Here is a 54,987-nt window from a genome sequence, read left to right on the forward strand (position 1 = left end):
CCAGCCGGTACGGCAGCGTCCCGGCCGGCACCTCCTCTCTGATCAGATGGGCAAAGTTTTGGTTCTCGTGTAGCAGGGTGTCGCCCTGATACAGCTTGATGTGTTCCTGTGCCGTGGGATACCTCATCGCTCCGCTGTAGTCGAGCACGGCGCCCGACGGGCTCCAGGAATGTGGGTTGAGAGTCATCTGGTCCTGGTATCGACTATTTCGGAGATAGGACGACTGGTTGAAGGCTGGTCGGATGGCGGGTGCGAACCAGTCCACCTCGGTGGTCGTGCCCTCGGCGTAGGTATGCGCGTCCGCCGCGGTGTAAAAGTCACGCTGGATGTGGCCGTCAACCCAGGGGATGTCGGGGGTGACCCATTCGGTGCGGGTGCTGGGATGCCACTCCGGCTCGAGGGCCCCGAGGGGAAGGCCGATGGCCGTGTCGGCGCGGTAGCCAGCGCCTTCGGTGTCTTGGACGGCGTGGTAGCGGGCGTCGATTCGGGCTAGGTCGCTGTGGCTGGGGTGGTAGGTGAGGGGCTGGTCGGGCACCTGTTCGTGCCAGACCTGGACCAGGTCGTAGATGGTGTCGGGGTACTGCTCCTGGTTGACCTTCAGCGGGGGTATGCCGTGTTCGGCGAGCTTGATCAGGATGTTTCCGATGTCGCGGTGGACGCTGGCGACGGGGATGGGTGCTTCGCCGGCATCTTCGTGGAGGATTCCGGGGTTGTCGTTGACGACCAGTAGGAGTGCGGCTCCGGCTGCGGCTGCGGCGGCGGCCCGGCCAGCTGCGCTGATGTCGTCGCTGCGGGTGACGACGGCGATTTTGCCGTCGGCGTCGAGGTTGGCGTAGTCCTCGGGGGTGCCGGTGCCGGCGTAAACGGGGTGTAGCCATTGTTTGCCGGTGGTGATGGTGCTGCCGGGTTGGACGACGGCGTCGATGGGGAGTAGGCCGAGGGCGCGCAGGCTCAGGACCGGGGCACCCTTACGCCACTTAGCTGCCATCGCGAAAGCGTTCTCGGTGCTCTTCTCGGTCGGCAGGACATACAGGTCGTCGTATCCGGGCGAGATGGAGTGGACGTAGTAGAGCGGCCCGGCACCGGTGCCGTAGTCGATGGTGTACTGGAGCAGCCGCTGTCGGTCTTCACTGCGTTGCGGGGTGGTGGTGTCGAGCAGTCGTGCCTTGCTGGCGTCCAGAATCACCTCGGTTGGTTTGTCGAGCACGACTTCCGGGGCGGCCAGCAGGACGAGGCCGAGGGAGTCAGCTCGTTCACCCGGGACCTCCGCTTTCGTCTCCAGCGTGTAGGTCCCCGGTGGCAGGCGCAGCGTCCGTTCACCATCGACCGGGATGTACCGGGGGAACCATTCGCCTGCTGCCCGTAGCACGACGAATTCTTGGGTGGGGTCGCCGCTACGGTCGCGGAGTTTGATGGTCAGGCCGTAGCGTTCGTCCTCTTTGAGGAGGCCGAGGGCGGTGCGGGTGATGGTGTCGCCGGTGGTGGGGTCGGTGCCGACGAGGTGGCCGGAGTGTGAACCGATGGCGATTCCACTCGGGTCAGCGGTTACCGGGACGTCCACCTGGCCGCCCGCGGGCACGGTCACCGTGGAGTCGTTGAGGGTGAACGCGTCGCTGCCGGTGGTGGCCAGGTCGAGGGTGACTGGGGTGGTGCCGGTGTTGGTGAAGGTGACCGGTTCGGTGGCGGGGGTGTCGGTGGGCTGGTGCGGCCATTCGAAGTAGCCGATGAATGCCGTGCCGGCGGCTTGTACGGTGCTGTCCACGGCTGCTGCCACGTCGAGTCGGCCGGTGCCGACCTGGAACGCGGTGTAGCTGTCGCTCAGCGTCTCGGCGCTGCTCATTAGGGCGTCTTTGAGCTGCTGGCCGGTCCAGTCGGGGTGTTGCTGGGCGAGGATGGCTGCTGCTCCGGCCACGTGTGGGGCCGCCATTGAGGTACCGGTCTTGATTGTGTACATGCCGTCGCCGGTGCTGTGTTGGGAGCGGGCGGCGTTGATGGCGACGCCGGGGGCGGTCAGGTCGGGCTTGAGCCCTCCGCTCCCGGCCAGTGGTCCGACGCTGGAGAAACCGGCGAGTTGGTCCTGTTTGTCCACGGCGCCGACAGTGAGTGCGCTTTCGGCGTTGCCGGGGGTGCCGATGGTCGTTCCGTTGTTGCCGGCGGCGATGACGAAGAGGGTGTCGTGTCGTGCGGAGAGGTTCTCCACCGCCAGGGTCATCGGGTCGAGGACATCGGTGCGGGCCGCGTTGCCGAGGCTCATGTTGACCACGTCGGCGCCGGATTCGGCGGCCCACTGCATGCCGGCGATGATCCAGGAGTCCTGGCCGACGCCTCCGTTGTTGAGGACTTTTCCGTTGAGTAGGTCGGCTGCGGGTGCGACGCCGGTGTTGTCGCTGTCGGAGGCGGCGCCGGTGCCGGCGATGATCGAGGCGACGTGGGTGCCGTGTCCCTGTGGGTCGGTGGTGTCCTGGTCGGGGACGAAGCTGACGCTGTCCTTGATTTGGTCGGTGAGGTCGGGGTGGGTGGGGTCGATGCCGGTGTCGAGGACGGCGACGGTGACGCCGTCGCCGTCGTAGCCGGCCTCCCACGCCTCGGGGGCGCCGACCTGGGGGACGCTGTCAGCGAGGGTGGCGTGCACCTGGCCGTCGAGCCAAAGCTTGGTTACACCGCTGGCCCGGGTCTGACTGGAGCCCTCGGTGATGGTGGTCCAGAGGGTGCGGGTGTCTTGCTTGTCGGTGGTGAGGGCGTGGCCGTTGATGGCCGGTAGGTCGTGGGTCAGCGTTGCACCCTCGGGGGCGGTGCTGGTGGTGGTGCGGGCTGCTGCTTCCGGGTAGGTGGCGATTAGCGGTATGTCGGTGGTGTGGGCGTCGTCGTAGCCCATGTCGATGAGGTCGGTGACGTTGAACAGTCGCTGGTCGAGTCGGTCGTCGGCGAGCAGGGGGATGGCTTCATCGGGGATGACGTAGAGGTCGTCGCCGTGTTGTTGGACGCTGAAGCCGCCGGTGGCGTCGTCGGGCTGGTCGACCTCGGTGAGGGGTTTGCCGTCGGCGAGGGTGCGGACGGTGACGATGTCGCCGGTGACCAGGGTGACGGTGTGCGCCTCCGGCGCGGTGCCGGCAGTGGCGAGGGGGGCGGTTGTCGGGGACAGGCCGGCGTTCGCGGCGGCCGGATCGATCGCGGCGACGGAAGCCGCGATCATCCCGGCGGCCACAACGGCGGCGATCAGCCGCCGCCGTGAGCCGCCAGCAGCGAACGGGCTTGAATGGGAAGACATAGACATGGTTCTACCCACCGCGCCCGGAAAGGTAAACACTCCGTGAGTTCTTGACTACCTAGCGGCGGGTTTGTCAGAGTGGACGAGCCCGTGCCGAGCGGTCGGCGCCGCGATCAGAGGTCGAGCAGGATGGTGCGCGGGCCGACGTTCACGCTCTCCACCAGCATCTGGGCCCGGAAGCGCCCAGTCTCCACCTTGGCCCCACGGGCGCGCAGCTCCTCAACGACCGCAGTGACCAGGGGCTCGGCCACCTCCGCCGGGGCGGCGGCGGTCCAACTCGGGCGGCGGCCCTTGCGGGCGTCCCCGTAGAGGGTGAACTGGCTGACCACCAGGATCGGGGCACCGAGGTCGGCGGCCGACCGTTCCCCGTCGAGGATCCGCAGCTCGTGCACCTTGCGGGCGAGGGTTTGGGCGGTCTGCGTCGTGTCGGAGTGGGTCACCCCGAGCAGCACCAGCAGGCCGTCGTCGATCGCCCCCACCACCACATCGTCAACCGTGACCTGGGCCCGGCCGACCGTCTGCACCACCGCCCGCATCACTTCACCACCGGCTCGACGAAACCGCGCTCGACCAGGTGGGCCACGATCGGGCCGGCCGCCTCCGCCAGCTCGCCCGGGGCCACGTCGTGCGCGGAGGCGAGCAGGGCGAGCTGATCGCGCAGCGGCAACCGCCCATCCGCCCCGCCGACCAGGGCCAGGACGATTGGATCGATCTCCTCGGTCCAGCGTAGGCCGTGCGGCATGGCGAGGATCTGTCGGTTTACCGACCACCCCTCGTCGCTCATGGTGGCCTCCTGCCGCAGTTGGAGGTCGTCGGCGGCCCGGTAACGCGCCGCGAGTAGGCCGTCGGTGTCGCGGACCCGGAGCCACTCCTGGCGGTCGAACCATTCGGTGACGCGGTCGCCGAGCGGCGTCTCGACCAGTTGACGCAGCTCCTCCACCCGGACGACCGGGTCGTCGTGGCCGGAGCGGCGCAGCGAGACGATGCCGAAGCCGATCGCCTCGACCTTGTGCGCGTCGAACCAGTCCAACCACTCGGCCATCCGTTCCGGGCTGGCCGTTTCGCCGACATCGGAGAGCCACAGGTTGACGTACGCCATCGGGTCGGCGACCTCGCGCTGGATCACCCAGGCGTCCAGCCCACTGCCGGCGAACCAGCCGGCGACCCGCTCGGCCCAGTCCTCACCGGCGACGTGCACCCAGTTCGCGAGGTACTGCATGGTGCCGCCCTCGGTGAGCAGGCTCGGGGCGGCGGCGGCCAACTCGGCGCCGATCGCGTCGCCCACCCGCCCGGAGTCGCGATAGACGTGCGTGGTGGTGCCCGGCCCGACAACGAACGGTGGGTTGCTGACCACCAGATCGAAGCGGCGCCCGGCGACCGGGGCGGTCAGGTCGCCGCGAAGCAGCTCCCAGTCCTGCCCGTTGAGGGCGGCGGTGGTCGCGGCGAAGCGCAGCGCCCGCTCGGAGAGGTCGGTGGCCGTGACCCGCCGGGCATGGGTGGAGAGGTGCAGGGCCTGGACGCCGGAGCCGGTCCCCAGGTCGAGTGCGGTCTCGACCGGCTGCCGGACCGTCGCCCCGATCAGGGTCTGGGTGGCGCCGCCGATGCCCAGTACATGCTCGGCCTGCAACGCCCGGCCGGGGTGGGTGCTGGCGGGCGCGTCGGCGAGTACCCACCAGTCATCCCCGTACGGCTCCAGGTCGAGGCCCATCCGCAGGCCGTCGCCGTGCCGCTCGACCAGGCCACCGGCGAGCGCTTCCTTGATCGGTAGCGGCGCGAGCGCGGTGGCGACCGCCTCGTACGGCTCGGTCTGTTCGCAGACGAAGAGCCGGATCAGGGTGGCGAGGGGATCGCGGTCCTCGGTGGCGCGCAGCGCGGCTCGGAAGTCGTTGCGGGCCATGCCGCCGGTCGCCTGCGACCCCAGCCGGCCGGCGATCCCGTTCGAGGTGAAGTTCGCCCGGGTCAGCGCGTTGCGCAGCGCCGCCACGCCGGCGGGGGAGAAGAGCATGTCATCTGGGTCCACGTCGCTATCCTGCCCGCCATCGACATCGTCGTGGGCGGCACCCGCCGGACTTCGGCCGCAGGTGTCAGCCAAGCGGGGCCTGCGTCGCCACGGCGTCGCCGGGGCTGCCGCGCCTACACGCTGATCAGAGTGGAGGTGACGGTGGTGGGGAAGACGCGGGCGGTGCCCTCGACGGTGACTCCGACCTCGGCACCTACCGGCACCGTCGGACTGCCGTCGAGGATCCGGGCGGTGACCCGGGTGCCATCGGCCAGCCGGAGGCCGACCAGCGCGTCGTGCCCGTGGAAATCGTGCCGCAGCACGGTGGCGGTGACCGTCCCCGGGCCGGTGCCCAGGCGGACCTGCTCCGGTCGGACCAGGATGGTCACCGGGCCGGCCGGGGCGCCGTCGGCGACCGGCACGTCCCCCAGACAGGTGCGTGCGGTGCCGCCGTCCAGGACGACCGCCGGCAGCAACACCGCGTCGCCGACGAAACCGGCCACCCACTCGTCGGCTGGCTCCCGGTAGACGGCGGTCGGCGTCCCGGCCTGTACCACCCGGCCGGCGCGTAGCACCACCACCCGGTCGGCCACGGACAGCGCCTCGCCCTGGTCGTGGGTGACCAACACGCCGGTCGCTCCGTCGGCGCGTAGGGCCTCCCGGACATCGTGACGCAGCCCGGCCCGGAGCCCGGCGTCGAGGGCGCTGAAGGGTTCATCCAACAGCACCACCGATGGGCGGGGCGCGAGCGCCCGGGCCACCGCGACCCGCTGCTGCTGGCCGCCGGAGAGCTGGTGTGGCATCCGGTGGCCGAGCCCGGCAAGGCCCACTAGGGTCAGCACCTCCTCGATCCGGTCGCCGCGGCGGGCGGCGCGACCCAAGCCGTACCCGACGTTATCGGCGACGCTGAGGTGCGGAAAGAGCGCGCCCTCCTGGGGCACCACGGCAATGCGGCGGCGGTGGGCGGGCAGGTGCCGGCCGGGCCCGGCGATCGGGACACCATCGATGTGGATCTCGCCGTCGTCGAGGCGTTCGAACCCGGCGAGGCAGCGCAGCAGTGTCGTCTTGCCGCAGCCGGAGGGCCCCAGCACGGCGGTGAGTAGCCCGGACGGCACCGTGAGGTCGACACCGGCGAGCGCGGTCACCGCGCCGTACCGCCGGACCACCCCGGTCAGCGCTACCTCACTCATCCCCGGTCCTCCTTGTCGAGCAGGCCGCTGCGGGAGACCAGCAGCCAGGTGGGCAGCGCCGAGATCGCCACCAGTAGCGCCGCGTACGGGGCGGCGGCAGCGTACGCGCCGACCGACGTGGCGGTCCACAGCTCGGTGGCGAGGGTGTCTGTCCCCGTCGGCCGCAGCAGCAGGGTGGCGGGAAGCTCCTTCATGCCGGTCAGGAAGACCAGCGCCGCGCCCGCACCGATGCCGGGCAGGACCAGCGGCAGGGTCACCGTACGCAGCACGGTGAGTGGGCCCCGGCCCAGGGAGCGGGCCACCTCCTCCAGCCCCGGTGGGGACTGGGTGGCGGCGCCGGCAACCGCGCCGACCGCGAGGGGGAGGAAGAGGGTCGCGTACGCCAGCGCCAGCAGCCAGCGGGTCTGGTAAAGCGGGTACGCCACGGTGATACCGAAGAAGATCAGCGACAGCCCGATCACGACCCCGGGCAGCGCGTGGGCGAGGTACACGAGCCGGTCCAGCACCGTGGTCAGCGCGTTGGGCGCGCGGGCGACGAGCAGCCCCAACGGCAGCGCCAGCAGCATGGTCAGCGCCGCGCCACTCAACGAGACGGTCAACGAGTTGCCGGCGGCGACGGCCACCTCGGCCAGGGCACCTGGGCGGGACACACCGTCGGCGAGCCGTCGGGCCAGGCTCAGCGCGGGTACCCCGAGGGCGAGTGCCGCCACGCCGAGCAGCGCGGCGATCGCCGGCCAGCGGGCGGCGCCGAGCTGCAGCCGGGCCGGCGGGCGGCGGATGCCGCCGAGCCGTGCGTAGCGGGCGCCCCGCCGGCGGGTGGTGGTCTCTGCGGTGAGCAGCAGCATGGTCAGCACCACCAGCACGCTGGCGAGTACCAACGCACCGGTGCGGTCGAACCCCAGGTCGAACGCGACGAAGATGGCTCGGGTGAAGGTGTCGGTGCGCAGGATCGAGACGGCCCCGAAATCGGAGAGCACGTAGAGGGCGACCAGCAGCCCGCCCGCCGCCGTAGCGGGACGGATCTGGCGTAGGGTCACCGCGGTGAACGTCTGCCATCCGCTGCGCCCCAGTGACCGGGACACCTCCTCCTGGGCCGGGTCCGCGCCGCGCAGTGCCGCCGCGACCGGCAGGAAGACGTACGGGTAGGAGCAGAGCGTCAGCACCAGCGCCGCCGGCCAGAAGCCCTCCAGCCCGCGTATCTCGGAGAGCCAGGCGAAGGCCGCGATGTACGTGGGGACGGCCAGCGGCAGCGCCGCCAGCACTGCGAAGAACCGCCGGCCGGGCAGCTCAGTGCGGGTGACCAGGAAGGCGGTGCCGACACCGAGTAGGACGCAGGCGGCGGTGACCACCGCGGCGAGGGCGAGGCTGCGGAGGGCGAGCAGCGCGACCCGCTCGGTCCACAGCTCGTCAACGACTCGGTCCCAGCCGGCCTCCGCGGTGCGGAGCGCGAGGTAGGTCAGGGGCAGCAGGGCTACGACCACCGCCGCGGTCGACGCCGCCAGCAGCACCGGTCGGGGCGTCAGCCGTCGTATCCGATTGGGTACGGCGAAGCGGGTCGGCCTGCTGGTGGCCGACCCCGCCGTGGTCGTCGGAGTGCTCAGGGCACCAGCCCCGAGTCAGTGATCATGGCGACGGTGGCCTCAAGGGTGTCCAGGTCGTTGAGGTCGATGGCGGGCACCTTCAGGTCGGCCAGTGGCGGCACGTACGTCGGACCGGGCACGCCAGTCACCACCGGGTACTCGAAGGTCTCCTCGGCGAAGTACCGCTGGGCCTCCGCGCCGAGCAGGAAGTCGACGAACGCCTGGGCGTCGGCGTCCTCGGCGGCCCGGTTGAGCACCCCGACACCGGCGATGTTCACCAGGGCGCCGGTGTCACCGTCGGGGAAGAAGTGCAGCTTGGCCTTCAACGCCTCCGGCGTGCTGCCCTGCTCCTCGGCGATCGCGCCGAGGTAGTAGTGATTGACCAGTCCCATAGGGACATCGCCGGCGTCAACGGCCTCAACGATCCGGATGTTGTTGTCGAGGATCTGCGCCTCGTTGGCCTTGAGGCCGGAGAGGAATTCCTGCGCCCGCTGGTCGCCGTGCTGCACCCGGATCGCGGTGACGAAGGCCTGGAAGGAGGCGTTGGTCGGAGCGAGCGCGACCTTGCCCTTCCACGCCGGGCCGGTCAGGTCGAAGACGGATGTCGGGAGCTGGTCGGCGGGGACCTGGTCGGCGTTGTAGACCAGCACCCGGGAACGGGCGCTGACTCCGACCCACTGGCCGCTGCGCGCCCGGTAGGTCTCGGTGACCTGGTCGGTGCTGGTCTCCGGCAGCGTGGCGAACATGTCCTGTTTGGCCACGGTGCCGAGGGCGCCGGCGTCCTGGGCGAAGAAGACGTCGGCCGGGGACCGGTCGCCCTCCTCAACGAGCTGCGCCGCCAACTGGGCGGTGGTGGCGTATCGGGGCCGGACCTCGATGCCGGTCTGCTCGGTGAACTTCTCCAGCAGCGGCTTGACGAGCGTCTCGTTCCGCCCGCTGTAGACGGTGATGATCTTGTCGTTGGGCTCGCCAGGGTCGGTGTCATCCGCACCGGACCCGCAGGCGGCCAGGCCAACGACGAGAAGCCCGGTCGCGACGAACGTCGCGGCGGACCGGCGGAAGAGTACAGACACGACGAACCCCATTCACACAACAGGTCGGCGGAGACCAACCCGGTGAAGTTAGCACAGGCTAACCTCACCGTGATGAGGTGTGCGGGATGAATCACGGCGGTGGACCGACCGCGGGTCGACCGGGCCGGCGGCGGGGGTGATCGGCGAGGCAGGTCAGTGCCGGCAGAGGGCAGGTCAGTGCCCGGCGGCGGTCGACAAGCGGTGGGTCAGCGCCGCCGGGTGGAGCCGATGAAGGCCCGCCACGCCGCCGGCCCGAAGGCCAGCGTCGGCCCGAGCGGGTCCTTGCTGTCGCGGACGCCGACGACACCGGGGAGATTGTCGGCCACCTCTACACAGTCGCCGCCGTTACCGCCGCTCTTCGTGCTCTTGCGCCACCGGGCACCGGTCAGGTCCATGCTGCTGCCGCTTCTCTCAGGAGATCCAGGGAACGCCCACGGGGGAGGGCCTCCCCACGGATGAGTTCCCACCGTCGCTCCAGCGTAACAATGTCCGATGTCTTCTCCAGCAGCTGCGCCCGCGCGGGGCTGTCCACGTGGGCCACCCGCGACCCGTCCGGCATGTCGGCGATGGTGAATGGCCCGTCCAGCCCCGGGTAGCTGGGGGCGTCGAGCGGGACGACGTGCAGCTGCACCTTCGGCGACTCGGCGCAGGCCAGCAGGTGGGCGAGCTGCTCGGCCATGAGGGCCCGGCTGTCGCCGACCCGCCGCCGCAGGACCCCGGCGTCCAGCACGGCGATCAGCAGCGGCCCCTGCTCGCGCTGGAGGATCGCCTGGCGGTTGAGCCGCTCCTCGACCAGATCGTCGGTGTCGGTGGTGAGGATGCCGCCGGCGAGCGTCGCCTCCGCGTACGCCTCGGTCTGGAGCAGCCCCGGCACCCAGGCGAGCTGGAAGGCCCGTAACGCGATCGCCTCGCGTTCGACGTTGACCCAGGGGCGGAACCAGACCGGCTCCCGGCGGCGGCTCACGTCCGGCCAAAGGGTGTCGATGTCTCGGCCCAGCAGCTCCGCGACGGTGGCCCGGTGTCGGGCCTGCGGGATGTGGCCGGGGTTGGCCCACCTCGCGGCGGTCTTCGGATGGACGCCGACCTGACCCGCGAGACTTTCGGCGGTGTGCCCCGCCTCGGTGAGCGCTGCGACAAATGCATGGTTCATGCCTGCTCCTACCTGGAACGAAGGGACTGTCCAAAAAACTAAAGGCAACGCTGTGTGATTGTCCAGCTTCGGATTGGAGGGTGATGGCAGGACGGTGCGGCCGGTGCGGACCCGAGCCCACCGGAGGCACTGTCGGGCCGCCCCGCCGGGGGTGGTGGGGCGGCCCTTCCACGCACTGAGGAGGCAGTCATGCGAGTACGTTGGTTCCGTTGTCGGCGTCGTCGGGAAGACACCCCGACGCAGCTACCGCGGCGGGTTCCGGCCGCACCCCAGCCGGCCTGGATGACGGCACCGACCGAGGCGTTTCCCCGGCCCGGTCGGGTCGGTTGGCTGACCCCCGCCCAGTCCTGGCGGGCGAACGGGGGGCGGCGGTGAGGCCGCACTCGTTGCCGCAGCCGAGACTCGGCCCCCACCCCGAGCACCCCCGCCACCGCGCCGGGAACCGGCCGCCGCACACGCCGCTGCGGCCGATGTGGGCATGCCGGGCGTGTGGCCAGCCGTGGCCCTGCGCGGAGGCCCGGCTGCTGTTGAAAGCCGAGTTTGCGACGCGCCCACCCAGTTTGTCGATCTACCTCGCCGGGCTGTTGTACGAGGCGATGCACGACCTGTATCACCTGAACCCGCACGACGGGCCGGGTCCGCGTGAGCTCTTCGACCGGTTCGTGGCCTGGGGCCCCTACCGCCGACCGGCCGGGCAGCCCGGGGAGTGATACCCCGGGCGCCGGACCCACCGATCCTCGCCGGGCCGGGAAGCGAGCCGGAAAGCGAGCCGGAAAGCGAGGTTGACGGCGACCTCCCGCGGCCGAAGGGCGAGGTGACAGGATGAGGGGGATCCCCGAGGAGGTCCGTGGTGAAGCGTCCGGCGTACCAGCCGATCCTGATCACCGACGCCCCGCGCAGCCAGGACGATCAGCTCACCAGCCGCCAGAAGCGGTACGTGCTGATGATGGGCGTCCGGGTGGCGTGTCTGATCGTCGGCGCGATCCTGGTCGGCGTGGAGGCCCCCATGCTCTGGCTCTGGCTGCCCCTGGCCGGCCTGGGCATGATCCTGATCCCGTGGCTGGCCGTGCTGCTGGCCAACGACCGGCCGCCGAAGGAGAAGCACCGCCTCGGTGGCCGGTTCCGGCCCCGGTCCCGCTCCTTGGCGGACCCGGCGCCGATGAGTCTCACGGCCGAGGAACAGCCGCACAAGGTCGTTGACGCCGAGCAGTGACCGGCGTCAGGTCGGTGGTCGGGCCCCCACCTGGCCGACCGCCGACGCGCCCAGGTCACCGGCCCGCTGCAGCACCGCCTCCGGGGTCGTCCCGGTCAGCCAGGTGGAGAGCAGGCCGGCGGCGAAGGCGTCGCCGGCCCCGGTGGGATCGACCACCGTCATCCGTCGGGTCGGGGTTACCGCGATCATGGCGTCCCGGTCCACCCAGACCGCGCCGGCCGCTCCCCGTTTGACCACCACCCGCCGGGCCGAGGCGGAGAGCACCCGCCCCTGCGCCGCCGGGTCGAGCCCGCCCGCCAGCACTCGGGCCTCCGCGGCGTTGACCAGGAGCAGGTCGATGCCGCGTACCCAGGTCAGGAAGGCCGCCGCGCCGACCCGCCGCAGCGGTGCCGCGCTGGCCGCGTCCACGCTGATCGAGAGCCCCCGTTCGCGGGCCGCGGCCAGTGCGTGGAGTCCGGCCGGTCGGGACTCGGCATCCAGCAGGGTGTAACCGGACAGGTGTAGATGGCCGGCGTCCGGCGCGGCGTCCAGAGCGGCGTCCACCGCCGCCGGCGAAAGCCACAGGTTCGCCCCCCGCTCGGTGACCATCGTGCGTTCGTCGCTGGTGGCCAGCACCAGGACCGTTCCGGTGGGGACCTCGGGTACCTGGGTGACCGCGCAGTCGACCCCGCCGCGCTCCAACTCGGCGACCCGGTCCCGGCCGGGACCGTCGTCGCCCACCGCCCCGACCAACGTCACGGGCATGCCCAGCGCGCCCAGCCAGGCCGCGGTGTTCGCCGCCTGGCCACCCCCGGTGAACCGGATCTCGGCCGGTGTGTCCGAACCGGTCGTGAGCGGTCCGGCCAGCACCGCCACCACGTCGGTGATCAGGTCGCCGACGACGACCACCCGGGGTGGCGTCATGCCTGCCGGGCAGCCGACGCGACTGCGATCCGGGCGGCGAGGTCGGCGTTGCGCAGGATGATCCGGATGTTTACCGCGAGGCTGGCCCCCTCGGTCGCGGAGTGGAAGTGCGCCAGCAGGAACGGGGTCACCGCCTTGCCGGTGATCCCCTCCCGCCGCAACAGTGCCAGCCCCTCGGCCAGGGTGCGATCGTGTAGCGCCGGGTCGAGCTGCTCGTCAGTGGGCAGCGGGTTGGCCACGACCAGGCCCCCGGAGTGCAACCCGTGCTGCTCCTGGGCGGCGAGCGCCCCCGCCACCTGCTCCGGCGAGTCGACCGACCAGTCCAGGTCGAAGCCGCCGTCGGTGAGGTAGAAGCCGGGGAAGCGGCGGGTGCGGTAGCCGACCACCCCGACCCCGAGTGTCTCCAGGCGTTCCAACGTGGCGCCCGAGTCGAGAATCGACTTCACCCCGGCGCAGACCACGGCGATCGGCGTACGGGCCAGGGTCGTCAGGTCGGCGGACTCGTCGAAGCTCTGGGCCGCCTCGCGGTGCACGCCGCCGAGACCGCCGGTGGCGAACACCCGGATCCCCGCCGCCGCGGCCACCGCGCTGGTAGCAGCCACGGTCGTGGCGCCGTCCGCGCCGGTCGCGGCGGCCACGGCGAGATCGCGTACGGAGAGCTTGGCCACGTCGTCAACGGTGGCGAGGCGGGTCAGCTCCGCGTCGTCGAGGCCGACCACGAGCTGGCCGGCGACCATACCGATGGTGGCCGGTACCGCGCCGGCGTCGCGGACGGTTTGCTCGATCTCGCGGGCCACCCGGAGGTTGTCCGGCTGGGGCAGGCCGTGCGAGACGATTGTGCTCTCGAGCGCTACCACGGGACGGCCGACGCGGAGCGCGTCGGCGACCTCGGCGCCGTGTCGGAGGTGAAAGGTGGTCACAGTGCCCAACCGTACGGCGTCGGTCAGTCGGGCTCGAAGTAGACCGGGCAAAGGGTGACCTGCCAGACTTGGCGGGTGGAGGTATGGAAGTGAGCACACAGGTTCTCGAGCGTCCCGAGGTGAAGGACGCCGACACCGGCCCCGAGATGTTCCATTACGTGCGCAAAGAGAAGATCGCCGAGAGTGCCGTGATGGGCACCTACGTCGTGGCGCTCTGCGGCGAGACCTTCCCGGTCACCAAGTCGGCCAAGCCGGGCTCACCGGTCTGCCCCAAGTGCAAGGAGATCTACGAGTCAATGCGCGAGTGAGTCGACCGCAGGCTGGTCCGCCGCCCGCGCGAGCTGTGGCGGTGCTCACCGCTCCGTCCCCCTTCCGTCAACCGTGGCGTCGAGTGGGGCGTACGGCGCTCGCTGGTTATGCTGGGCCGGCCCTCGCGGCACTGCGCGCGGGGGTGTTTTCATGGGCGGCGGCGGCGCCGATGCCGGTACGGCTCAGAGGCGTGCGTTCGTAACCCGCGATCCTCGGTCGGGGCCGTCCCGCCGGCGGTGAGAGGAGCTTCGCGTGGCAGCCCGGACGCCAACGCTCGAGACGTTCCCAGCCCTGCGCGCCTGGCAGCGCCGGGCGCTGGTGGAGTACCTACGTCGGCGGGAGCCGGATTTCACGGCGGTGGCCACCCCGGGGGCCGGTAAAACCACGTTCGCCCTTCGGGTCGCCGCCGAGCTGCTCGCCGATGGCAGCATCGAGGCGATCACCGTGGTCGCCCCGACCGAGCACCTCAAGACCCAGTGGGCGCAGGCTGCGGCCCGGGTCGGCATCCAGCTCGACGCGGCCTTCCGGAACGCGGATCTGCACTCGTCGGCGGACTTCCACGGGGCGGTGGTCACCTACGCCCAGGTGGGGATGGCGCCGCAGGTGCACCGGCGGCGCACCCTGACCCGGCGCACCCTGGTCATCCTCGACGAGATCCACCACGCTGGCGACTCCCGGACCTGGGGGGACGGGGTGCAGGCGGCCTTCGAGGGCGCGGAGCGCCGGCTCATGCTCACCGGTACCCCGTTTCGCTCCGACGACAACCCGATCCCGTTCGTCAGCTACGAGCGGGGCGGGGACGGCCTCCTGCGATCCCGCGCCGACTCCGTCTACGGCTACGCCGACGCGCTGCACGACGGCGTGGTACGCCCGGTGCTCTTCCTGGCCTACTCGGGGGAGACCCGGTGGCGGACGAACGCCGGTGAGGAGCTGGCCGCCCGGCTCGGGGAGCCGATGACCCAGGATCTGATCGCGCAGGCGTGGCGGACCGCGCTCGACCCGGCCGGCGACTGGATGCCGCAGGTGCTGCGGGCGGCGGATGCCCGGCTGACCGTGCTGCGTAACGCGGGGATGCCCGACGCCGCTGGGCTGGTGATCGCCAGTGACCAGCAGACCGCCCGGTCGTACGCGAAGCTCATCGAGCAGGTGACCGGGGAGAAGGCCGCCGTGGTGCTCTCCGACGACGCGGGTGCCTCGGACCGGATCGCGACGTTCGCGGCGGGTGAGCAGCGTTGGCTGGTGGCGGTCCGGATGGTCTCCGAAGGGGTGGACATCCCGCGGCTCGCCGTCGGCGTCTACGCCACCAGCGCCAGCACCCCGCTCTACTTCGCCCAGGCTATCGGGCGGTTCGTCCGGGCCCGCCGGCCGGGGGAGACGGCGTCGGTCTTCCTGCCCAGCGTCCCGCACCTGCTCGGCCTCGCCAGCGAGATGGAAGCCGAGCGGGATCATGTGCTGGGCAAGCCGAAGGAGCAGGAGGGCTTCGACGACGACCTGCTGGAGCGCGCCCAGCGGGACGACCAGGCCAGCGGTGAACTGGAGAAGCGGTTCGCCGCGCTCTCGGCGACCGCCGAGCTGGATCAGGTGATCTTCGACGGCGCGTCCTTTGGCACCGCCGCTCAGGCCGGTACGCCGGAGGAGGAGGAGTACCTCGGGCTGCCCGGGCTGCTCACCGCTGATCAGGTGGCCATGCTGCTGTCCAAGCGGCAGGCAGAGCAGCTCGCCGCGTCGCGACGCCGGGGCACCGCGCGGCCGGCTGAGCCGGCCGCGGCGACCGCTGCCGCCCCGCCGGCGCCGATGAGCGCGGCCCAGCGCCGGGTGGCGCTGCGCCGACAGTTGAACGCCCTGGTGGCTACCCGGCATCACCACACCGGCCAGCCGCACGGCAAGATCCATGCGGAGCTTCGCCGTCGCTGCGGTGGTCCGCCCAGCGCCCAGGCGACGATTGAGCAGCTGGAGGAGCGGATCGCCACCGTCCAGACCCTCTGACCCGACCCGCCGCCGATCGGTCCCCCGGAACAGGAGGGCAGCTACCGGGCACGAAGACGGTAGGCGCGGACACGAGGACGGTAGGCCGCCGGAGACCACAAAGCCGGCCGGGCCCACGGGGCCCGGCCGGCTTTCATGTTCAGTTGCGGATCCTCAGTTGGTCATCAGATCGGCGCCACGCCAGCTGAACTCCGGGTCCGCCGCGTACCGCACAGTGATCTTGACGAGATCCTCCGCGTACTTGTTCGCGTGATGTCCGCAAAATACCAGTTCCCCGCCGCCAGCAAGGGTAATGCGGAGCTTGCCGGCAGCATTGCAGCGGTCGCACCGTTCATCGGCGGCCGGGGGGCTCACCGTCTCGGGCGGCGGCGTGAGGGTCGGGGTCATCGCCTTCCTCCTCTGGTCGTCACCGATGAACACTCTCTTCGGTCGTTGCTCACCTATCGTGCAACACCCTGATCAGGGCGCGCGTTCCCTGTGTGCCCGCGGGGGACCGAGGTCACACCTGACTCCGACAGCGTCCCTGTACTAAGGGTGCCACGTCAACGATCACAACCCGGCAACCATCCGACCAACGGATGGGGTTGCGCGGAGAGTGCTCAAACTGACACGCTTAGTTGACATCTGCCGTGAGGTCCGGCGCGGATTTCGGTCCCAGCGCCCCCTAGTCCAGGTAATCCCGGAGAACCTGCGACCGGGACGGGTGACGCAGCTTGGACATCGTCTTGGACTCGATCTGCCGGATGCGCTCTCGGGTCACCCCGTAAACCTGGCCGATTTCGTCCAGCGTACGTGGCTGACCATCGGTCAGGCCGAACCGGAGGCGGACCACCCCGGCCTCCCGCTCGGACAGCGTCTGCAGCACCTGCTGGAGCTGGTCCTGGAGGAGCGAGAATGACACCGCGTCAACCGCGACCACGGCCTCGGAGTCCTCGATGAAGTCACCGAGCTGGCTGTCGCCCTCGTCGCCGATGGTCTGGTCGAGCGAGATCGGCTCCCGGGCGTACTGCTGGATCTCCAGCACCTTCTCCGGTGTGATATCCATCTCTTTTGCGAGCTCCTCCGGAGTGGGCTCGCGGCCCAGGTCCTGGAGCAGCTCGCGTTGGATCCGGCCGAGCTTGTTGATCACCTCGACCATGTGCACCGGGATGCGGATGGTACGGGCCTGGTCGGCCATGGCGCGGGTGATGGCCTGGCGGATCCACCAGGTGGCGTAGGTGGAGAACTTGTAGCCCTTGGTGTAGTCGAACTTCTCGACGGCGCGGATCAGGCCGAGGTTGCCTTCCTGGATCAGGTCGAGGAAGGCCATCCCACGGCCGGTGTAGCGCTTGGCGAGCGACACCACCAGGCGGAGGTTCGCCTCCAGGAGATGGTTCTTTGCCCGCTCCCCGTCCCGCGAGATCCACATCATGTCGCGCTGCATGTCGCGGCTGAACTTCTCGTCGCTCTCCTCCGCCGCGCGCAGCTGCTCGGTGGCGTAGAGACCGGCCTCGATCCGCTTGGCGAGCTCGACCTCCTGCTCGGCGTTGAGGAGCGGGACCTTGCCGATCTGCTTCAGGTACGCCCGGACGGAGTCGGCGGAGGCGGTCAGCTCCGCGTCCCGGCGGGCCTGCTTGAGGGCCTCGGACTCCTCGTCGTCCCACTCGAAGTCGTTGTCGCTGGCGGAGTTGGCCGCGTCGGTCTCGGCGGCCCGGGTCAGCTCCGCCGGCTCGTCAACCACCACGTCCTCGATCTCGGCGGCCAACTCCTCCGCGTCGACCTCGCCGGCAGCCCCGCTCTTGGTGGACTTCGTGGCCTTCGCGGTCTTCGTCGTGGTCTTCGCCGGGCCGGTCGCCGCGGCCACGGTTGCCTTGGTGGCCCGGGTGGCCTTCTTCGCCGGCACGGCCTTGGCGCCGTCGGCGGCAGCACCGGCGGCCTTGCGGGCGGTGGCCTTCCGCGGCGCTGGGGCCGGTGCCTCGGCCCCCGTCGGTGCAGCCTTGGAAGTGGGCGCGGCGGCCTTCTTGGTGGTCTTGGCGGTGGTGGCCCGGGAGGCTGGGGTGGTCGACCGGGCGGCGGCCACCCGGCGGCGTGGGGTGGTGCTGGCCGAACCGTCAACCACGACGGTCACCCCCGCCTCCGAGAGCGCCCGGAGGATCTTCTTGGCCTGGGCCGGAGTCACCTCGGCTGACTCGACAGTGCGCGCGAGCTGTGCCGACGTGAGCTGACCACCGGCGCTCTGCGCATGTGCGATCAAGGTGTCGGTGAGCGAACGAACGTCGGCGCCGGTCTGGCGGGGTTCTGTCACGAATGACCTTCCGGTGGCGAAGAGCGAGCACGGCAGGGTCGTCCGGCGTGGGGCGGAGCGCGGTGCCGGGCGAGTCGTTGGCCCCCCGTGTCGCGGGCCCGCCGGTTGGTGGCGGTCCGTGGCGCGTGGGCAGGGTGAATTGTAACGCTGTCCACGGCGATCATTCGGCGGCGCACGCCGGACCGCCGATTGGACCGCCGATTTGGCGCGGATGTGGACTTTGAAAGGATGATACCCGCATATGGTCGCGACCACCCCGGTCGTGCGGGAAGGGGACGAGAATGGTCCGCTCGGTACCGGAGCCGCGGGAACTGCTGGAGATCGCGATCGAGGTGGCGCGGGAGGCAGCCGCGACGGCGTACCGGATGCGCAGTCAGGGTGTCTCGGTGGCCGCGACCAAGAGCACCGTCACCGACGTGGTGACCGCGGCCGACCGGGCGGTGGAGCGGCAGGTGCGCGAGGCGCTGCGCCGGCTCCGGCCGGGAGACTCCGTGCTGGGTGAGGAGTACGGGGAGGCGGGCACCGCTGGCGCTGTCCGATGGATCGTTGATCCCATCGACGGCACCGTCAACTACCTGTACGGCATTCCGCACAGCGCGGTCTCGCTCGCCGCTGAGGTGGACGGGGTGGTGGTCGCCGGCGTGGTGCGCAACGTCGTCACCGGTGAGGAGTGGACCGCGACCGTCGGTGGCGGCGCCTGGCGGGACGGCCAACGACTGCGCTGCTCCACCGAGCCAGATCTGGGCCAGGCCCTGGTGGCCACCGGCTTCGGCTACGACCCGCGCCGCCGGCAGCATCAGGGCCGCGTACTGGTCGAGCTGATCCCGCACATCCGTGACATCCGTCGGTTCGGCGCGGCGGCCCTCGATCTCTGCCTCACCGCCGAGGGGCGGGTGGACGCCTACTACGAGAAGGGGCTAGCCGCCTGGGACCTCGCCGCGGGAGGGCTGGTGGCCACCGAAGCCGGACTCCGGGTCGGCGGCTTGGGTGGGGCGCCGGCCGGGCCGGATCTGGTGATCGCCGCACCCCCGGGGCTCTTTGCGCCGCTGCACGACCGGCTGGCCGACCTCGACGCCGCCGGCGGCCCCTGAGAACCGACCGCCGGCGGTCCCGGAAGACCGACCGGCGGGAGAGCCGCACCGGGAGCTTTGGTCACTCCTCCTGGAACGGGCAGGTGCCGGGCGGCGCCACCGGTGCCCCGAGGTCACCGAGGGATTGGTTGACCTCGGTCGTGGTGGCGAGTTGCTGGAAGGCGCTGCCCAGGATGATGTCCACGGTGGGCTCGGCGCGCTCCGGGTCGAACTCGATCGCGGCGTTGTCCAGGAAGTAGGCCCGCAGGAGGTGCGCCGAACCAACGCCCTTCGGCCCGTATCGCAGGACCGCGATGTTGTCGGTCTTCGCCGCGTCGCCAGTCTCCTCGATCTGGAACTTCCGATTTCGGAAGTCGTCGGAGACCTTGCCGGCGAGGCCCACCTGGTCGGTCCCATTGAGCACCTTGATCTTCACCTCGGCCGGCTCACGGAGGGTGACGTCCGCCTCCGGCCAGCCCGCCTCGCAGCCGGCGCCGCGCCCCGCGTTGCTCTGCGTGTCCCGGACGAGGGCGACAACGGTGAAGATCAGCGCCAGGATCGCTAACAGGGCGACGACGACGAGTGCTCGCACTCGCGCAAAGCTCATCAAGGTGCTCCCGGGACGGAGGAGGGCGACGGTCGTCAACGGTGGGCGAGGCGCCCGAACGGCCATCCGGTACGCCGCTGAGGTTAACGGTTGTCCGGCGGCGGCGTGGAAACAGCCGGACATGCCGGCGTGCCGGCCGGGAACGAGGTAGTACTACCCCTATCTTCATGTCGCCTGAGTCACATTGGGAACAACTTCCCGTGCGGAGGCGTACATCTCTTCCACGAGGGCGGTATACATGCCACGCCCGCAGTGGAGGTAAGGTACCGCGCTCGCTGGGTAGTTCTCTGGCGGCGTCGACCCGACTCCTGCCGGGTCGGGTGAACGACACAAGTGGTGGCCGCCCAGCGGAACCGAAACAACGTCGTCCGGCGTTACAACCGGAAGCGACAACATCGATATGGGAGAGTGAACCGATGGCCACCGACTACGACGCCCCGCGTCGCGACGAGGTCGACCTCGGCGAGGACAGCCTGGAAGAGCTGAAGGCCCGGCGCGTCGACTCACAGTCGGGCGCCGTGGATGTGGACGAGGCCGAGGTGGCGGAGAGCTTCGAGCTTCCCGGCGCCGACCTGGCCGACGAGGAGCTGACGGTCAAGGTGCTGCCGATGCAGCAGGACGAGTTCCGTTGCGGGCGTTGCTTCCTGGTGCACCACCGCAGCCAGTTAGCGGCCCAGCGCAACGGCGACCTCATCTGCCGCGAGTGCGTCTGACCGGGACAAGAACCTCACCACGGGCGGCGGCTCTGTGCCGGGGCCGCCGCGCACCCCGGTCGCCGTGCGGCGGTCCGGTGGGCAGCGGCGCCCCCGTCCCGGTCGGCCGCCCGCGCGGCCCAGTCCAGCGGGAGGCCCGGTGCCATGACCGAGCGGGATCGCGCCGAGCCGGACCACACCGAGCCGGACCACACCGTCGACCAACCGGTCGGTGACGCCGACGATCTCGGTGCCACCGTCGCGGAGCTGACCGCCGACGATGTCTCGTCGACCCGGCGCGGGCAGCTCCTCGGTCGCCTGGTCGGGCAGGCTCAGACCCGCGGGTTCGGCGACCTGTTCCGGCCAGGGTCGGCGCTCGGCTGGATGGTTGACACCATCGCCGAGATCGCCCCGCACGTGCCGGTCCGAGACCGGGCCACGCTCCGTCGGCACTTCCCTGACCTGGACGGTGAGGCGCTGGCCGAACGTCTCGTCCGGAACGCCGCCCGGGCGAGCGCCGGAGTGGGCGCTGCCGGTGGTGGCGTCGCCGCTGTCGAGTGGACGGTGCCCCCGAGCCTGCTCACGGCGCCGGTGCTGCTGGCCGCCGAGACGGTTGCGGTGGTCGCGATCGAACTGAAGCTGGTCGGCGAGCTGCACGAGGTGTACGGGGTGCCGCTGCCTGCCGGTGGGGCCCAGCGGGCGGTGGCGCTCGTCGTCTCCTGGTCCGGGCGGCGAGGGATCAACCCGATGAAGCCGGGCGTTGGAGTGAGCGCGGTGCTGGGTGCCGCAGCCCGTCGTGAGCTACGGGACCGGCTGGTCCGACGCCTCGGCCGCAACCTCACCACGCTGGGCCCGTTCCTCACCGGCGCGGCTGTCGCGGGCTACCTGAACCGTCGGGCCACGCGCGCGACGGCCGACCTGCTCCGTGCTGATCTCCGGCGCCGGGCTGGGGCGCCCCCCGATCCACCGTGAGCCCTCCGGCAGTCGGTGGCCCTGTCTTGCGAGCCGCCCGCAGCCGGTGGCGCCGCGGCCGATTCAGTCTCGACTGGTATCGGCCGCCTCCTGGCCGGTGTGGGTCGTCTCCTGGCCGGTGTGGGCCGCGTCCCGGGCGGCGAGGAGCGCCTCCGCCAACTGCACCGGCCGCCGGGTGCTCACCACCCAGAACGGGGTCGGGTCAGCCGGGTCGTCAAGCACCACCTGCACGGCGCCGGGGATCCACGGCCGCTGGATCACGAACGCCAGGGGGTCCGCGCCGACGCCGAGCACCTCCCGTCGCCCGGCGGCGTCCAACGGGATGACCTCGGCGACGAACCGGGCCGGCAGCCGCGCGTCGTCCACCCGCAGCTCGTCGTCGTCAACCGCCACCCGGATCCGGCCCAGCCAGAGCAGGCTCACCAGGCACGCCGGGAGCAGCAGCACGAACGGTAGCCACGCCCGGACGCCCGCCGCGCCCAGCCAAACCTCGGCGGCGAGCAGCCCGGCCACGGCGAATCCGCCCAGCCAGAGCCACCACGGCAGATCTAGCCGTTCGGTGTAGCGGGCAGCCGGGGACGAGGAGACGCGCACGAGATGAAGGGTACGGCGCGCGCCGCGGTGAGTACCGGGCAGGATGGGCAGGTCACCCAGGAACCGGATGGAAGAGGAAACCGTGACCGACGTCGTACCCGTGCCTGTGCGGCAGCTCGACCCTGGGCTGCCGCTCCCTGCGTACGCCCATCCCGGCGATGCGGGGGCGGACCTGGTGGCCGCTGCGGATGTGGAGCTGCCCCCCGGTGGCCGGGCCCTGGTGCCGACCGGGGTGGCCATCGCGCTGCCCGAGGGGTATGTGGGCCTGGTCCACCCCCGTTCGGGTCTGGCGGCTCGGCTCGGCGTGACCGTGCTCAACGCGCCCGGTACGGTCGACGCCGGCTACCGGGGTGAGATTCTGGTCAACCTGATCAACCATGATCGGGAGGCGGTGGCGCGGATCGCGCGCGGTGACCGCATTGCACAGCTGGTCGTGCAGCGGGTGGCCCGGGCGGGGTTCCAGCTGGCGACGGAGCTGCCCGCGTCCCAGCGGGGCGCCGGCGGGCACGGCTCCACCGGCGGTCACGCCGGCCTGGGGTCGGCCCCCGGGGCGACTGACGGCCGGCAGCCGGTGTCGGAGGCATCGTGATAGCCGGCGCGGGCGCATCACCGGTAGCGAAGGAAAGTGACAGGGTGGGCGTGAACAGCGTGAACAGCGGAGGGTGTACGCAGTGATCTTCTCCCGAAAGCGGGCCGGTGCCGAACGACGCCCGCGCGACGAGCGGCCCGAGGCCCAGGACGCGCACGAGGCGACGAACTCGGTGACACCGGCCCCTGGTCCCTACGATGTGAGCGAGGCGCCGGCCGGGGTGCAGCGGCTCGACCTGGGGAGCCTGCAGATTCCCGCGGTCGGCGGGGTCGAGGTGCGGGTGCAGGCCGACCCGCAGGGCGCTGTCCAGCAGGTGGTGCTCGTGCACGGGCAGAACGCGCTTCAGCTTGGGGTCTTCGCCGCCCCGCGCAGCTCGGGCATCTGGGACGAGGTACGCGAGGAGATCCACCAGTCCCTGTCCAACGACGGCGCCACCACCGAGGAGGTCGCGGGTACGTACGGCATTGAGCTACGGGCCCAGGTCCCCACCCAGGACGGCCGTACCGACCTGCGGTTCGTCGGCATTGACGGGCCGCGCTGGATGGTCCGCGCCGTCTACCAAGGCACGGCGGCGACCGAGCCGGATGCGGCCGGCCCGCTGACTGTCTGTCTGGAGGGCCTCGTCGTTGACCGGGGGCAGGAGGCCCGGCCGGTGCGGGAGCCGCTGCCCCTGCGCCTGCCCCGGGAGGCCGCCGAACAGGCGGCAGCGGAACAGGCCGCCGCGGGCGGCTCCGCCGCCGAGCCGAAGCCGGCCCCGCAGGCCTGACGGCGCTGCACCAATCGCTGGGATCCGCTCCGTCGGCGTACGCTGGCGGAGCGGTCCCGACGTGCGGTGGGCCGCTCCACCGCCGGTCCCGGAGGGTCGGCCCAGCCCGGAGAGGGTGACGCGGAGGTCATGTCGACCGACGAGCGACGGGGTTCGCTGCGGCGCGTGCTACGCCGGCTCACCGCGACCGAGGCGGAGATCGAGGCGCAGGAGCTGCTCCGGGAGAGTGCCGAACACGGCGGTATGCCGGCCCGCCAGTGCTGCCGGGGCCAGCTGGTCGCGGTCTCCGGCCGGCTCCGCACCGTGGTCTACACGCCGCGGACCAACCAGCCGACGTTGGAGGCGGACCTGTACGACGGCAGCGATGTGGTGACCCTGGTATGGCTGGGCCGGCGGCACATCGCCGGCATCGAACCGGGCCGACATCTGACCGCACGGGGGCGGGTCGCCATCCGAGGTGACCGTAAGGTCATCTACAACCCGTACTACGAGTTGGAGCCGCCGAAGTGACGACGGGACAGCGCCCGACGGCGCAGCCGGGCACGGGGGCGGAGGAGCCGCTCCCGACGCTCGCCGAGCAGATGGCCGACCAGCTGGGGGGCTGGCGCGGAATGCTGGAGTCCAGCATTCCGGTGGTCGTCTTCGTGGTCGCCAACATCATCGGTGAGCTGCGGCCGGCGGTGATCGCCGCGGTGGGGGTCGCGGTGTTGATCGCGGTGCTGCGGCTGGCCCAGCGGCGGCCGGTGCGGCACGCGGTGAACGGGCTGTTCGGGATCGCGATCGGCGCGGCGATCGCCTGGCGCAGCGGCGACGAGCGGGATTTCTACCTGCCCGGCATCCTCTACGGCATCGGCTACGGCGTGGCGCTGCTGGTGTCGGCGGCGATCCGGCAGCCCCTGGTCGGCTGGATCTGGTCGATCCTGGTGGCCAAGGGCGCCTCCGACTGGCGTCAGGACCCGATCCTGGTGCGGACCTTCACCCGGTTGACCGTGCTCTGGGGGGTGGTCTGGCTGGCGAAGGTCGGGGTGCAGGCCGGGCTCTACCTCGCCCACCAGGACACCGCGCTCGGCGTCGCCCGCCTCCTGCTCGGCTATCCGCCGTACGTGCTGCTCCTGCTGATCACGGTCTGGACGGTGCGTCGGGTGACCCGGCAGACCCCCGAAGCCCCCCTGACGCCTCAGGCCCCCCAGGCCCCGGTCGAGTAACCGCCGTCCGCTCCGCTCAGCAGGCCTTGCGGGTCCGCTCGACGCTGTCCGGGCCGAGCACCACCGTCCGGACGGAGTCCTCCACCTCCGCCGTGCAGACGAAGATCAGCTCATCGCCGGCCTCGATCGGGTCGTCCGGGCTGGGCACCAGCACCCGCTTGCCGCGCAGGATCGCCACCAGCGCCGCGTCGCGGGGCAGTGGCACTTCCCGTAGCGGTTGACCGACGTACGGGGCGCTCGTCGGCAGCGTGATCTCGACCAGGTTCGCCTCCCCCTGTCGGAAGGTCATCAGTCGGACCAGGTCACCGACGGTCACCGCCTCCTCCACCAGGGCGGCCATCACCCGCGGCTTGCTGACCGCCACATCCACCCCCCACTGTTCGGTGAAGAGCCACTCGTTCTCGGCCCGGTTGATCCGGGCGACCACCCGGGGCACCGCGAACTCGGTCTTGGCCAGCAGTGAGACCACCAGGTTGACCTTGTCGTCCCCGGTGGCGGCGACCACCACGTCGCGGTTGGCCAGCTCGGCCTCCTCCAGGTTGGTCAACTCACAGGCGTCGGCCAGCACCCACTCCGCGTCCGGCACCCGTTCGGGTCGGAGCATCGTGGGCTGCCGCTCGATCAGCGTCACCTGGTGGCCGTTCTCGATCAGCTCCTGGGCGATGGAGCGGCCCACGTTCCCGGCGCCGGCGATGGCGACCCGCATGTCACTGCCCCCCTTCCAGCGGCTGCGCCGCCGCTGACGTGACCGCGTTGACGATGTCGTCGGTGACCAGCATGAAGATCTGGTCCCCCTCCTGTACGACGGTGCTCGGCGTCGGCAACGTGCCGATGCCGAACCGGGTGAGGTACGCCACCCGGGCGCCGGTTGTCTTCTCCAGCGCCAGCACCGAGCGGCCGACCCAGTCCTTGTGCACCGGCACCTCCACGATCGAGACGGTGCTCGTCGGGTCCCGGAACAACGCCTCGTTGCCCTCTGGCACCAGGTGCCGCAGCATCCGGTCGGCGGTCCACCGGACGGTGGCCACCGTCGGGATGCCGAGACGCTCGTAGACCTGAGCCCGTCGCGGGTCGTAGATGCGCGCCGCGACGTGGGTGACACCGAAGGTCTCCCGCGCCAGCCGAGCGGAGATGATGTTGGAGTTGTCGCCGCTGGAGACGGCCGCGAACGCGTCCGCTCGCTGGATGCCGGCCTGCCGGAGCACCTCTCCGTCGAAGCCGGCGCCGGTCACCGTGATGCCGGCGAAGTCCGGGCCGAGTCGGCGGAAGGCGTCGGAATTCTGGTCGACGACCGCTACCGAGTGTCCGCGGGCCTCCAGACCGTGTGCGAGGGTCGCTCCGACCCGCCCACAGCCCATGATCACCACATGCACCGTGTGCCCCTCCTCAACATCCGCCCGCACCAGCCGTTGCGGCTGTTGGACGAGCCTGTCACGTCCCCGGGGCGGACGCGGACCGACGGTACTCCGTGCCTGCACCCCCCGGTCTCCGGCCACCCGGGCGTGGGCGTGGCCGAAGGTCGTACGCTTGGCGGTTGTGGCCCGACCCGCCTCGCTGGTGAAGCGACTGCTCGTCGGTCGACCGTTCCGGTCCGACCGACTCCAGCACACCCTGCTGCCGAAGCGCATCGCCCTGCCCGTTTTCGCTTCCGACGCGCTCTCCAGCGTGGCGTACGCCCCCGACGAGATCCTGCTGATGCTCTCGTTCGCCGGGGCCTCGGCGTTCGTCTTCTCGCCGTGGATCGCCCTGGCGGTGGTCGTGGTGATGCTCGCCGTGGTGGCGAGCTACCGGCAGAACGTGTACGCCTACCCGTCCGGTGGCGGCGACTACGAGGTGGCCACGGTCAACCTGGGGCGCCGCGCCGGTGTCGGCGTGGCCAGTGCCCTCCTGGTCGACTACGTGTTGACCGTCGCCGTGTCGGTCGCGTCCGGGGTGGCGAACCTGGGCGCGGTGATCCCCTTCGTGGCCACCCACAAGGTGGCGGTGGCCGTCGCCGCGGTGGTGCTGCTCGCCGCCGTCAACCTGCGGGGGATCAAGGAGTCCGGTACCACCTTCGCCATCCCCACCTACGGCTTCATGATCGTTATCGTTGGCATGATCCTCACCGGGCTGGTCCGGGTGGTGCTGCTCGGCCACGACCTGCGGGCTCCGAGCGCGGACCTGGTCATCGCCACCGAGTGGAGCGACACGACCGGGTGGGCGATGGCGTTCCTGCTGCTGCGGAGCTTCTCCTCCGGCTGCGCTGCGCTCACCGGCGTCGAGACGATCTCCAACGGGGTGCCTGCCTTCCGGTCGCCGAAGAGCCGCAACGCGGCGACCACCCTGCTCATGCTCGGCGCGGTGGCGGTGACCATGCTGGTCGGCATCGTCTGGCTGGCCCGGCTGACCGGCCTGCAGTTCGTGGAGGACCCGGCCCGGCAGATCGTCGGCGGCCCCGACGGGTACGTGCAGAAGACCGTCACCGCGCAGCTCGGCGAGACCATCTTCGGCTCCGGCTCGCTGCTGCTGTTCGTGGTCGTCGGCGTCACCGCCCTGATCCTCTTCCTGGCCGCGAACACCGCGTTCACCGGCTTCCCGGTGCTCGGGTCGATCCTCGCCCAGGATCGCTACCTGCCCCGGCAGCTACACACCCGGGGGGACCGGCTCGCGTTCTCCAACGGCATCCTCTTCCTGGCCGGCTTCGCGATCGTGCTGATCATCGGCTTCCAGGCCGAGGTGACCAAGCTGATCCAGCTCTACATCGTCGGTGTCTTCGTCTCGTTCACCCTGTCTCAGGCCGGCATGATCCGGCACTGGAACCGCTACCTCCGGGTGGAACGCGACCAGCAGGTCCGCCGGCAGATGATCCGCTCCCGGGCGATCAACAGCTTCGGCATGGCGATGACCGCCACCGTACTGGTGATCGTGGTCGTCACGAAGTTCCTGCTCGGCGCGTGGATCGCCATCGCCGCGATGATCATGATCTACCTGGTGATGCTGGGGATCCGGAGGCACTACGACCGAGTCGCCGTCGAGCTCATCCCCGACGAGGGGCGGCCGGTGAAGCCGGCCCGTAACCACGCGGTCGTGCTGGTCAGCAAGGTGCACCAGCCGACCCTGCGGGCGATCGCCTACGCGCAGGTCACCCGGCCCGACAGCCTGACCGCGGTGACGGTGAACGTGGACGACCAGGACACCCGCCGGCTGCAGGCCGAGTGGGAACGGCGGGACGTGCCGGTCGCCCTGACCGTGATCGACTCGCCGTATCGGGAGATCACCCGACCGATCCTCGACTACGTGGCCGGCGTCCGCCGGTCCTCGCCCCGCGACGTGGTCACCGTCTTCATCCCCGAATATGTGGTCGGCCACTGGTGGGAGAACCTCTTGCACAACCAGAGCGCACTGCGGCTCAAGGGTCGGCTGCTCTTCGAACCGGGAGTGATGGTCACCAGCGTGCCGTGGCAGCTCGCCTCGACCGAGGGCAAGGATCTGGACCGGCTGGACGAGACGCTCAGTCGCGGGCCGGCCCGCGGTCCCCGGGCGACGCCGGGCGGCCCGGAGCCGGCAGATGGCACGCCAACGGTCCCCGCTCCGCCGCCCCGGAGCGGTCCGGACCCGTCCGATGGAGGTGGCCGGTGACCGGTGACGAGGGGCTGGCAGAGGCCGAGCGGGTCGAGTTGACCGTCGGGGCGGTGGCCCCGGGCGGGCACTGCGTCGCCCGGGTCGCCGGCCAGGTGGTCTTCGTTCGGCACGCGCTGCCCGGCGAGCGGGTGGTGGTCGAGGTCACCGAGGTACACCGTGGGTTCGTCCGGGCCGACGCGGTGACGGTGCTGCAGGCCGCACCGGAGCGGGTGGAGCCCCCCTGCCCGTACGCGAAGCCCGGCCGCTGCGGCGGCTGTGACCTGCAGCACGTGTCCCCCGAGGCGCAGCTGACCTGGAAGGCGGGGGTGATCCGCGAGCAACTCACCCGACTGGGCGGGTTGACCGAGGGGGAGCTGGACGCGCTGGGCATCCAGGTCGAGGCGCTGCCCGGCGGGTCGCTGGGCTGGCGTTCCCGGGTGCGCTACACCGTCGACGGCGCCGGCCGGGCCGGCCTGCTCAAGCACCGCTCCTACGAGGTGGTGCCGATCGACCGGTGCCGGATCGCCCACCCGGCGATTCAACAACTGCCGGTGCTCGGCCCCGTACGGTGGCCGGACGCCGACGCCGTCGAGTCGGTCGCCTCGACCGGTGGGGACGTGACCGTGACCGCCGTCGCCGGCGGGACGGCGCGGCCGGTGAGCGGGCCGGAACGGGTCCACGAGGAGGCCGTCGGCCGCCGGTGGACGCTGCCCCCGTCGGCATTCTGGCAGGTCCACCCGGCGGCGGCGGACACCCTGGTCAACGCGGTGCTGGCGCAGCTCGACCCGCAGCCCGGGGAGACCGCCTGGGACCTGTACGGCGGGGCGGGTCTCTTCGCCGCCGCGCTGGCGGAGCGGGTCGGTGCCACCGGTCGGGTCACCCTCGTTGAGGCCGCCGGCGCCGGCATCGCCGCCGCCCGGCAGAACCTGCGGGATCTGCCACAGGTCGGCATCGTCCCGGGCCGGGTCGCCGCGGTGTTGGACCGGGGGCGGCACACCGCGCCGGTGGACCTGGTGGTGCTCGATCCACCCCGCTCCGGAGCCGGGGCCCGGGTGGTGCGGGCGGTGGCCGCCGCCGGAGCGCGCGCGGTGGCGTATGTGGCCTGCGACCCGGCCGCCTTCGCCCGGGATGTCCGCGGCTTCGCCGAGCTGGGCTGGCGGCTGGCCGCGCTGCGCGGCTTCGACCTCTTTCCCATGACCCAGCACGTGGAGCTGGTGGGGTTGTTGCTGCCGCCCGACTCGCCGCACCAGCAGCGGAGCGAAGCCTGACCACCGGCTCAGCGTTGCCGGCGTCCGGCGGACCGCTCCGGGTGCTCCCGACCGGACTGCGAGCTGTCGCTCGGCCGATAGACTCTCCGGTCATGAGTGTTGAACGGGACCCGGCAAACCAACCGGGGCTGCTGGCCGCCGTCAGCGGTCCGCAGGACATCAAGCGGATGTCCACCGAGCAGCTGGACATCCTCGCCGCCGAGATCCGTGACTTTCTGGTGGCCAAGGTCTCCCGCACCGGCGGGCACATCGGCCCCAACCTGGGGGTGGTGGAGCTGACCCTCGGGCTGCACCGGGTCTTCGACTCCCCCCGGGACCGGATCCTGTTCGACACCGGCCACCAGGCCTACGTACACAAGATTCTCACCGGCCGGCAGGGTGGCTTCGACAAGCTGCGCCAGCGCGGCGGGCTCGCCGGCTACCCGAGTCAGGCCGAGAGCGAGCACGACCTGATCGAGAACTCGCACGCCTCCACCGTCCTCTCCTACGCCGACGGGCTGGCCAAGGCGTACGCGCTGCGGGGCGAGTCCCGGGCGGTGGCGGCCGTGGTCGGCGACGGCGCGCTGACCGGCGGGATGTGCTGGGAGGCGCTGAACAACATCGCGACCGCCGGCAACCCGCTGGTGATCGTGGTCAACGACAACGGTCGCTCCTACTCGCCGACGATCGGCGGGCTCGCCGACCACCTCTCGACGCTGCGCCTGAACCCCGGCTACGAGCGGGTGCTGGACACGGTCCGGGAGGCGCTCGGCTCGACCCCGCTGGTCGGCCGGCCGATGTACGAGGTGCTGCACGCGGTCAAGCGGGGCATCAAGGACGCGGTCGCGCCGCAGGCGATGTTCGAGGACCTCGGCATCAAGTACGTCGGCCCGGTTGACGGGCACGACATCACGGCGGTCGAGGGGGCGCTGCGCGCGGCGAAGTCCTTCGGCGGCCCGGTGATCGTGCACGCGGTCACCCGCAAGGGCTACGGCTATCGCCCGGCCGAGGACGACGAGGCGGACTGTTTCCACAGCCCCGGTGCCTTCGACACGGAGACCGGCAAGGCCACCGCCGCGCCGTCGGTGAAGTGGACCCACGTCTTCGCCGAGGAGCTGGTCGCGATCGCCGACGAGCGACCAGATGTGGTGGGGATCACCGCCGCGATGGCCGAGCCGACCGGCATCGTCAAGCTGGCCCGGAAGTACCCGGAGCGTACCTACGACGTGGGCATCGCCGAGCAGCACGCCGCCACCTCGGCTGCCGGGTTGGCGCTGGGTGGTCTGCACCCGGTGGTCGCGGTCTACGCGACCTTCCTCAACCGGGCATTCGACCAGGTCCTGCTGGACGTGGCGATGCACAAGCTGCCGGTGACCTTCGTGCTGGACCGGGCCGGGATCACCGGCCCGGACGGGCCCAGCCACTACGGCATGTGGGACATGTCCATCTTCGGGGTGGTGCCGGGCCTGCGGCTCGCCGCCCCCCGGGACGCCGCCACCCTCCGCGAGGAGCTGCGCGAGGCGGTCGCCGTGGACGACGGTCCCACCATCGTCCGCTTCCCGACCGGATCCGTCGCCGCCGACCTGCCGGCGCTGCGCCGGGTCGGTCCGGTGGACGTGCTCGCCGAGTCGGCCCGCGCCGACGTGCTGCTGGTCGCGGTCGGCTCCTTCGCCGGCCTCGGCATGGAGGTCGCCGCCCGGGTCGGCGAGCAGGGCTACGGCGTGACCGTGGTTGACCCGCGCTGGGTCCGGCCGGTCCCGGCCGAGCTGGTGGAGCTGGCCGCCGGGCATCGGCTCGTGGTCGTTGTGGAGGACGGGGTTCGGGCCGGCGGCGTCGGCGACGCCATCGCCCAGGCGATGCGGGACGCCGACGTCGAGGTGCCGGTGAAGGACCTGGGCGTACCGGTCGACTGGCACCCGTACGGCACCCGGGCCCAGATTCTCACCGACCTCGGCCTGACCGCCCAGGACGTGGCCCGCGACGTCACCGGCTGGATCTCCCGGCTCGACCTTGACGCCACCGGCAACGAGAAGGAGCTCGTCTCCGATCAGGTGGAGCCGATCGTCACACCGCGGGGGACCCCCGCGGCGAAGTGAGGGCGCGGGTGGGCGACGGCGGACCGCTCGCCGTCGCCCACCCGCACCGCGGCATCGCCACGGGCGCCGTCGCCCTAGGCGCTACTGCGGAGCGGGCAGGGAACGGTAGTGGGTCTCCGCGCTGGTCGCCAGGCTCACCGTGACCGTCTCGTCGGCCAGGGGCAGGATCGCCAGGCCCGGGCGGTCAACGAGGTGGGACGTGCCGGCCGGGACGGACAGCGAGTCCTCCGGAGCCGGCTGCCAGCTCAACACGGCCAGCCGCTGCCCCGCCACCGGCAGGACGTACGCCTGAAGTGGTGCGGCCCGATCGGCCGCTGACATCATCGCTGCGCCACCGGTGCCCGGCCGGTACAGCATCGCTGTCATCACGTCGTCGGCCGTCTCCCAGGTGAGCTGCTGCACCGCACCCGGCGGGCCGGCACCGAGCGTGCCCTCGCCGACCGTCCGGAGGGTCAGCCCCGCCATCGGCCAGGAGGCCGGCACCGAGGCCGCCGACGTCCGGCTCCCGAACTGGCGTTGGATGCTGCCGAACGGCCCCTGGTCGCCGGCGAGCGCGCAGGTGTCCAACCCGGCCAGGGCCTGCTGCCCGGAGCCGGACTCGTCCCGTACCAGCGGGTCGCGCGGCGCGTCCAGGCCGGTACCGAGGTCGAGGAAGCGCTCGGCGGCGCGCCCCTGCGGCAGCGCCTCGGTGGCGCGTAGCGCGGCGGTGACCGGGACCGCGGAGCAGGTCGGCACCGCCACCGGTGTGCTCAGACCCCCCTCGATGGTCACCGCCTGGCCATCCGGACCGGTCAGGTCGGTGACCCGGGCTGAGACCAGGTAGCGGCGACCCGCTTCGGTGTGGACCGGGAGCACATCGGAGTAGACCAGGTAGCCGGGATCGGTGTGCTCGACGGCGTGGGTGACGGTGTGGCGCCCGTCCTCCCCGGCGACCTGGAGCAGCCAGGAGGCGCCCGTACCGGGAACATCCGCGGCGACCAGGGCGAGCGGCGCGCCGTCGACCTCGCCGACCCAGAGGATGCCGGAGGTGGGCAGGTAGGCTCGGTCGCCGAGCGGTGACCGCCAGCCGCGGACCGCCTCGGTCACCGCCGTGGTTGTCGCGGCCTCGTCGGCGAGGGAGCCGCGGGCCGGCCAGACGGTGAGCGAACCGTCCCGGCTCTCATGCCCGACCGACAGGTCACCCGGTGCCCGGTCGGCGACCGCTCCGCAGCCGGCCAGGGTCGCCACCAGGGCCAGCGCAGCGGCGGCCGTCCTGCCGGTCCGGTGGGCTGCAAGCACCGTTAGCTCCTCTGTCTCCTGCGAACCGCAATGGTACGAGACGGCACGGTGCCGCCCAGCGCCACCCACAAGGGATTGTGTGCTGGCTTTCGTGTGATTTCCGCTCAGGTAGACTCCGCCGATTGTGACGCCTGCTGACACCCGCGCCGACCGCGCCACCGTGGCCACGTCCGAGCCGGTCGATCTCAACAGCGCGAGTGCCTTCCCGCTGAACGGTGTCGCTGACGGGGACCGGAAGCCAAGGCCCAACCCTCCGGTGACGGACCCGGGTCGCCGTCGGTTCCGGCTGCCGTCGTGGACGCCCCGACGGCAGCACTCGGTGGTGGTCGGCGGGTTCCTGCTCGCCGCGCTCTGGGTGACCAGTCAGATCTGGGTCGACCCAACCGGCCGGGTGGCCGCGCTCTACAGCAGTGACCCGGCGCAGGTGCAGTTCTTCCTGGCGCACTCGGTGCGGGTGGTGCTCCACGGGGAGTTCCCGTTCTTCACCGAACAGTTCAACTACCCGGACGGGGTCAATCTGATGGCCAATACGGCCATCCTCGCGCTGGGCATCCCGATGGTGCCGGTGACGCTCCTGTTCGGCCCGGCGGTGACCTTCGTGCTGCTGGTCACCCTTGGACTCGCCGGCACCGCGACCGCCTGGTACGTGGTGCTCAGCCGGCACCTCGTGCGCAGTCGACTGGCGGCGGCGGTCGGCGGATGGTTCTGCGGGTTCTCCCCGGCGATGCTGTCGCACGCCAACTGGCACCCCAACATCATCAGTCAGTTTTTGCTGCCGTTCATCGTGTGGCGGGTGCTCGTCATCACCCGGTCCCAGCGTCCGTACCGGGACGGCCTGCTGCTCGCCCTGCTGGTTGTCGTGCAGGCGTTCATCAACGAGGAGATCCTGCTCTTCACCGCGATGGCGTGCGGAGTCTTCCTCGCCGCCGTGCTGGCGCAGCGGCCCCAACTGTGGCGGGCGGCGTGGCGGCCGTTGGCGAAGTCGCTCGCCACCTGCACGGTGGTGGCGGGCGCGCTACTGGCGTACCCGCTCTACGTGCAGTTCGCCGGGCCGATGGCGTACCACGGGCTGAGCGACGCGGTCCGGGACTACGGCAACGACATCGCCGCGTTCGTCGCCCCGGGCTCGCCCACCCTGGGCGGGGACGACGCGGCCAACACCGGCCTCGCCCCGAACTACTCGGAGGAGAACGCCTTCTTCGGCTGGAGCCTCTCCCTGATCGCCGTCGGCATCGTCCTGTGGCTGCGCCACGACGTGGTCGTGCGGGCCCTCGCGGCGACCGGGATCTTCTTCGCGGTGCTCTCCCTCGGCGAGCGGATCTCCTGGTGGGACCAGGAGATCGGGGTGGGACCGTGGGAGTGGCTGGTTCGGCTGCCGCTGCTGGACGCGGTGGTGCCGACCCGGTTCGGGCTCATCACCACCGTCACCGTCGGGCTGTTGCTGACGCTCGCGGTTGACCGGTCCCGAAGGCTGCCGCTGCCCCGGCGCACCCTGCGGCTGCGCACCGCCGCCGGGCTGGTGCTGGCGTTGTTGCCGATCGCGCCCATGCCGCTGGCGGTGACCTCCCGACCACCGGTGCCGGAGTTCATCACCGCCGACCGGTGGCGCGGCTACGTGGCGGAGGACCAGACGCTGGTGCCCATTCCGGTGCCGAGCATGGGTAACACCCACGGCATGCGCTGGGCCGCCGCCGCCAACCTCGACTTCAAGATCCCCGGTGGCTACTTCCTGGCGCCGCGCAACGCCAACACCGGCGACCCGGGCCGGTTCGGCGGCCGCCCCAGCGGGCTCGGTGAACTGCTCAGCGAGGTCGCCAGCACCGGACGTGCGCTGCAACTCGACGACCGGCAGCACCGGCGGGCCCTGGACGACCTGCGGCACTGGCGGGCCGCGATCCTGGTCCTACCGGTGGACCAGCATCACGCGGAGCCGCTGCGGCTGACCGTCGAGCAACTGGTCGGTCCGGGCAGGCGCGAACTGGACGTCTGGATGTGGGACGTCCGCGCATTGACGGATCCGGACCCGGCAGCCTGAGGCCAGACCTTACCGCCGCCGGGACCCCAGGTTCACCTGCTCCGACTGGGTGTTGGCGGGCGGCTGGTTCATGATGGCGGCGGGGCGTGCCGGTTCGGCCCTGGGTTCGGTCGAAGGAGCCGGCCGGCGCTGCTTCGGAGGCGCCGCCATCCGACGGGGCTGCTGGGATAAGACTCCTATGCTTCGATATGCGGATGAGCGCGGAGCTAATCGCGGCAGCGGCCGTTGTGATCGGTGCGGCAATTGGTGTTGGTGGCGCGCTGCTCGGCGCTCATGTCAACAGCCGTCACCAACGGGAGCTCGCGCGAGCGGAGCGAGCAGCAGCGCAACGAGAGGATCAACGGAACGTGTGCGCCGGCTTCCTCGCCAACCTCGACATCTATCTCATGACTGCGGACGAGATGGCTTGGGCCAAGCCAGGTGCCCGGCGGGCGGGCAGTGACGCAAAACAAGCAACGAGCGAACTAAAGGATCACTACTGGTCAGCTTGGACTGCCCTCTTGTCGGCCAACTCGGCTGTACAGCTTGCTGTGGCTCTCGACGTACGCCAGCAGGCCAAGAGAATCACTAGCTCCGCCTATGACGTAGACGCGTGGATTTGGAACCTCACTCACGGTGGCGAGCGGATTGCGGGGGAGTACGGTACCAGTCGGGACGAGCTGCTGAGGCAACGCGAGGAATTCATCGCTCTCGTGTCGGGTCGTGAGATGCAACTCACCGGGACGCCAGACTGATCGCGCTTCAGCGTGGACTCGACGGCCAGCCGCGTACAGCAACACGCCACCGGTTCCGAGCCGTCCTGACCAGAACCATCACCGTCACCGGCGAGTGGCTCTAACCGGACTTGTGAAACGCGCCTTAGTCGACCAGGGGACGGACGTCCCAGAGCCAGACATCGTCCACCCGCTGCGGTGCGCCGAGCAGCGACGTCATCAGGTCGCGCAGCACCGCCTCCCGGGGGTGGGCACCGAGCACCACCACCGAGGCCCGCCAGTACCGCAGGTCCTCGACCGCCTGTCGCCGCTCGACGTCGGTGATGTGTGGCGTGGCGTTCTTGCCCATCGTGGAGTAGATGAGGCGGGTCGTGGGCCGGTTGTCCGCCCCGAAGATCCCTTCCCCCTGCTCGTTGGGGCCGATGAAGTACCCGCCGGGAACGGGGAACGCGTGCTGGGTCAGCGCACTCCAGCGCAGCGTGGAGAGGCCGTGCACGTTGCTCGGAATCGGTACCGGGACCAGGGTGCGCCCCTCGGGCACGTACGGCTGCCAGCCGCCGGTGGTGATGAAGTGCGGTGGGGGCGCCACCGCCTCCACCGGCAGCGGCCGGGGAATCAGCGGCAGCAGGGCCAGCGTGATGGCCGCGTAGCCGACCGGGCGTCGCCACCGCAGCGGGAACCGCAGCAGCTGGCCGGAGCGCCGCGTGGGCGCCGGGGAGCGGCCGGAGCGCGGCGCGGGCACCGGCGGCCGGCCGGTCCCGGTGACGGCGTCCCACGCGACGGCGAGCAGGATCCCGATCGCGGCGGCCACGATCAGGCTCAGCCGGGTCGGCATCATCATCTCGACCAGCGGCAGCTCCTCCGACACGTACGCCCACGGGCCGTTGATGTCGGTCTCGACGCCGTCGAAGCGGATCGCCGGGCCGAGGGAGGCCACCGTGAACACCACCATCAGGACCGCCAGGACGCGGGCCACCAGGCTGCGGCGGACCAGCAGCAGGAGGGCCACCACGGCCAGGATCACCAGCGGCCAGCCGAACCAGCTGTTCTGCTCGGTCACGCCGATCGTCTGCTCCACCGCCGCGTCTCCGGCGAGGGTGTCCCGGGGGAAGGTGACGAAGGCCTTCAGGTCCTCGCCCCAGCTGTGGAAGACGCCGCCCTGTAGGCCGCGGTAGGACTGCGGACCGTTGAACTGGAACCAGATCGGGTACGCGGTGAGCAGCAGCGCCAGGCCGCCACCGGTGCCGAGGGCGGCGGCGAAGGTGCCGCTCTGCCGTCGGGCGGCCCCCGGCCGCAGCACCGCGTAGGTGGCGACGACGACGAGGCAGGCCAGCGCGGTGAGCAGCAGCATCTCCTCGTTGATGAAGATCTGGTACGCCACCAGCAGGCCGAGCAGGATGCCGTTGCGTCGCCAGCGGCCGGGCTCACCGAGCCGCAGCACGCGGAGCACGATCAGCGGGAGCAGGAAGTTGGAGGCGAAGTTGGGCTGGCCGTTGGCGTGGTGTACGACGCCGGGTGCGAAGCCCAGGAACGCGCCGCCGACGAACGCGGCGGCGCGGGAGCGCACCAGGTGCCGGGAGAGGACCCAGTAGGAGGTGCCGGCGGTGGCGGCCAGCGCGGCGCCGAGGTACAGCACGTACGTCACCTGGGGGCCGACCAGCATGGTCAGCGGCGCCAGCGGCAGGGTCACCCCGAGTAGTGAGGTGTTCGCCATCATGTTCACCCCGACCGGCGCGTTCTGCCGGGTGGTGAAGAGCGGGTTCTCCAGGTGCCACACCGAGTACGCCCCGTGCGCGAAGAGCCACTCGAACCAGCTGTGGTCGGTCGGCAGGTGGGCGGAGACCCGGTTGGGAATGTCTCCCCAGTGGTTGAGGCAGACCAGTACGCCGAGGGCCAGATAGACGCCGATGGCCAGGACGTCGGCGCGGGCGGGACGCCAGCGGGAACGCCGGGTCGGCGCTTTTGCCACAGTGGACGTGGCGGCGCTGGTCTCTGGCACGGAGTCAACCATCGGCGCGGGCACGACGCGCCATCGTACAGGCGCCTCCGGGGTGGACCTGCCGGCCCCGGTCACTCTCGGTCGCGGGGCTGTCCCGTCCCTGGTCGTGCGCGGTTCGGTCCCGGTCGTGCGGTGTCCCACCCCCCGGTCGCGCACCGACTCGTCGCTGGCGGCGAAGCACTAGGTTGTCGGGGAGTTTCAGGCGCGAGGAGGCTGGGATGCGGGTACTGGTTGTCGAGGACGAACGCAACCTCGCCGACGCGATCACGCGGGGGTTACGCAAGCGCGGCATGGCGGTGGATGTCGCGTACGACGGTGACAGCGGGCACGAGATGGCCTTTGTCACCCGGTATGACGTGGTGGTGCTCGACCGGGACCTTCCCGGCGTGCCTGGTGATCAGATCTGTGCCGAGCTGGCCGCCTCCGGCACCCTGACCCGGGTGCTGATGCTGACGGCCAGCGGGACGGTCGCCGACCGGGTCGAGGGGTTGCAGTTGGGCGCGGACGACTACCTGCCCAAGCCGTTCGCCTTTGACGAGCTGGTCGCCCGGGTGCAGGCGTTGGGTCGCCGTGCCACCCCGGCCGCTCCACCGGTGCTGGCGGTGGCCGACCTGGTGCTCGACCCGGCTCGCCGGACGGCCACCCGGGCCGACGTGCCGTTGGACCTGACCAACAAGGAGTTCGGTGTGCTGCATGAACTGGTCAAGGCCGGTGGCGCGGTGGTCTCCAGCGAGGAGCTGCTGGAACGGGTCTGGGACGCGAACACCGACCCGTTCACGACCATCGTCCGGGTGACGGTGCGTACGCTGCGCCGTAAGCTCGGCGACCCACCGCTGATCGAGACCGTGGTCGGCGCGGGCTACCGCGTGGCCGAGGCGGCGGCGTGACCGCCGGCCGTGGCATGCGGCCCACCCTGCGCCTGCGGTTGACCCTGCTCAACGGGCTACTGCTGGTGGGCGCCGGGGTGATCCTGGTGTTGCTGGCCTGGCTGCTGGTACGCGACGCGCTGCGCCCCACCGACGAGCTGCTTCCCGGGACGACGGTGGTGCTGGCCGACGGTCGTTCCCTGGACGCGGCCGAGTGGCAACGGCAGCTGGGCGATACGGCGAGCCGGGAACTGCTGGCCAAGGGGCTGGCGGCGCTGCTGGCGATCAGCGTGGTCGGGGTGGTCGGTGGCTACCTGGTCGCGGGCCGGGCGCTGCGCCCGCTCTACCAGGTCACCGCCACCGCTCGACGGCTCGGCGAGACCACCCTGGATCAGCGCATCTGCTACTCGGGTGCGGACGACGAGGTGGCCGAGCTGGCGCAGACCTTTGACGCGATGCTGGACCGGATCGCGGTCGCCTTCGACGCGCAGAAGCGCTTCGTCGCCAACGCCTCGCACGAGCTGCGCACTCCGCTCGCCGTGATGCGCACCGAGATCGACGTGACGCTCAGCGACGACGAGGCGGACACCGCCGAGTACCGCCGGATGTCAACTGTTGTGCGGGACGCCTCGGAGCGGGCCAACGGCCTGGTGGACGCGCTGTTGGTGTTGGCCCGCAGCGAGGCGCAGGCCGGCCATCGCCTCGCCCGGCGGACGGAGTGCGACCTGGCTGCCGGCACCGCCAACGCGTTGACGGCGGTACGTCGGGAGGTGGGGCGGATCGGTCTGCAGGTGGAGACCTCGCTCGAGCCGGCGCCGGTGGTCGGCGACCCCGGGCTGCTTGACCGGCTCGCCGGGAACCTGGTCGAGAACGCGGTGCGCTACAACCATCTGCACGGCCGGCTCTGGGTGCGGACCGGTTCGGATGGCCGGCGGTCCTGGCTGGTGGTGGGCAACACCGGCTTCGAGGTGGACCAGGCCGATGTGCCGGGGCTGTTCGAGCCGTTCCGGCGGGGCGGCCGGGAACGGACCGGTGCCCGCGGCTCCGGTCTGGGGCTCTCCATCGTCCGGGCCGTCTGCGACGCGCATGGTGGCGTGGTGAAGGCGATCGCGCAGCCGGGCGGTGGCTTGGAGGTGACGGTGCGGCTGCCGGCAGCAGATGGGCCGGGTCCCGGTGTTACTCGATGAGGTGGCAGCGCGCTTCGATTTGGGGGTGCGCTGCGAAACTTGGCAGTGCACATCTCCCTGCCACTCTTAACATATAGCACATAGGGGGTCTTGCGGCAAGACCCCCTTATTGCCGCAGAATCGTCGGCCGAAGCCAGTACCTGTGGAATCAGGGATTCGCGACACACACGTGTGCGCGGGTTCGCGCCATCAATTCGGTGGAGGGCTGGCCGAAACAAGTGTCGACGAATGGGGGCAGTTTTCATGTTTGACGTGATCATTGTTGGGGGCGGGCCGACCGGCATGATGTTGGCCGGTGAGCTGCGGCTGCACGGAGTGCACGTGGTGGTGCTGGAGCGGGACACCGAGCCGCCGGTGATTGTCCGCTCGCTCGGGCTGCACGTGCGCAGTATCGAGGTGATGGACCAGCGCGGCCTGCTCGAGCGCTTTCTCGCGAACGGCCAGCAGTACCGAATCGGTGGCTACTTCGCCGGCATCACCAAGCCGTGGCCCGACAACATGGACACCGCGCACGGGTACATCCTCGGTATCCCGCAGACCAGCACCGAACGACTCCTCGCCGAGCACGCCGCCGAGGCCGGCGCGGATATCCTCCGTGGCACCGAACTCGTCGGCCTGAGCCAGGACGAGGAAGCGGTAACCGCGGAACTCGCCGACGGCACCAAGCTCCGTTCCCGCTACCTCGTCGGCTGCGACGGCGGCCGCAGCACCGTTCGTAAGCTGCTCGGCGTGGACTTCCCCGGCGAGCCCACCCGGTTCGAGACGTTGCTGGGCGTCATGGAGCTGACCGCGGCACCGGAGGAGGTCACCGCGGTGATGACCGAGGTCCGCAAGACGCAGCTCCGGTTCGGGGCCGGCCCGGTTGGCGACGGGGAGGGGCTGTACCGCGTCGTCGTGCCCGCCGCCGGGGTGGCCGAGGATCGCACGACCCCGCCGACGTTCGAGGAATTCCAGCAGCAGCTGCGGGTGACCGCCGGCACCGACTTCGGGGTGCACTCACCGCGCTGGCTGTCCCGGTTCGGTGACGCCACCCGGCTCGCCGAGCGCTACCGGGTCGGCCGGGTGCTGCTGGCCGGCGACGCGGCGCACATCCACCCGCCGCTCGGTGGGCAGGGGCTCAACCTCGGCATCCAGGATGCCTTCAACCTCGGCTGGAAACTCGCCGCGGAGATCGGTGGCTGGGCGCCGAGCGGGCTGCTGGACAGCTACCAGGCGGAGCGACACCCGGTGGCCGCCGCCGTACTGGAGAACACCCGCGCGCAGACGGAGCTGATCACCCTCGAACCGGGCCCCCAGGCCGTGCGCGCGGTGGTGGCGGAGCTGATGGACTTCGAGGAGGTGAACCGCTACCTGATCGAGAAGGTCACCGCGATCTCGGTCCGGTACGACTTCGGCGAGGGGCACCACCTGCTCGGCCGGCGGTTGCGCGACGTGGAGCTGAAGCAGGGGCGTCTCTACGGCCTGATGCACCGTGGCCGGGGAATGGTGCTCGACCAGACCGGCCGGCTTTCGGTGGCCGGCTGGGCCGACCGGGTCGACCACGTGGTGGACGTCAGTACCGAAGTGGACGTGCCCGCGCTGCTGCTGCGGCCGGACGGCCACGTGGCGTGGGTTGGCGACGATCAGGAGGAGCTGCGCACCCAGCTGCAGCGATGGTTCGGCAACCCGTCGGCGTAATACGGTTGATCGACGGACTGGGAACGGGGTAGCAACCTCCTATGCCGACATCCGTACGTAACGTCTGTTTCGACGCTGTTGACCCGTACCAGCTCGCCACCTTCTGGAGCCAGGTGCTGGATCAGCCGATCGCCGCCGAGTGTGCGCCGGGCTTGGAAGAGGCGTACCTCGATGCGGTCGGGGGGTCGAGCCTGTACTTCCAGCGGGTGCCGGAGAGCAAGGCCGGCAAGAACCGGGTCCATGTCTGCCTCACCCCCGAGCTCAAGCGGGACGAGGAGACCGAACGGGTCATGGCGTTGGGCGCGACGCTTGTCAGCGACCACCGAAACCCCGACGGCACCGGATGGGTGGTGTTGGCCGACCCGGAGGGCAACGAGTTCTGCGTTTTACGCAGCAACGCCGAGCGGGCCAGCTGAGGAGGAGTTGTGAAGGTCGTCATTCCCGGTGGGACTGGTCAGGCCGGCACCGTCCTGGATCGGGCGTTGACCACCCAGGGGCACGAGGCTGTGCTGCTCACCCGGACTCCGGGGTGAGCGCCAGACCTACCGGGATGGCGGCATGCTTGGCGGGGCGGCGTGGGGTCTTTCTTGCTCTTCTGCCACGGTAGCGCCGCCGCGGAAATGGGGTCGCGGCATCGCCACCCGACGCCTACGGTGGGCTGATGCCATCGGTCAAGCAGGTCCAAATCACCTTCGACTGCGCGCAGCCGGAGCGGGTAGCACGGTTTTGGTGCGAGGCGCTGGGATACGTCGTGCCGCCGCCTCCCACGGGTTTCGCCACCTGGGGCGACTTCGAACGTACGTTCCCACCGGAACGGCAGGGTTCGGCGTTCGCCTGCGTCGATCCCGCTGGTGTGGGGCCGCGGCTGTTCTTTCAGCGCGTTCCGGAGGGAAAGGCGGTGAAGAATCGGCTGCACCTCGACGTGCGGGTCGGAACCGGGCTCGTCGGTGCCGAGCGGGTGGCCGCCCTCGAGGCCGAGTGCGCCCGGCTGGTCGCGCTCGGCGCGGTGCGGGTGCAACTCCTGCCCGCCGACGGCCACAACGAGTCGTGCCTGGTGATGCAGGACGTCGAGGGCAACGAGTTCTGTCTCGACTGAGACCCCGCCCGGTCAGCGTCCGTGACCCGCGGGGGTCGCACGGGTCAGGACTGGTAGCCGAGCCCGTGCACGGTCCATCCCGCGGCTCGCCAGCGGGGACCGGAGATCACGCCACGAGTGTCCAGCAACACTCGTCGCGCCGCACCGTTGGCGATCAGGTGGGGGTCGAGGGCGCCGAATTCGGGCCAGCCGGTGCCGACCACGATCAGCTCGGCGTCGAGGGCCGCCTCGGCCGCCGTCGCGGCGTAGCTCAGCTGCGGCGCGGACTGCCGGGCCATCGCCAGCCCCTGTGGGTCGTACGCGGTGACCTGCGCCCCGGCGGCGTGGAGCCGGACGGCGACGTCGAGCGCGGGGGAGTCACGCACGTCGTCGATGCCGGGTTTGAAGGCCGTACCCCACAGCGCGATCCGCCGTCCCCGTACCTCGCCGTTGAGCGCGGCGGTGGCCAGCGCGACAGCGCGGGTACGCATGTGCAGGTTCACCCCGTCTACGCCGCGCAGAAACTCGGCGGCGGCCGTCACGCCGCCCCGCTCGGCCTGGGCGGTGAAGGCGTGCAGATCCTTGGGGAGGCAACCGCCGCCGAAGCCGAGGCCGGGCTGCAGGTACTGGTGCCCGATGCGCGCGTCGTGGCCGATGGCGTCGGCCAACTCGGCGACGTTCGCCCCTACCACCGCGCACATCTCGGCGACGGCGTTGACGAACGAGATTCGGGTGGCCAGGTAGGCGTTGGCGGTGGCCTTGACCATCTCGGCGGTTATCCGGTCGGTGACCACGAGCGGGCAGCCGTGGCCGTTGGTGATCGGCGCGTAGAGCAGTCGTAGGGTCTCTTCGGCCTCGGTCGAGGCGACGCCGAGGACGATCCGGTCCGGGGTCAGGGTGTCGGCCACCGCGGTGCCTTCGCGGAGGAACTCGGGGTTCCACGCCACCTGAACGTCGTCACCGGCGGGGGAGAGCTTCCGGGCCTGGGCCTCGACCACCTCGGCGGTGCCGGGCGAGACGGTGGACTTGCCGACGATCAGGCAGGGGCGCTGGAGGTGCGGGGCCAGTCGCTCGATCGCCGCGCTGATCTGGGTCAGGTCGTAGGTGCCGTCCAGGCCGGAGGGGGTGCCGACCGCGAGGAAGTGCACATCGCCGAAGGCAGCCGCCGCCGCGAAGTCGGTGGTGAAGCGAAGTCTTCCGGTGTCGAGATTGCGGGCCAGCAGCACATCGAGTTCCGGTTCGTGAAACCAGCCCCGCCCGGCGTTCAACGTCTCGACCTTCTCCGGGTCGATGTCGACCCCGATGACCTCATGCCCGATGTCGGCCATCCCGGCGGCGTGGGTTGCGCCCAGGTGCCCCGACCCGATGACGGTGACCTTCAACAGCCGCCCTCCTTCCCGGTGCGAGTCGTCGTTGACGACAGCGGACTGTAACCCGCGGAACGGAGAGTTTCGTGCTGGAAGGGGTACCTGCTGCGGGTGTTTCTTCCGGGTCGTGGAGATGCGCTCTGGACCCAGACTGTCTTGTCCCCACCCGGCCGGAGTGTGACAGTACCCTGACCGTATGCCGGTAACCGCAGCGCTGCGTGACTTGGTGCGGGCGGTCGCCACCGGCCACGACCCGAACCCCGGGGACGCTGCCGCGTCGGGTCGGGTTCGTCGGTTGGCGCGGCTGCGCCCGCAGCTGCGGGTGTTGGCGCCGGTGGTCGCGTTCCTCCTGTGGCTCCTCACGATGGCGGCCCTCGCGCCGTACCAGGTCGGCAGACTCGAGACGATCCTCCTCGCCGCCCTGACCGCGGCGCCGGTGGCCCTGCTGCCCCGCCGGGCGCTGCTGGCGTGGCGGGTGGCAGCGGTAGCCACCCTGGTCAGTGGCGTCAACGGACTGCACGAAGCCGGTGCCCCCTGGCCCGGCAATCCGGTGCTGATCCTGGTCTACCTCGTCGTGCTCGTCGCGGTCGGCTACCGCCATCCGCTGGGGGTGCTGTTCTGGGTCTGGGTGTTCAGCATCGCGATGTCGCTGGCGTTTCTCGACTCGGGCGTCGGCTACGGCAGCATGTTGCTGGTCAGCGGCGTTCTGGGGGTGGGCCACCTGCTGGGCCGGTGGGCGCAGGCGCGCGCCGGCCTGGTCGTCGAGCAGGAACGGGGTGCGATGCTGACCGAGCGGACGCGCATCGCACGGGAGCTGCATGACGTCGTCGCGCACCACATGTCCCTCATCGCGGTGCGGTCGGAGACCGCTGCCTACCGCCTGAACGAGCTGTCGCCGGCGGCGCGCGCGGAGTTCACCGAGATCGCGGAGTCATCCCGGGAGGCGCTCACCGAGATGCGGCGGCTGCTGGGCGTACTGCGTGCCCCACAGGAGCAGCCGTTGAAAACGCCTCAGCCCAGCCTCGCGGAGCTGGATGCCCTCGTGGCGGGCGCGCGGGCAGCCGGAACCCCGGTCACGGTGTCGGTGCAGGGTGTGCTCACCGGTGTGCCGGACTCGGTGGGGCTCTCCGCCTACCGGATCGTGCAGGAGGCGCTCTCCAATGTGGCCCGACATGCTCCGGGTGCGCCCACTGACCTCACCCTGCACCGGAACCGGCACGAGTTGATCATCCGGGTCCGCAACGCGGTCAAGGTGGACCCCAACGGCCGCCCGGTGCCCCCGCCGGTCGCCGCCGTGACCGGCGCGAGCGGCAGCCACGGCCTGCTCGGGATGCGCGAGCGGGTGGCCATGCTGCACGGCAGCCTGCGCGCCGACCAGACCGACGACGGTGGATTCGAGGTGCGGGCGACGTTGCCCCTGGAGAGTCAGTCATGATCAAGGTGTTGCTCGTTGACGACCAGGCGATGGTCCGGGAGGGGTTCGGGGCGTTGCTCACCGCCCAGGAGGACATGGTGGTGGTGGCGGACGCCGCCGACGGTGAGCAGGCGGTCGCCGCTGCGCGCCGGCACGACCCCGACGTCATCCTGATGGACATCCGGATGCCGACAATGGATGGGTTGACCGCAACGCGTCAGATCTTGGAGGTGCCCCCTGGTGGGCGTCGACCGCGGGTGCTCATCCTGACCACCTTCGACCTGGACGACTACGTGTTCGAGGCGCTGCGGGCCGGAGCGAGCGGGTTCCTGCTGAAGGACGCGCCGGCCGCCGACCTCATGCATGCGGTCCGGGTGGTGGCCGCGGGTGAGGCGCTGCTCGCTCCCTCGGTGACCCGGCGGCTCATCGCGGACTACGCGAGCCGCGCGCGGCCGCGCCGAGCCGAGCCGGATTTGATCAACACCCTCACCCGGCGCGAGGCAGAGGTGCTGCGGCTGATCGCGCGCGGACTGTCAAACCAGGAGATCGCGGCGGAGTTGGTGCTCGCCGAGCAGACCGTGAAGACTCACGTCAGCCGCGTGCTGATGAAGCTGAACCTAAGAGACCGGGCGCAGGCGGTGGTCTACGCCTACGAGAGCGGCATGATCAACCCGGGTGAGTAGGTAGTACCGGGGTACCGGTCCGGGTTGGCGCTCGCGGGTGACGCTTCCGAGGACGGTCCCTACCTAGCGTCGCTGCCATGAAGCGATGGTTGTTGCGGCTGCTCGTCGCGGTGCTGCTGGCCGCCGCCTGCCCGGCCCCGAGCCCGGCGGCGATCGGCGCGCCAGTGGTGCGGACCGTGGGTGATCCGGATGGGGCCGATCGGATTGTCGTGCTGGTGCCCGGTGCGGCCACCACACCGGAGAATTTTGACCGGGGGCACGGGGGCGTGCTGCGGCGCTCGCCGCACTGGCAGGCCCGGCAGCTGCACGCCGTGTGTGGCGGGCGGGTCGCGGTGGTGGCCTGGCTCGGCTACGTGCCGCCCGGCGGCCTCGACCTCGCCGCGATCCGGTCGGAGCGCGCGATGGCTGGAGCGACCGCCCTGACCGAGTACGTCCGGCAGCTCGCCACGGCCCGGCCGGACACGGCGATAACGGTGATCGGGCACAGCTACGGCTCCCTGGTCCTCGCCTACGCCGCGGCCCGGCTGCCCGTTCAGGTCACCGACCTCGTGGCGCTGGGAAGCCCCGGGCTCGATGTCGGTGCGGCCGAACAGCTGGATACCGAGGCGCGGCTCTGGGTGGGCAGCGCCGACGATGACTGGACCCGGCGTATCCCCGAGGTGCGGATCCTTGGCCTCGGTCACGGCGCGGACCCGAGCCGGCCCTCGTTCGGCGCGCGGACCCTGGATGTCACGGGCGCCGAAGGTCACGACGGGTACTTCCTGCCCGGCACCACCGCACTGGAGAGTCTCGCTGCCGTGGCGTTGGGGACAGCATGATTGCGAGATCGCTCACCGCTCGCCCTGTGGCGGCCACGCTGGCCGGCCGGGACCGCTCCATCGACGTGCTGCGTGCCCTGGCCATCGCCGGCGTGGTGCTCGGCCACTGGCTGGTGACCGCGTTCGTGCTCACCGGGTCGGGGCTGCGGGTGGCCAGCCCGCTGGCGTACCTGCCCGTCCTCACCCCGGTCTCCTGGCTGTTGCAGACCCTCGCGGTCTTCTTCTTCGTCGGCGGGTTCGTCGCGGCGGGTGGGCTGCCGAGGGCGAGCAGCTACCGGGGGTGGCTGCTGGCGCGGATGAATCGGCTCTTCCGTCCGGTGCTGGCTTTTCTCGCCTGCTGGGCGGTGGCGGCCCTGGTCTGGATGCCGGCCGCTGACCCGGAGTCCGTGCGCACCGTCCGGGTCATCGTGCTGAGCCCGCTGTGGTTTGTCGTGGTGTACGCCGGGCTCATCGCCGTGACCCCGCTCGTGTGGAGCCGGCCCGGCCGAGCCGTCGTGGCGCTCGTGGCGGCGGTCGCCGTGGTCGACGTGGCGCGGCTCGGGCTCGGCGGCCCGTCCTGGCTCGGTTGGGTGAACGTGGCGACCGCCTGGCTCGTACCCTTCTGTCTCGGGGTTGCCTGCGCCCGCGGGGCCCGGCTGCCGGCGGTCGGGCTGCTCCTCGGCGGGATCGTGGCCACCGCCGCGCTGGTGCACTGGTGCGACTACCCCGCCAGCCTGGTCGGTGTGCCCGGCCAGGGCCGGTCCAACCTCAACCCGCCCACCCTCGTCGCGGTGAGCTTCGGGCTGGCCCAGGTGGGGATGGCCCTGCTGCTACGTGGCCCGCTGACCCGGCTCGCCCGCCGCCCGTTGGTCTGGGCTGTCGTGGGCGCGACGAACCTGTCCGCCATGCGGATCTTCTTGTGGCACCAGACCGCGCTGGTGGCGGTGACCCTCTTCGCCCTGGGCTCCGCCCCACTGCCCGGACTGCACACCGCGCCCGACACGTGGTGGTGGATCCTCGCCCGCCTCCGCTGGCTGCCCGTCTTCGCAGCCGTCCTGCTGGGCGGGCTGTGGCTGGGTACCCGGATCGGCGCGGGGCGGCGTCCCCGAAAGGGCCGATCGGTCACACCCCAGGCTTCGGCGCGGTGGTCTACTCCGCTTCTGCGCTGCTTCGGACGGCGATCGTGAGGACGTGGCCGCTGGCGCCGAGCAAACTCGGCTCATCTTCCACCGAGCGCATCATTTCCAGCAGCAGGCCGGTCAGGTCGGGGCTGGCCAGGATCTCGGCCAGTCGCGCCCCGGTCATCCCCAGCGGGCCCTCGACCGAAACCCGCCGCCGTACGAGAAGGCCCGCCTCCGTCGCTTCACCGGCCAACTCGTCCGGATGGTGGAAGTAGGCGCTGGTAAACCACCGCTGCGTGTCGCCGATATTGCGGTGCACTCCTTCGGCCAACGTGCGCTCCACCATGGGTCGGAACTGTGCGTCAGTGAAGTAGCCCTTCACGAAACCGTCGAACAGCGACGCGAACCGGCTGATGGTGGCTCCCACGACCACGCCGCCAGCACGTACGACACGAGCCGCTTCCCGCCAGACAGCAACGCGATTCGTCCGCTCCGGCAGGTGATACAGCGGCCCGAGCAGCAAGACCGCGTCCACGCTGCGATCGGGGGCGGGTAAGGCCCGGGCATCCCCGAGGACGGCGGTCACACCGGGGCAGGCTGCCGCCTCAGCCACATGCTCGGGCACCGGGTCGACAACCCGGACGTGGTAGCCGGCCTGCGCCAGCGGAGCGGCGTAGACCCCGGTCGCACCGCCCACGTCCAGCAAGGCCGCTGGTGCACCCGGGAGCACCCGGGACAGGACATCCCACGTGCGCAGGAACTCCAACCGGCCCGGGCCGGCAGCGAGCCGATCCCGCTCGCCGCCCCGCTGGTAGTACTCCAGGATTTCGGGCTTCAGCACACAGCAGATCGTGTTACGGCTGACCGTCGGCGGGCAACCAAGTTCCTGCGGTCGGTACCTGTGTTCACACAGATACCGAACATCGAGTGTCCCCCGAACGGGTGAAATGCAGATACGTACTGCGCACATCACCAGTGAAGGGCAGAAGACCTCGTCGTACCGGAGCTTCGTCCTCACCTCGCCGCACGACGCACCACTGTGGTCGGACCGCGATCGGGCTCTCCCATGCTCATGATCTTGAAAAGGTTCATGCAGCTACACGCCGACGAACAGCGCGGCTCGGCGATTACCGGGAATCACCCGGACCGGCCGGGGCTGGTGTGTGACAGTGCGAGACGTGCCTACGTGCACCTCGGGCATCCGACCACTTCACAACGTGAGGAAAACCCGTGTTACTTCGCCTGCACCACTTTCGTCACCTGGCCGGGAGTGCTTCACCTCACGGAGCCGCAGTGCAGGCCAAGCTGACGTTGGTCGCGGCATCCTTCTGTATCTTCCTGGTTCAGCTCGATTTCTTCGCGCTCAACCTCGCGCTGCCGAAGATGGCGTCGGAGCTGCGCACGTCTCCCACCAACCTGCAGTGGGTGATCAGCGCCTACATGCTCTCCCTGGCGGCGTTCCTGATTCCGGGCGGACGCCTCGGCGACATCCTTGGCCGCCGACGCATTCTCGTGGTCGGACTCGTGATTTTCGGCCTGAGTTCCCTGGGTGCCGCCCTGGCCCCCAACGCGGGGACCGTCATCGCCTTCCGGACCGTCCAGGGAGTCGGCTCCGCCATCATCTTCCCGCTCGCCATCGCCATCGTTACGAATGCTTTTCCCGCGGAGCGGGTGAAACGGGCGATCGGCTACGCCTACGGCATCGGTGCCGTGTCGATGGCGCTCGGCCCTCCCTTCGGCGGTGGGATAACAGAGCTGGTCGTCTGGCGGGTCGTGCTGTTGGTGAACGTACCGTTGAGCATTATCGCCATCGCGATCGTCGCCGCTGGCGTGCGTGAATCACGCGACCCTACGGTGCCGCGGTCGATCGACCTGCCCGGCCTGGCCCTGGTGGCGGCTGGGATCGCCCTGGTCACGCTCGCGGTGGACCTGGCGAGCAGTTGGCAGCCCCTCGCCACGGCCGGGATCGCCGTGGTCGGGCTGCTGGTTCTGGTGGCGTTCGTGCAGCGCGAGCGGTTGGCGAAGTATCCCTTGGTCAAACTTGAACTGTTTCGCAACCGTCCCTACGTCATGGTGACCCTGATGGGGACGGTCGCCAACCTCGCTCTCGTCATCGGAGTGTTCGGTAGCACGGTCTATCTCCAACAAGCGGAGGGCCGCTCGCCTCTCGCCGCGGGTCTGATTCTTCTCGCCGCCTCGGTGGCCACCGGAATCGCCGGTCCGATCTCAGGGCACCTCGGCGAACACCTGAATATTCCGGTAGTGATGGGCGTAACTGCGGTGACCGGTGGGATTGGCCTGTTCGTGGTCTCCCTCGGCGGTGGTTTCGAAACCTACCTGCCCGGCCTCGCGTTGTTCGGATTCAGCTACGGCGTCGGGTACGCGATGTCCAACATCGGCACGCAGTCGGTTGTCGCCCGGGAGTTGGTGGGCGAAGCGTCCGGTGTCACCCTCGCGATCGTTATCGGGGTCTCCGGCCTCGCGGTAGCGGCCGCGGCGACACTGATCGACATCCAGTCGAGAAGTATGGGGCTCACGGAGGCCATCGAAGACATCATGCGGTGGACTGCGGCCGGAAGCATCGTGGCCTCCGGGCTGCTCCTCCTGGTAGCTCGCCGCCGACCATGACCGGCACGAGACTGCCGGAGGACCGCGCGCCATCCCCGCACCAAATGCCCGCGCTCGGTACCTGTGTTCACACAGCTACCGGTATTCGGCGGCAGTCCGTTCGGCCTCGGCGACGAACTCGTCAAGCTGCTCCGGCGTCAGGTGGGAGTCCTGCAGAAGCTGGCCCAGGATGAACACCTCAACGCCGAGCGCGACGTCTGGGGCGATCTTGTCGGCCAACTCGGGTTCACCGAGAGCAGCGCGGATCAGCCCTTCCGGCGGCCTCCGCAGCGATCAATCTTCGGCCGTGGCGACGCGGTGGGTGCGGTCGGGGTATCTGCCTGCGAGCGACTGGCCGCCGTGGTGACCAAGTGCTCGAAGACTCGGCTGCACTCCCTGGCCTGATGGCCTTCGGGATTGCGGCTACCCGGACCTGCCGCGTTGTCAGGCGCGCGGCGATCCGTCTTTGACTCTCGCTACGAATGCAGCCCAGGCGTCGGGTGCGAATTTCAGCGCCGGGCCGGCAGGGTCTTTGCTGTCGCGTAGCCCGACGACGCCGGGCAGGTTGTCGGCGACCTCGATGCAGTTGCCGCCGTTGTTGCTGCGGGTGGACTTGCGCCAGGTGGCACCGGTCAGGTCAGGCACGGGAGTACTCCTCTGCGGCTTACTGGATCAAGCGGATGGAGTGGGACTCGTTCAGGGCGCGGTTGGCATGTCGGCCCAGATGTTGTGGTGAATGGCATTCACGTGCGGCTTGTCGAGGTACATCGCGCCGGTGCGTCGTGCGCGAGTGGCTAGACCCGGCTGGCCAGGGCTGATCCCTCCGCCAAGAGGCCGTCCAACTCCTCGTCTGAGATGGCACCAGCGCCGAGCGTGTGCAGGATGGTCAGGCCCTGGACCCGCCCGGCCACATTCGGGTCGATGTCCGAGTCAATGTTTGGATCGAGAGCAGCGTGGATCAGCTTCTCCGCACTGGTCGCATCGGTCTCGGGACCACCTGTCGTCGTGCTTCGCATCTCGCTGACGAACCGGATTACCTCGTCCTGGCTGGCGCCGTGCGGGAAGCGGCGGTTCACCGCGAAGTAGAAGACCGCGCCGAGTAGCGTGCCGAAGCCTTCCCAGCCCTGGTCATCGAGGCGGGCTTCGATGCGGTCGTTCTCGGCGTGCTCGCCTTTCACCATCGTGCGAATGTAGGCGACCATGTCAGGACTAATCGTCACGACGTTTCCTCTCCCGATGCTTCTTGGTCATGTTCCACAGCCCCTTGAGACCGACGGCCACCGCTCCGGTCGCCATGATTACCGAGGCGACTGGGTGCTCCAGATGTGGTCGATCTGCCGGTGTAGCGGGCTTTGGCTGGGTGGTGGACGTTGAGGTGCCGCCGGGGCTGCCCTTCGTCTGCTGGACGAATTCACGGAACCCCGCTGTCGCTGCCTTCTCGGCGTTCTGAAGGTTACCTTCTGTCTGATCTGCCTTCTTGACGTGGCGTCGAAGGAATGCCTCCGCTCTGCTGCCTCGATTCTCCGCCTCAGCAGCCAGACGCTCGCCCGAGGGCGATGCCTCACCGGGGCGGTTGGGACAGCGCCGGGAGCGATGGCGTTCGCATAGGCGGCGAGGTGTCCGGCTGCGTTGCTGGTCAGGCGACCGAGCCGGCCCGCCTTGTCCGCAGCGGTACGGCTCTGCGTCACCGCCTCTCGACAATCTTGGTGATCGGTGCCTTGGCTGATCTCGGCAAAACGGCGATGGCTCTGACCGATCTCCTCCTGCGCGTGCGTGGCGGTGACGGCGAGCGTGTCGAGCCGTTGGATCGCCGCGTTGAGCTGGGCCGCGACCTCTGCTACGAGGCCGCTCATTCGAGCGCTTTCAGGAACCCTGTTGCCCCGTCCTTGGCGGCCGCGACTGTCCGCAGTGTCAGCTCCACTTCGCGAGTCGCATCGGCGAGCGCCCTGCGGGCCTCTTTCGCCTCCGGATGTTGGCTGTCGTGGAGGGTGGCCAGCGCGAGGCCGCTCACCTCGGCCAGGTCGGCACCGATGCTCTCGATCGTTGTCTTGGCCTGGTTGAGTGACTGGTTGCCGTTTCGAAGCTCCGCCTTGACGTCACCGATGCTCACGGTCAGCCCAGGACGCTGACGTACTGGCGTGCAGCGTGGGAGCTGCCCTGAAGTGTCGTGGACGCCTCGATCAGCCGTTGCTTGCTCTGCTCGGCGCGGCTGATTGCCTCGGCGAGAGCGGGGTGACCGGTGCCAGCGGCCACCAGCCGCAGCCGGACGAGCACTTGTTCGGTGCCGTCGATGGCCGCCCGGATCTGGTTCTTGGTGGCGTTGCTTTGCTCGGCTGCCTGGGCGAGTGCGGCCTTAACTTGCTCGATGTTGGCCATGCCGTCCTTCCCGGTTGATCGTGAGGACGCGCGAGACGGATTGGCGCGTCTCTGTGGCGAGACGAACACTATCCGGCATAGACCAAGCTTGTGCAGCCCCGTGTTCAGCGGCGTGGATGGCAAGAGCAAGGCTGCCCACCCGGGAGGGCGCGCAGCCTTGTGGAGGTGGCGTTACCGGGTCAGTGGTGCGAACCTTCGGCTTTGGTGGCTCGGATGAAGGTGGCCCAGGCTGTCGGGGAGAAGGTCAGGATCGGGCCGCTCGGGTCCTTGCTGTCCCGGAGCCCGACAATGTCGGAAAGGTTGTCGGCGACCTCGACGCAGTCGCCGCCGTTGTTGCTGCGGGTGGACTTGCGCCAGGCGGCACCGGTCACGTCATGCATGGGAGTGCTCCTCTACGACTTGCTGGATCAAGCGGATGGAGCGGTACTCGTTCAGGGTGCCATCGCGCGATGGACGACTGCCATCTCCTGGCACCCGGATGCCGTGGTATGCCCCCAGGTATTCACGTTCCCTCCCGGCAAGGTCTCGATGCTCACCGCGAGACAGGGCGGACGGTAAAAGCAAGGCTGTCCGTCCGGGAGAGGGCGCGTAGCTGGTGGAGGTGGCCGCTACCGCGTCAGTGGCGCGAATCTTCGGCCTTGGTGGCTCGGATGAAGGTGGTCCAGGCCGCTGGCGAGAAGGTCAGGATCGGGCCGCTCGGGTCCTTGCTGTCCCGGAGCCCGACTATCCCCGCCAGGTCGGTCGCGACCTCGACGCAGTCGCCGGAGCCGTTGCTGCGAGTGCTCTTCCGCCAGGTCACGCAGGTCATGTCCAGCTTGCTCACCGCGCGCCATCCTCTCACCGCTCGTTGATCGCCTCCTGGATCAGGTCGCGGGACTCGCGAGCGCTGGCCGCCGTGGCGACCAGGTGCTCGAAGACCCGGCTGTACTCCCTGACCTGATGGCCTTCGAGATAGAGGCTACCCGCTCGCGTTTCGACGTAGACGACCCCCGAGTCCGCCAGCTCCGGGAAGCTCAGCACGCTGAACGCGCTGCCCATCGAACCGTATTCGCCGGCACCGAAGGTCAAGATCTGCACGGTGTTGCCGGGCCGGTCTGACTCCTCGATCAGCCTCCGTAGCTGAGTACGGAAGGCTTCGACGCCACCGACTGGTCGTCGTAGCGTCGCTTCGTCCAGCACCACCCAGAGCTTCGGCGAGTTGTCGGACTCCTGGCGGCGCATCCGCAACTCCACCCGACGGTCCACCTCCTCGCCGGAGGAGTCCGGGTGTTCGGCACGGATCACGGCGCGGGCGTAGTCGGCGGTCTGGAGCAAGCCGGGCACGAGTTGCGGTTGAAAGGCGCGAATCTCCGATGCCTCGGCTTCCAGCCCGACGTAGACCCCGAACCAGTTCGGCAGCACATCGTCGTACGCCTGCCACCAGCCGCGCTTGCGGGCGTCCCGGGCGACCTGGACGAGCGCGTCGATCTCCTCGCCCTCGACGCCGTATAGCTCAAGGAGGCCACGGGCGACCGGCGGCATCACCGAGACCTGGGCGTTCTCGATCCGGCTGAGCGCGGACTTCGAGATGCCGACCTCGTTGGCAGCCTGGTCGGCGGTCATGCCCGTCTGCTCGCGTAGGCGGCGCAGTGCAGCGGCCAATCGTCGACGACGGACAGTTGGGCTTCCAGTCATGGACGTCAGTGTGCCCGAACCGGATGAACGTCGCAACGATCCAGTTCCTAATCGGGAGTTGCGGAAAGGGTGCAGTTCGCTGCACGATGAGTGAGGTCCCGGATCTACTGAGTTACGAACGGTGTACGCGTCCGGGGCTACGCGGCTGGCTCTGCTGCCGTACTGCCGATCGGGGCTGCGGTGGCAGGTGCCGGGGTGGGTCCGCCGGTGCGGGGCGGGCCGGTGGGCCTACCCCTTCCACAGCTCAATTTCGACGGTGAGAGGCAGGTGCTGTCATGCGCGTCTTCTTCCGGCGTGCCGGGCGTCGTCGGCGATCGGTCCTCGGGCCGACCTGTTACCGCTCGGCGGCCTACGACCCGCTGTGGCCATGGCAGGTGCGGCAGCGGCGGTTCCGGTCCACGCGGCTGGGCCGGCGCGGGCTGGACCCGCAGGAGGTGGGGGAGTTCCTCGACCGGGTCGCCGGTGACCTGGCCGCTGTCTACGACGCGCTGGCCCGCAGCCGGCGGGAAACCGACCGGGTCAAGGACGCGCTGCGCCGCTGGCAGTCCGAGCAGGCCCGTGTCCAGTGGGCGGGCACGGATTCGGAGCCCCGGCGGTGACCGGCCGCTACGTCGTCCACCTGCCGGTGGTGGCCCGCGACCTCCCCGCCGCGCAGCGGCTGGCCCGGGTGCTGGCCCGCTGGGCGCTGGTGCTGCCACGGACCGACCCGGGGGAGACAACCGTGTCGGCCGAGGACGAACAGGACGTACGCCATCGGGTCTTCTGCGACCTGCCGCTGCCCGGCGGCCGACGCTGTCTGCTGCGG

The 54,987-nt window shown here is 70.6% G+C and carries 56 protein-coding genes and 2 pseudogenes (1 of these 58 cut by a window edge); 29 read left to right on the forward strand and 29 right to left on the reverse strand.

All coding sequences use genetic code 11. From position 1 onward, the window contains the following. From SALPAC4_RS25390 to SALPAC4_RS0116830, 8 genes are all read right to left on the reverse strand, one after another. Nucleotides 1-3,268 (reverse strand): S8 family serine peptidase (locus tag SALPAC4_RS25390; protein ID WP_033775434.1); only part of this gene is annotated, 3,268 nt, incomplete at its 3' end. 113 nt (nt 3,269-3,381) lie between these two features. Beyond that, the gene (gene dtd, locus SALPAC4_RS0116800; RefSeq protein ID WP_019871306.1) at nt 3,382-3,804 is read right to left on the reverse strand and encodes a D-aminoacyl-tRNA deacylase; all 423 of its coding nucleotides are present in this window, start codon (nt 3,802-3,804) and stop codon (nt 3,382-3,384) included. Continuing rightward, nucleotides 3,804-5,288, reverse strand: coding sequence for a DUF7782 domain-containing protein (locus SALPAC4_RS0116805; RefSeq protein WP_018740888.1), 1,485 nt, complete (start codon nt 5,286-5,288; stop codon nt 3,804-3,806). Before SALPAC4_RS0116805 ends, dtd begins: the two co-directional genes overlap by 1 nt. Nucleotides 5,289-5,401: 113 nt before the next feature. Then, nucleotides 5,402-6,457 carry an ABC transporter ATP-binding protein gene (locus SALPAC4_RS0116810; RefSeq protein ID WP_018737496.1) on the reverse strand — a complete coding sequence of 352 codons (1,056 nt, stop codon included), beginning with the start codon at nt 6,455-6,457 and terminating at the stop codon, nt 5,402-5,404. Next, nucleotides 6,454-7,989, reverse strand: coding sequence for an ABC transporter permease (locus SALPAC4_RS0116815; protein WP_027644319.1), 1,536 nt, complete (start codon nt 7,987-7,989; stop codon nt 6,454-6,456). Before SALPAC4_RS0116815 ends, SALPAC4_RS0116810 begins: the two co-directional genes overlap by 4 nt. 65 nt (nt 7,990-8,054) lie before the next feature. Next, nucleotides 8,055-9,122: an iron ABC transporter substrate-binding protein gene (locus SALPAC4_RS0116820; protein ID WP_019871308.1), complete on the reverse strand. Its 1,068-nt coding sequence runs from the start codon at nt 9,120-9,122 to the stop codon at nt 8,055-8,057. 194 nt (nt 9,123-9,316) lie between these two features. After that, a complete protein-coding gene (locus tag SALPAC4_RS0116825) occupies nt 9,317-9,505 on the reverse strand; it encodes a DUF397 domain-containing protein (protein WP_019871309.1) in 189 nt (62 codons plus the stop codon). Further along, complete coding sequence (locus SALPAC4_RS0116830; RefSeq protein WP_020113522.1) at nt 9,496-10,260, reverse strand: DUF5753 domain-containing protein; 765 nt, start codon at nt 10,258-10,260, stop codon at nt 9,496-9,498. Before SALPAC4_RS0116830 ends, SALPAC4_RS0116825 begins: the two co-directional genes overlap by 10 nt. Nucleotides 10,261-10,449: 189 nt before the next feature. On the opposite strand from SALPAC4_RS0116830, the gene SALPAC4_RS26695 reads away from it, so the two are divergent. The 3 genes from SALPAC4_RS26695 to SALPAC4_RS0116840 all read left to right on the forward strand — a co-directional run bounded on the left by SALPAC4_RS26695 (nt 10,450) and on the right by SALPAC4_RS0116840 (nt 11,473). Then, nucleotides 10,450-10,635: a hypothetical protein gene (locus tag SALPAC4_RS26695; protein ID WP_080640914.1), complete on the forward strand. Its 186-nt coding sequence runs from the start codon at nt 10,450-10,452 to the stop codon at nt 10,633-10,635. After that, nucleotides 10,632-10,970 (forward strand): hypothetical protein, encoded by a 339-nt coding sequence (locus SALPAC4_RS0116835; RefSeq protein ID WP_026185306.1) that lies wholly within the window; start codon nt 10,632-10,634, stop codon nt 10,968-10,970. The genes SALPAC4_RS26695 and SALPAC4_RS0116835 overlap by 4 nt, the downstream gene beginning before the upstream one ends. A gap of 140 nt (nt 10,971-11,110) precedes the next feature. Then, nucleotides 11,111-11,473 (forward strand): DUF3099 domain-containing protein, encoded by a 363-nt coding sequence (locus SALPAC4_RS0116840; RefSeq protein WP_019848922.1) that lies wholly within the window; start codon nt 11,111-11,113, stop codon nt 11,471-11,473. A gap of 6 nt (nt 11,474-11,479) precedes the next feature. Here SALPAC4_RS0116840 and SALPAC4_RS0116845 read toward each other — a convergent pair whose 3' ends face one another. Together SALPAC4_RS0116845 and SALPAC4_RS0116850 are read right to left on the reverse strand one after the other, a co-directional pair. After that, nucleotides 11,480-12,376, reverse strand: a complete 897-nt coding sequence (locus tag SALPAC4_RS0116845; protein ID WP_019871310.1) for a carbohydrate kinase family protein — start codon at nt 12,374-12,376, stop codon at nt 11,480-11,482. Beyond that, nucleotides 12,373-13,347 (reverse strand): pseudouridine-5'-phosphate glycosidase, encoded by a 975-nt coding sequence (locus SALPAC4_RS0116850; protein WP_188116852.1) that lies wholly within the window; start codon nt 13,345-13,347, stop codon nt 12,373-12,375. Before SALPAC4_RS0116850 ends, SALPAC4_RS0116845 begins: the two co-directional genes overlap by 4 nt. A gap of 32 nt (nt 13,348-13,379) precedes the next feature. On the opposite strand from SALPAC4_RS0116850, the gene SALPAC4_RS0116855 reads away from it, so the two are divergent. Together SALPAC4_RS0116855 and SALPAC4_RS0116860 are read left to right on the forward strand one after the other, a co-directional pair. Continuing rightward, nucleotides 13,380-13,604, forward strand: coding sequence for a DUF3039 domain-containing protein (locus tag SALPAC4_RS0116855; protein WP_018220546.1), 225 nt, complete (start codon nt 13,380-13,382; stop codon nt 13,602-13,604). Between the two features lie 253 nt (nt 13,605-13,857). After that, nucleotides 13,858-15,591 (forward strand): DEAD/DEAH box helicase, encoded by a 1,734-nt coding sequence (locus SALPAC4_RS0116860; RefSeq protein ID WP_019871311.1) that lies wholly within the window; start codon nt 13,858-13,860, stop codon nt 15,589-15,591. A gap of 153 nt (nt 15,592-15,744) precedes the next feature. Here the strand turns inward: SALPAC4_RS0116860 and SALPAC4_RS0116865 are convergent, their stop codons facing one another. Both SALPAC4_RS0116865 and SALPAC4_RS0116870 read right to left on the reverse strand, forming a co-directional pair. Continuing rightward, on the reverse strand, nt 15,745-15,978 hold the full coding sequence (locus tag SALPAC4_RS0116865) for a DUF7455 domain-containing protein (RefSeq protein ID WP_012181646.1): 234 nt from the start codon (nt 15,976-15,978) through the stop codon (nt 15,745-15,747). 277 nt (nt 15,979-16,255) lie between these two features. Continuing rightward, the gene (locus tag SALPAC4_RS0116870; protein ID WP_019871312.1) at nt 16,256-17,875 is read right to left on the reverse strand and encodes an RNA polymerase sigma factor; all 1,620 of its coding nucleotides are present in this window, start codon (nt 17,873-17,875) and stop codon (nt 16,256-16,258) included. Nucleotides 17,876-18,156: 281 nt separating this feature from the next. On the opposite strand from SALPAC4_RS0116870, the gene SALPAC4_RS0116875 reads away from it, so the two are divergent. Next, nucleotides 18,157-18,966 (forward strand): inositol monophosphatase family protein, encoded by an 810-nt coding sequence (locus SALPAC4_RS0116875; protein ID WP_019871313.1) that lies wholly within the window; start codon nt 18,157-18,159, stop codon nt 18,964-18,966. A 61-nt stretch (nt 18,967-19,027) separates the two neighbouring features. Here the strand turns inward: SALPAC4_RS0116875 and SALPAC4_RS0116880 are convergent, their stop codons facing one another. Beyond that, nucleotides 19,028-19,537 (reverse strand): LytR C-terminal domain-containing protein, encoded by a 510-nt coding sequence (locus SALPAC4_RS0116880; RefSeq protein WP_019871314.1) that lies wholly within the window; start codon nt 19,535-19,537, stop codon nt 19,028-19,030. Nucleotides 19,538-19,968: 431 nt separating this feature from the next. Here SALPAC4_RS0116880 and SALPAC4_RS0116885 point away from each other — a divergent pair, with 431 nt between their 5' ends. Both SALPAC4_RS0116885 and SALPAC4_RS0116890 read left to right on the forward strand, forming a co-directional pair. After that, nucleotides 19,969-20,265: a DUF4193 domain-containing protein gene (locus tag SALPAC4_RS0116885; RefSeq protein ID WP_018214600.1), complete on the forward strand. Its 297-nt coding sequence runs from the start codon at nt 19,969-19,971 to the stop codon at nt 20,263-20,265. A 144-nt stretch (nt 20,266-20,409) separates the two neighbouring features. Then, nucleotides 20,410-21,216, forward strand: coding sequence for a hypothetical protein (locus tag SALPAC4_RS0116890; protein ID WP_019871315.1), 807 nt, complete (start codon nt 20,410-20,412; stop codon nt 21,214-21,216). A 63-nt stretch (nt 21,217-21,279) separates the two neighbouring features. Here the strand turns inward: SALPAC4_RS0116890 and SALPAC4_RS0116895 are convergent, their stop codons facing one another. Beyond that, nucleotides 21,280-21,810: a DUF3093 domain-containing protein gene (locus tag SALPAC4_RS0116895; protein ID WP_019871316.1), complete on the reverse strand. Its 531-nt coding sequence runs from the start codon at nt 21,808-21,810 to the stop codon at nt 21,280-21,282. Between the two features lie 67 nt (nt 21,811-21,877). On the opposite strand from SALPAC4_RS0116895, the gene dut reads away from it, so the two are divergent. The 4 genes from dut to SALPAC4_RS0116915 all read left to right on the forward strand — a co-directional run bounded on the left by dut (nt 21,878) and on the right by SALPAC4_RS0116915 (nt 24,370). Continuing rightward, the gene (gene dut / locus SALPAC4_RS0116900) at nt 21,878-22,399 is read left to right on the forward strand and encodes a dUTP diphosphatase (RefSeq protein WP_019871317.1); all 522 of its coding nucleotides are present in this window, start codon (nt 21,878-21,880) and stop codon (nt 22,397-22,399) included. Between the two features lie 73 nt (nt 22,400-22,472). Continuing rightward, nucleotides 22,473-23,165, forward strand: coding sequence for a DUF3710 domain-containing protein (locus SALPAC4_RS0116905; protein ID WP_019871318.1), 693 nt, complete (start codon nt 22,473-22,475; stop codon nt 23,163-23,165). A 129-nt stretch (nt 23,166-23,294) separates the two neighbouring features. Continuing rightward, nucleotides 23,295-23,675 carry an OB-fold nucleic acid binding domain-containing protein gene (locus SALPAC4_RS0116910; protein WP_027644321.1) on the forward strand — a complete coding sequence of 127 codons (381 nt, stop codon included), beginning with the start codon at nt 23,295-23,297 and terminating at the stop codon, nt 23,673-23,675. Continuing rightward, nucleotides 23,672-24,370: a DUF3159 domain-containing protein gene (locus SALPAC4_RS0116915; protein ID WP_019871320.1), complete on the forward strand. Its 699-nt coding sequence runs from the start codon at nt 23,672-23,674 to the stop codon at nt 24,368-24,370. Before SALPAC4_RS0116910 ends, SALPAC4_RS0116915 begins: the two co-directional genes overlap by 4 nt. Before the next feature lie 16 nt (nt 24,371-24,386). Here the strand turns inward: SALPAC4_RS0116915 and SALPAC4_RS0116920 are convergent, their stop codons facing one another. Both SALPAC4_RS0116920 and SALPAC4_RS0116925 read right to left on the reverse strand, forming a co-directional pair. Then, the gene (locus tag SALPAC4_RS0116920) at nt 24,387-25,076 is read right to left on the reverse strand and encodes a potassium channel family protein (RefSeq protein WP_018737510.1); all 690 of its coding nucleotides are present in this window, start codon (nt 25,074-25,076) and stop codon (nt 24,387-24,389) included. 1 nt (nt 25,077) lies between these two features. Beyond that, a complete protein-coding gene (locus SALPAC4_RS0116925; protein WP_027644322.1) occupies nt 25,078-25,743 on the reverse strand; it encodes a potassium channel family protein in 666 nt (221 codons plus the stop codon). 163 nt (nt 25,744-25,906) lie between these two features. Here SALPAC4_RS0116925 and SALPAC4_RS0116930 point away from each other — a divergent pair, with 163 nt between their 5' ends. The 3 genes from SALPAC4_RS0116930 to dxs all read left to right on the forward strand — a co-directional run bounded on the left by SALPAC4_RS0116930 (nt 25,907) and on the right by dxs (nt 31,313). Beyond that, the gene (locus SALPAC4_RS0116930; RefSeq protein ID WP_019871322.1) at nt 25,907-27,988 is read left to right on the forward strand and encodes an APC family permease; all 2,082 of its coding nucleotides are present in this window, start codon (nt 25,907-25,909) and stop codon (nt 27,986-27,988) included. After that, complete coding sequence (locus tag SALPAC4_RS0116935) at nt 27,985-29,238, forward strand: class I SAM-dependent RNA methyltransferase (protein ID WP_018732689.1); 1,254 nt, start codon at nt 27,985-27,987, stop codon at nt 29,236-29,238. The genes SALPAC4_RS0116930 and SALPAC4_RS0116935 overlap by 4 nt, the downstream gene beginning before the upstream one ends. 92 nt (nt 29,239-29,330) lie before the next feature. Further along, nucleotides 29,331-31,313, forward strand: coding sequence for a 1-deoxy-D-xylulose-5-phosphate synthase (gene dxs, locus SALPAC4_RS0116940; protein ID WP_019871323.1), 1,983 nt, complete (start codon nt 29,331-29,333; stop codon nt 31,311-31,313). 81 nt (nt 31,314-31,394) lie between these two features. Here the strand turns inward: dxs and SALPAC4_RS0116945 are convergent, their stop codons facing one another. Beyond that, nucleotides 31,395-32,591 carry a hypothetical protein gene (locus SALPAC4_RS0116945; protein ID WP_019871324.1) on the reverse strand — a complete coding sequence of 399 codons (1,197 nt, stop codon included), beginning with the start codon at nt 32,589-32,591 and terminating at the stop codon, nt 31,395-31,397. A 124-nt stretch (nt 32,592-32,715) separates the two neighbouring features. Here SALPAC4_RS0116945 and SALPAC4_RS0116950 point away from each other — a divergent pair, with 124 nt between their 5' ends. Together SALPAC4_RS0116950 and SALPAC4_RS0116955 are read left to right on the forward strand one after the other, a co-directional pair. Then, the gene (locus SALPAC4_RS0116950; protein WP_019871325.1) at nt 32,716-34,626 is read left to right on the forward strand and encodes a glycosyltransferase family protein; all 1,911 of its coding nucleotides are present in this window, start codon (nt 32,716-32,718) and stop codon (nt 34,624-34,626) included. A 194-nt stretch (nt 34,627-34,820) separates the two neighbouring features. After that, entirely contained in the window at nt 34,821-35,360 is a 540-nt protein-coding gene (locus tag SALPAC4_RS0116955; protein WP_223874769.1) for a hypothetical protein, read from the forward strand. Nucleotides 35,361-35,484: 124 nt separating this feature from the next. Here SALPAC4_RS0116955 and SALPAC4_RS0116960 read toward each other — a convergent pair whose 3' ends face one another. Continuing rightward, complete coding sequence (locus tag SALPAC4_RS0116960) at nt 35,485-37,350, reverse strand: hypothetical protein (RefSeq protein WP_019871327.1); 1,866 nt, start codon at nt 37,348-37,350, stop codon at nt 35,485-35,487. 206 nt (nt 37,351-37,556) lie between these two features. Between SALPAC4_RS0116960 and SALPAC4_RS0116965 the strand changes: the two genes are divergently transcribed. From SALPAC4_RS0116965 to SALPAC4_RS0116990, 5 genes are all read left to right on the forward strand, one after another. Beyond that, nucleotides 37,557-38,225: a response regulator transcription factor gene (locus tag SALPAC4_RS0116965; protein WP_018732683.1), complete on the forward strand. Its 669-nt coding sequence runs from the start codon at nt 37,557-37,559 to the stop codon at nt 38,223-38,225. Beyond that, entirely contained in the window at nt 38,222-39,391 is a 1,170-nt protein-coding gene (locus SALPAC4_RS0116970; RefSeq protein ID WP_018737518.1) for a sensor histidine kinase, read from the forward strand. Before SALPAC4_RS0116965 ends, SALPAC4_RS0116970 begins: the two co-directional genes overlap by 4 nt. A 243-nt stretch (nt 39,392-39,634) precedes the next feature. Further along, nucleotides 39,635-41,068: a rifampin monooxygenase gene (rox, locus tag SALPAC4_RS0116975; protein WP_019871328.1), complete on the forward strand. Its 1,434-nt coding sequence runs from the start codon at nt 39,635-39,637 to the stop codon at nt 41,066-41,068. A gap of 41 nt (nt 41,069-41,109) precedes the next feature. Continuing rightward, nucleotides 41,110-41,484, forward strand: coding sequence for a VOC family protein (locus SALPAC4_RS0116980; protein WP_019871329.1), 375 nt, complete (start codon nt 41,110-41,112; stop codon nt 41,482-41,484). A 245-nt stretch (nt 41,485-41,729) separates the two neighbouring features. After that, the gene (locus SALPAC4_RS0116990) at nt 41,730-42,164 is read left to right on the forward strand and encodes a VOC family protein (protein WP_019871331.1); all 435 of its coding nucleotides are present in this window, start codon (nt 41,730-41,732) and stop codon (nt 42,162-42,164) included. A 44-nt stretch (nt 42,165-42,208) separates the two neighbouring features. Here SALPAC4_RS0116990 and SALPAC4_RS0116995 read toward each other — a convergent pair whose 3' ends face one another. Next, on the reverse strand, nt 42,209-43,525 hold the full coding sequence (locus SALPAC4_RS0116995; protein ID WP_019871332.1) for a UDP-glucose dehydrogenase family protein: 1,317 nt from the start codon (nt 43,523-43,525) through the stop codon (nt 42,209-42,211). A 181-nt stretch (nt 43,526-43,706) separates the two neighbouring features. Between SALPAC4_RS0116995 and SALPAC4_RS0117000 the strand changes: the two genes are divergently transcribed. The 4 genes from SALPAC4_RS0117000 to SALPAC4_RS0117015 all read left to right on the forward strand — a co-directional run bounded on the left by SALPAC4_RS0117000 (nt 43,707) and on the right by SALPAC4_RS0117015 (nt 47,591). Beyond that, complete coding sequence (locus SALPAC4_RS0117000; RefSeq protein WP_019871333.1) at nt 43,707-44,945, forward strand: sensor histidine kinase; 1,239 nt, start codon at nt 43,707-43,709, stop codon at nt 44,943-44,945. Continuing rightward, nucleotides 44,942-45,607, forward strand: coding sequence for a response regulator (locus SALPAC4_RS0117005; RefSeq protein ID WP_019871334.1), 666 nt, complete (start codon nt 44,942-44,944; stop codon nt 45,605-45,607). The genes SALPAC4_RS0117000 and SALPAC4_RS0117005 overlap by 4 nt, the downstream gene beginning before the upstream one ends. Before the next feature lie 77 nt (nt 45,608-45,684). After that, nucleotides 45,685-46,425: an alpha/beta hydrolase gene (locus tag SALPAC4_RS0117010; RefSeq protein ID WP_019871335.1), complete on the forward strand. Its 741-nt coding sequence runs from the start codon at nt 45,685-45,687 to the stop codon at nt 46,423-46,425. Continuing rightward, nucleotides 46,422-47,591: an acyltransferase family protein gene (locus SALPAC4_RS0117015; RefSeq protein WP_027644324.1), complete on the forward strand. Its 1,170-nt coding sequence runs from the start codon at nt 46,422-46,424 to the stop codon at nt 47,589-47,591. Before SALPAC4_RS0117010 ends, SALPAC4_RS0117015 begins: the two co-directional genes overlap by 4 nt. On the opposite strand, the gene SALPAC4_RS0117020 is transcribed toward SALPAC4_RS0117015, so the two are convergent. Next, entirely contained in the window at nt 47,554-48,366 is an 813-nt protein-coding gene (locus SALPAC4_RS0117020) for a class I SAM-dependent methyltransferase (RefSeq protein WP_019871337.1), read from the reverse strand. The two genes, SALPAC4_RS0117015 and SALPAC4_RS0117020, sit on opposite strands and share 38 nt — an antisense overlap. Before the next feature lie 389 nt (nt 48,367-48,755). Here SALPAC4_RS0117020 and SALPAC4_RS0117025 point away from each other — a divergent pair, with 389 nt between their 5' ends. Then, nucleotides 48,756-50,153, forward strand: a complete 1,398-nt coding sequence (locus SALPAC4_RS0117025) for an MFS transporter (RefSeq protein ID WP_033664801.1) — start codon at nt 48,756-48,758, stop codon at nt 50,151-50,153. A gap of 75 nt (nt 50,154-50,228) precedes the next feature. Here SALPAC4_RS0117025 and SALPAC4_RS28570 read toward each other — a convergent pair. From SALPAC4_RS28570 to SALPAC4_RS0117065, 9 genes and pseudogenes are all read right to left on the reverse strand, one after another. Further along, a pseudogene (locus SALPAC4_RS28570) lies at nt 50,229-50,408 on the reverse strand (hypothetical protein); the annotation flags it as partial. Between the two features lie 168 nt (nt 50,409-50,576). Then, the gene (locus SALPAC4_RS0117035; protein WP_019871340.1) at nt 50,577-50,777 is read right to left on the reverse strand and encodes a DUF397 domain-containing protein; all 201 of its coding nucleotides are present in this window, start codon (nt 50,775-50,777) and stop codon (nt 50,577-50,579) included. A gap of 149 nt (nt 50,778-50,926) precedes the next feature. Continuing rightward, nucleotides 50,927-51,334, reverse strand: coding sequence for a hypothetical protein (locus tag SALPAC4_RS0117040; protein WP_019871341.1), 408 nt, complete (start codon nt 51,332-51,334; stop codon nt 50,927-50,929). Nucleotides 51,335-51,341: 7 nt separating this feature from the next. Beyond that, a pseudogene (locus SALPAC4_RS28575) lies at nt 51,342-51,985 on the reverse strand (hypothetical protein). Further along, nucleotides 51,982-52,242: a hypothetical protein gene (locus SALPAC4_RS0117045; protein WP_019871342.1), complete on the reverse strand. Its 261-nt coding sequence runs from the start codon at nt 52,240-52,242 to the stop codon at nt 51,982-51,984. The pseudogene SALPAC4_RS28575 and the gene SALPAC4_RS0117045 overlap by 4 nt, the downstream one beginning before the upstream one ends. A gap of 2 nt (nt 52,243-52,244) precedes the next feature. Continuing rightward, nucleotides 52,245-52,508, reverse strand: a complete 264-nt coding sequence (locus SALPAC4_RS0117050; RefSeq protein WP_019871343.1) for a hypothetical protein — start codon at nt 52,506-52,508, stop codon at nt 52,245-52,247. Between the two features lie 179 nt (nt 52,509-52,687). Next, nucleotides 52,688-52,888, reverse strand: a complete 201-nt coding sequence (locus SALPAC4_RS0117055; protein ID WP_019871344.1) for a DUF397 domain-containing protein — start codon at nt 52,886-52,888, stop codon at nt 52,688-52,690. A gap of 236 nt (nt 52,889-53,124) precedes the next feature. Continuing rightward, nucleotides 53,125-53,316 (reverse strand): DUF397 domain-containing protein, encoded by a 192-nt coding sequence (locus tag SALPAC4_RS0117060; RefSeq protein ID WP_397537945.1) that lies wholly within the window; start codon nt 53,314-53,316, stop codon nt 53,125-53,127. A gap of 29 nt (nt 53,317-53,345) precedes the next feature. Beyond that, complete coding sequence (locus SALPAC4_RS0117065; protein ID WP_027644326.1) at nt 53,346-54,182, reverse strand: helix-turn-helix domain-containing protein; 837 nt, start codon at nt 54,180-54,182, stop codon at nt 53,346-53,348. 275 nt (nt 54,183-54,457) lie between these two features. Here SALPAC4_RS0117065 and SALPAC4_RS0117070 point away from each other — a divergent pair, with 275 nt between their 5' ends. Next, nucleotides 54,458-54,781, forward strand: coding sequence for a DivIVA domain-containing protein (locus SALPAC4_RS0117070; protein WP_018214633.1), 324 nt, complete (start codon nt 54,458-54,460; stop codon nt 54,779-54,781). Beyond that, nucleotides 54,778-54,987: the 5' portion of a hypothetical protein gene (locus SALPAC4_RS0117075; RefSeq protein ID WP_018214634.1), read on the forward strand. 51 nt of this gene lie beyond the right edge of the window; 210 of the gene's 261 nt are visible here — the first part of the coding sequence; it begins with the start codon at nt 54,778-54,780; its stop codon lies beyond the right edge, outside the window. Before SALPAC4_RS0117070 ends, SALPAC4_RS0117075 begins: the two co-directional genes overlap by 4 nt.

This window comes from Salinispora oceanensis, assembly GCF_000383575.1.
Lineage (GTDB): Bacteria > Actinomycetota > Actinomycetes > Mycobacteriales > Micromonosporaceae > Micromonospora > Micromonospora oceanensis.

What these genes read in the sequence shown, in the direction of transcription:
- SALPAC4_RS0116955 (WP_223874769.1), top strand. Translation starts at nt 34,821, where the DNA reads ATGAGCGCGGAGCTAATCGCGGCAGCGGCCGTTGTGATCGGTGCGGCA.
- SALPAC4_RS0116910 (WP_027644321.1), top strand. Translation starts at nt 23,295, where the DNA reads ATGTCGACCGACGAGCGACGGGGTTCGCTGCGGCGCGTGCTACGCCGG.
- SALPAC4_RS0117055 (WP_019871344.1), bottom strand. Translation starts at nt 52,888, where the DNA reads ATGCATGACGTGACCGGTGCCGCCTGGCGCAAGTCCACCCGCAGCAAC.
- rox (WP_019871328.1), top strand. Translation starts at nt 39,635, where the DNA reads ATGTTTGACGTGATCATTGTTGGGGGCGGGCCGACCGGCATGATGTTG.
- SALPAC4_RS0116810 (WP_018737496.1), bottom strand. Translation starts at nt 6,457, where the DNA reads ATGAGTGAGGTAGCGCTGACCGGGGTGGTCCGGCGGTACGGCGCGGTG.
- SALPAC4_RS26695 (WP_080640914.1), top strand. Translation starts at nt 10,450, where the DNA reads ATGCGAGTACGTTGGTTCCGTTGTCGGCGTCGTCGGGAAGACACCCCG.
- SALPAC4_RS0117000 (WP_019871333.1), top strand. Translation starts at nt 43,707, where the DNA reads ATGCCGGTAACCGCAGCGCTGCGTGACTTGGTGCGGGCGGTCGCCACC.
- SALPAC4_RS0116820 (WP_019871308.1), bottom strand. Translation starts at nt 9,122, where the DNA reads ATGGGGTTCGTCGTGTCTGTACTCTTCCGCCGGTCCGCCGCGACGTTC.
- SALPAC4_RS0116990 (WP_019871331.1), top strand. Translation starts at nt 41,730, where the DNA reads ATGCCATCGGTCAAGCAGGTCCAAATCACCTTCGACTGCGCGCAGCCG.
- SALPAC4_RS0117005 (WP_019871334.1), top strand. Translation starts at nt 44,942, where the DNA reads ATGATCAAGGTGTTGCTCGTTGACGACCAGGCGATGGTCCGGGAGGGG.
- SALPAC4_RS0117065 (WP_027644326.1), bottom strand. Translation starts at nt 54,182, where the DNA reads ATGACTGGAAGCCCAACTGTCCGTCGTCGACGATTGGCCGCTGCACTG.
- SALPAC4_RS0116865 (WP_012181646.1), bottom strand. Translation starts at nt 15,978, where the DNA reads ATGACCCCGACCCTCACGCCGCCGCCCGAGACGGTGAGCCCCCCGGCC.
- SALPAC4_RS0116960 (WP_019871327.1), bottom strand. Translation starts at nt 37,350, where the DNA reads ATGGTTGACTCCGTGCCAGAGACCAGCGCCGCCACGTCCACTGTGGCA.
- SALPAC4_RS0116825 (WP_019871309.1), bottom strand. Translation starts at nt 9,505, where the DNA reads ATGGACCTGACCGGTGCCCGGTGGCGCAAGAGCACGAAGAGCGGCGGT.
- SALPAC4_RS0116920 (WP_018737510.1), bottom strand. Translation starts at nt 25,076, where the DNA reads ATGCGGGTCGCCATCGCCGGCGCCGGGAACGTGGGCCGCTCCATCGCC.
- SALPAC4_RS0117070 (WP_018214633.1), top strand. Translation starts at nt 54,458, where the DNA reads ATGCGCGTCTTCTTCCGGCGTGCCGGGCGTCGTCGGCGATCGGTCCTC.
- SALPAC4_RS0116965 (WP_018732683.1), top strand. Translation starts at nt 37,557, where the DNA reads ATGCGGGTACTGGTTGTCGAGGACGAACGCAACCTCGCCGACGCGATC.
- SALPAC4_RS0116875 (WP_019871313.1), top strand. Translation starts at nt 18,157, where the DNA reads ATGGTCCGCTCGGTACCGGAGCCGCGGGAACTGCTGGAGATCGCGATC.
- SALPAC4_RS0116885 (WP_018214600.1), top strand. Translation starts at nt 19,969, where the DNA reads ATGGCCACCGACTACGACGCCCCGCGTCGCGACGAGGTCGACCTCGGC.
- SALPAC4_RS0117010 (WP_019871335.1), top strand. Translation starts at nt 45,685, where the DNA reads ATGAAGCGATGGTTGTTGCGGCTGCTCGTCGCGGTGCTGCTGGCCGCC.
- dut (WP_019871317.1), top strand. Translation starts at nt 21,878, where the DNA reads ATGGAAGAGGAAACCGTGACCGACGTCGTACCCGTGCCTGTGCGGCAG.
- SALPAC4_RS0117060 (WP_397537945.1), bottom strand. Translation starts at nt 53,316, where the DNA reads ATGACCTGCGTGACCTGGCGGAAGAGCACTCGCAGCAACGGCTCCGGC.
- SALPAC4_RS0116890 (WP_019871315.1), top strand. Translation starts at nt 20,410, where the DNA reads ATGACCGAGCGGGATCGCGCCGAGCCGGACCACACCGAGCCGGACCAC.
- dxs (WP_019871323.1), top strand. Translation starts at nt 29,331, where the DNA reads ATGAGTGTTGAACGGGACCCGGCAAACCAACCGGGGCTGCTGGCCGCC.
- SALPAC4_RS0117040 (WP_019871341.1), bottom strand. Translation starts at nt 51,334, where the DNA reads ATGGTCGCCTACATTCGCACGATGGTGAAAGGCGAGCACGCCGAGAAC.
- SALPAC4_RS0116855 (WP_018220546.1), top strand. Translation starts at nt 13,380, where the DNA reads ATGGAAGTGAGCACACAGGTTCTCGAGCGTCCCGAGGTGAAGGACGCC.
- SALPAC4_RS0116845 (WP_019871310.1), bottom strand. Translation starts at nt 12,376, where the DNA reads ATGACGCCACCCCGGGTGGTCGTCGTCGGCGACCTGATCACCGACGTG.
- SALPAC4_RS0117015 (WP_027644324.1), top strand. Translation starts at nt 46,422, where the DNA reads ATGATTGCGAGATCGCTCACCGCTCGCCCTGTGGCGGCCACGCTGGCC.
- SALPAC4_RS0116980 (WP_019871329.1), top strand. Translation starts at nt 41,110, where the DNA reads ATGCCGACATCCGTACGTAACGTCTGTTTCGACGCTGTTGACCCGTAC.
- SALPAC4_RS0117050 (WP_019871343.1), bottom strand. Translation starts at nt 52,508, where the DNA reads ATGGCCAACATCGAGCAAGTTAAGGCCGCACTCGCCCAGGCAGCCGAG.
- SALPAC4_RS0116830 (WP_020113522.1), bottom strand. Translation starts at nt 10,260, where the DNA reads ATGAACCATGCATTTGTCGCAGCGCTCACCGAGGCGGGGCACACCGCC.
- dtd (WP_019871306.1), bottom strand. Translation starts at nt 3,804, where the DNA reads ATGCGGGCGGTGGTGCAGACGGTCGGCCGGGCCCAGGTCACGGTTGAC.